This is a genomic window from Dehalococcoidia bacterium (genome assembly GCA_040902535.1).
Taxonomy (GTDB): domain Bacteria; phylum Chloroflexota; class Dehalococcoidia; order DSTF01; family JACRBR01; genus JBBDXD01.
This window is the reverse complement of the sequence record JBBDXD010000003.1, coordinates 1-56,866: the sequence shown is the minus strand read 5'-3', so window position 1 is coordinate 56,866 and position 56,866 is coordinate 1. Positions and strand designations below refer to the sequence as shown.

The 56,866-nt window shown below is 66.8% G+C and carries 56 protein-coding genes; 25 read left to right on the top strand and 31 right to left on the bottom strand.

Features of this window, described 5'->3' with window-relative positions:
- Positions 1–77: 77 nt before the first annotated feature.
- The gene (locus tag WEB52_01530) at positions 78–1,100 is read left to right on the top strand and encodes a lysylphosphatidylglycerol synthase transmembrane domain-containing protein (GenBank protein MEX2225111.1); all 1,023 of its coding nucleotides are present in this window, start codon (positions 78–80) and stop codon (positions 1,098–1,100) included.
- A gap of 18 nt (positions 1,101–1,118) precedes the next feature.
- Here the strand turns inward: WEB52_01530 and WEB52_01525 are convergent, their stop codons facing one another.
- The 11 genes from WEB52_01525 to WEB52_01475 all read right to left on the bottom strand — a co-directional run bounded on the left by WEB52_01525 (position 1,119) and on the right by WEB52_01475 (position 11,151).
- Positions 1,119–1,634 (bottom strand): N-acetyltransferase family protein, encoded by a 516-nt coding sequence (locus tag WEB52_01525; protein MEX2225110.1) that lies wholly within the window; start codon positions 1,632–1,634, stop codon positions 1,119–1,121.
- Between the two features lie 86 nt (positions 1,635–1,720).
- Entirely contained in the window at positions 1,721–2,008 is a 288-nt protein-coding gene (locus WEB52_01520) for a hypothetical protein (GenBank protein ID MEX2225109.1), read from the bottom strand.
- A 307-nt stretch (positions 2,009–2,315) separates the two neighbouring features.
- A complete protein-coding gene (locus WEB52_01515; GenBank protein MEX2225108.1) occupies positions 2,316–3,269 on the bottom strand; it encodes a P1 family peptidase in 954 nt (317 codons plus the stop codon).
- A 441-nt stretch (positions 3,270–3,710) separates the two neighbouring features.
- The gene (sucD, locus tag WEB52_01510) at positions 3,711–4,598 is read right to left on the bottom strand and encodes a succinate--CoA ligase subunit alpha (GenBank protein MEX2225107.1); all 888 of its coding nucleotides are present in this window, start codon (positions 4,596–4,598) and stop codon (positions 3,711–3,713) included.
- 76 nt (positions 4,599–4,674) lie between these two features.
- The gene (locus WEB52_01505; GenBank protein ID MEX2225106.1) at positions 4,675–5,436 is read right to left on the bottom strand and encodes a VanW family protein; all 762 of its coding nucleotides are present in this window, start codon (positions 5,434–5,436) and stop codon (positions 4,675–4,677) included.
- Between the two features lie 8 nt (positions 5,437–5,444).
- A complete protein-coding gene (locus WEB52_01500) occupies positions 5,445–5,567 on the bottom strand; it encodes a hypothetical protein (protein ID MEX2225105.1) in 123 nt (40 codons plus the stop codon).
- A complete protein-coding gene (locus WEB52_01495; GenBank protein MEX2225104.1) occupies positions 5,564–6,694 on the bottom strand; it encodes a hypothetical protein in 1,131 nt (376 codons plus the stop codon). The genes WEB52_01500 and WEB52_01495 overlap by 4 nt, the downstream gene beginning before the upstream one ends.
- Positions 6,694–7,869: a sulfate adenylyltransferase gene (sat, locus tag WEB52_01490; GenBank protein MEX2225103.1), complete on the bottom strand. Its 1,176-nt coding sequence runs from the start codon at positions 7,867–7,869 to the stop codon at positions 6,694–6,696. Before sat ends, WEB52_01495 begins: the two co-directional genes overlap by 1 nt.
- 51 nt (positions 7,870–7,920) lie before the next feature.
- A complete protein-coding gene (cysC, locus tag WEB52_01485; protein MEX2225102.1) occupies positions 7,921–8,487 on the bottom strand; it encodes an adenylyl-sulfate kinase in 567 nt (188 codons plus the stop codon).
- Positions 8,488–8,594: 107 nt separating this feature from the next.
- Entirely contained in the window at positions 8,595–9,347 is a 753-nt protein-coding gene (locus tag WEB52_01480; GenBank protein ID MEX2225101.1) for a phosphoadenylyl-sulfate reductase, read from the bottom strand.
- Between the two features lie 28 nt (positions 9,348–9,375).
- Entirely contained in the window at positions 9,376–11,151 is a 1,776-nt protein-coding gene (locus tag WEB52_01475; GenBank protein ID MEX2225100.1) for a nitrite/sulfite reductase, read from the bottom strand.
- A gap of 307 nt (positions 11,152–11,458) precedes the next feature.
- Between WEB52_01475 and WEB52_01470 the strand changes: the two genes are divergently transcribed.
- Positions 11,459–12,106 carry a hypothetical protein gene (locus WEB52_01470; GenBank protein MEX2225099.1) on the top strand — a complete coding sequence of 216 codons (648 nt, stop codon included), beginning with the start codon at positions 11,459–11,461 and terminating at the stop codon, positions 12,104–12,106.
- Positions 12,107–12,225: 119 nt separating this feature from the next.
- Here the strand turns inward: WEB52_01470 and nth are convergent, their stop codons facing one another.
- Entirely contained in the window at positions 12,226–12,981 is a 756-nt protein-coding gene (gene nth, locus WEB52_01465; GenBank protein MEX2225098.1) for an endonuclease III, read from the bottom strand.
- A 61-nt stretch (positions 12,982–13,042) separates the two neighbouring features.
- Between nth and WEB52_01460 the strand changes: the two genes are divergently transcribed.
- Together WEB52_01460 and WEB52_01455 are read left to right on the top strand one after the other, a co-directional pair.
- Positions 13,043–13,945: a transglutaminase domain-containing protein gene (locus tag WEB52_01460; protein ID MEX2225097.1), complete on the top strand. Its 903-nt coding sequence runs from the start codon at positions 13,043–13,045 to the stop codon at positions 13,943–13,945.
- On the top strand, positions 13,942–14,412 hold the full coding sequence (locus WEB52_01455) for an NUDIX domain-containing protein (protein ID MEX2225096.1): 471 nt from the start codon (positions 13,942–13,944) through the stop codon (positions 14,410–14,412). The genes WEB52_01460 and WEB52_01455 overlap by 4 nt, the downstream gene beginning before the upstream one ends.
- Before the next feature lie 88 nt (positions 14,413–14,500).
- On the opposite strand, the gene WEB52_01450 is transcribed toward WEB52_01455, so the two are convergent.
- The 7 genes from WEB52_01450 to WEB52_01420 form a co-directional block, all read right to left on the bottom strand.
- Positions 14,501–14,842 (bottom strand): hypothetical protein, encoded by a 342-nt coding sequence (locus WEB52_01450; protein MEX2225095.1) that lies wholly within the window; start codon positions 14,840–14,842, stop codon positions 14,501–14,503.
- 154 nt (positions 14,843–14,996) lie between these two features.
- Positions 14,997–15,812, bottom strand: a complete 816-nt coding sequence (locus WEB52_01445) for a hypothetical protein (GenBank protein MEX2225094.1) — start codon at positions 15,810–15,812, stop codon at positions 14,997–14,999.
- A 412-nt stretch (positions 15,813–16,224) separates the two neighbouring features.
- Positions 16,225–17,397 (bottom strand): thiolase family protein, encoded by a 1,173-nt coding sequence (locus WEB52_01440; protein MEX2225093.1) that lies wholly within the window; start codon positions 17,395–17,397, stop codon positions 16,225–16,227.
- A 951-nt stretch (positions 17,398–18,348) separates the two neighbouring features.
- A complete protein-coding gene (locus WEB52_01435) occupies positions 18,349–19,101 on the bottom strand; it encodes an enoyl-CoA hydratase/isomerase family protein (protein ID MEX2225092.1) in 753 nt (250 codons plus the stop codon).
- Positions 19,102–19,130: 29 nt separating this feature from the next.
- Entirely contained in the window at positions 19,131–19,523 is a 393-nt protein-coding gene (locus tag WEB52_01430; GenBank protein MEX2225091.1) for a cupin domain-containing protein, read from the bottom strand.
- Positions 19,520–21,001, bottom strand: a complete 1,482-nt coding sequence (locus WEB52_01425) for a D-aminoacylase (GenBank protein MEX2225090.1) — start codon at positions 20,999–21,001, stop codon at positions 19,520–19,522. Before WEB52_01425 ends, WEB52_01430 begins: the two co-directional genes overlap by 4 nt.
- 1 nt (position 21,002) lies before the next feature.
- Positions 21,003–22,097 carry a Gfo/Idh/MocA family oxidoreductase gene (locus tag WEB52_01420; GenBank protein MEX2225089.1) on the bottom strand — a complete coding sequence of 365 codons (1,095 nt, stop codon included), beginning with the start codon at positions 22,095–22,097 and terminating at the stop codon, positions 21,003–21,005.
- Between the two features lie 315 nt (positions 22,098–22,412).
- Here WEB52_01420 and WEB52_01415 point away from each other — a divergent pair, with 315 nt between their 5' ends.
- The 3 genes from WEB52_01415 to WEB52_01405 all read left to right on the top strand — a co-directional run bounded on the left by WEB52_01415 (position 22,413) and on the right by WEB52_01405 (position 24,976).
- Positions 22,413–23,318, top strand: coding sequence for an ABC transporter substrate-binding protein (locus WEB52_01415; GenBank protein ID MEX2225088.1), 906 nt, complete (start codon positions 22,413–22,415; stop codon positions 23,316–23,318).
- A 72-nt stretch (positions 23,319–23,390) separates the two neighbouring features.
- Complete coding sequence (locus tag WEB52_01410) at positions 23,391–24,215, top strand: amino acid ABC transporter permease (GenBank protein ID MEX2225087.1); 825 nt, start codon at positions 23,391–23,393, stop codon at positions 24,213–24,215.
- Positions 24,215–24,976, top strand: coding sequence for an amino acid ABC transporter ATP-binding protein (locus WEB52_01405; protein ID MEX2225086.1), 762 nt, complete (start codon positions 24,215–24,217; stop codon positions 24,974–24,976). The genes WEB52_01410 and WEB52_01405 overlap by 1 nt, the downstream gene beginning before the upstream one ends.
- 599 nt (positions 24,977–25,575) lie before the next feature.
- On the opposite strand, the gene WEB52_01400 is transcribed toward WEB52_01405, so the two are convergent.
- Positions 25,576–26,346, bottom strand: a complete 771-nt coding sequence (locus WEB52_01400; GenBank protein ID MEX2225085.1) for an SDR family oxidoreductase — start codon at positions 26,344–26,346, stop codon at positions 25,576–25,578.
- 135 nt (positions 26,347–26,481) lie between these two features.
- Between WEB52_01400 and WEB52_01395 the strand changes: the two genes are divergently transcribed.
- The 6 genes from WEB52_01395 to WEB52_01370 all read left to right on the top strand — a co-directional run bounded on the left by WEB52_01395 (position 26,482) and on the right by WEB52_01370 (position 32,220).
- Positions 26,482–27,231: an SDR family oxidoreductase gene (locus WEB52_01395; protein ID MEX2225084.1), complete on the top strand. Its 750-nt coding sequence runs from the start codon at positions 26,482–26,484 to the stop codon at positions 27,229–27,231.
- Positions 27,232–27,294: 63 nt separating this feature from the next.
- Positions 27,295–28,242, top strand: a complete 948-nt coding sequence (locus WEB52_01390) for a TIGR03560 family F420-dependent LLM class oxidoreductase (protein ID MEX2225083.1) — start codon at positions 27,295–27,297, stop codon at positions 28,240–28,242.
- 158 nt (positions 28,243–28,400) lie between these two features.
- Positions 28,401–28,808: a zinc-ribbon domain containing protein gene (locus WEB52_01385; GenBank protein ID MEX2225082.1), complete on the top strand. Its 408-nt coding sequence runs from the start codon at positions 28,401–28,403 to the stop codon at positions 28,806–28,808.
- Positions 28,809–28,968: 160 nt separating this feature from the next.
- Positions 28,969–30,555 (top strand): hypothetical protein, encoded by a 1,587-nt coding sequence (locus tag WEB52_01380; GenBank protein ID MEX2225081.1) that lies wholly within the window; start codon positions 28,969–28,971, stop codon positions 30,553–30,555.
- Between the two features lie 113 nt (positions 30,556–30,668).
- Positions 30,669–31,754 (top strand): glycosyltransferase family 4 protein, encoded by a 1,086-nt coding sequence (locus WEB52_01375; protein MEX2225080.1) that lies wholly within the window; start codon positions 30,669–30,671, stop codon positions 31,752–31,754.
- A 136-nt stretch (positions 31,755–31,890) separates the two neighbouring features.
- A complete protein-coding gene (locus tag WEB52_01370; protein MEX2225079.1) occupies positions 31,891–32,220 on the top strand; it encodes a hypothetical protein in 330 nt (109 codons plus the stop codon).
- Here the strand turns inward: WEB52_01370 and WEB52_01365 are convergent, their stop codons facing one another.
- The 3 genes from WEB52_01365 to WEB52_01355 form a co-directional block, all read right to left on the bottom strand.
- Positions 32,221–33,612 carry a hypothetical protein gene (locus WEB52_01365; GenBank protein MEX2225078.1) on the bottom strand — a complete coding sequence of 464 codons (1,392 nt, stop codon included), beginning with the start codon at positions 33,610–33,612 and terminating at the stop codon, positions 32,221–32,223. It lies immediately after the preceding gene.
- A gap of 264 nt (positions 33,613–33,876) precedes the next feature.
- Positions 33,877–34,824 (bottom strand): aldo/keto reductase, encoded by a 948-nt coding sequence (locus WEB52_01360; GenBank protein ID MEX2225077.1) that lies wholly within the window; start codon positions 34,822–34,824, stop codon positions 33,877–33,879.
- A gap of 98 nt (positions 34,825–34,922) precedes the next feature.
- Entirely contained in the window at positions 34,923–36,614 is a 1,692-nt protein-coding gene (locus tag WEB52_01355) for an ABC transporter substrate-binding protein (GenBank protein MEX2225076.1), read from the bottom strand.
- A gap of 249 nt (positions 36,615–36,863) precedes the next feature.
- Here WEB52_01355 and WEB52_01350 point away from each other — a divergent pair, with 249 nt between their 5' ends.
- Positions 36,864–38,150, top strand: a complete 1,287-nt coding sequence (locus WEB52_01350) for a citrate synthase (protein ID MEX2225075.1) — start codon at positions 36,864–36,866, stop codon at positions 38,148–38,150.
- Positions 38,151–38,207: 57 nt separating this feature from the next.
- Here WEB52_01350 and WEB52_01345 read toward each other — a convergent pair whose 3' ends face one another.
- The gene (locus tag WEB52_01345; GenBank protein MEX2225074.1) at positions 38,208–38,882 is read right to left on the bottom strand and encodes a hypothetical protein; all 675 of its coding nucleotides are present in this window, start codon (positions 38,880–38,882) and stop codon (positions 38,208–38,210) included.
- Positions 38,883–39,003: 121 nt separating this feature from the next.
- Here WEB52_01345 and WEB52_01340 point away from each other — a divergent pair, with 121 nt between their 5' ends.
- From WEB52_01340 to WEB52_01330, 3 genes are all read left to right on the top strand, one after another.
- A complete protein-coding gene (locus WEB52_01340; protein ID MEX2225073.1) occupies positions 39,004–39,786 on the top strand; it encodes an alpha/beta hydrolase in 783 nt (260 codons plus the stop codon).
- 366 nt (positions 39,787–40,152) lie between these two features.
- Entirely contained in the window at positions 40,153–40,656 is a 504-nt protein-coding gene (locus WEB52_01335) for a CAP domain-containing protein (GenBank protein MEX2225072.1), read from the top strand.
- Between the two features lie 251 nt (positions 40,657–40,907).
- Positions 40,908–42,197 carry a pitrilysin family protein gene (locus WEB52_01330; protein MEX2225071.1) on the top strand — a complete coding sequence of 430 codons (1,290 nt, stop codon included), beginning with the start codon at positions 40,908–40,910 and terminating at the stop codon, positions 42,195–42,197.
- 42 nt (positions 42,198–42,239) lie between these two features.
- On the opposite strand, the gene WEB52_01325 is transcribed toward WEB52_01330, so the two are convergent.
- On the bottom strand, positions 42,240–42,662 hold the full coding sequence (locus WEB52_01325; GenBank protein MEX2225070.1) for an RpiB/LacA/LacB family sugar-phosphate isomerase: 423 nt from the start codon (positions 42,660–42,662) through the stop codon (positions 42,240–42,242).
- A gap of 220 nt (positions 42,663–42,882) precedes the next feature.
- Here WEB52_01325 and WEB52_01320 point away from each other — a divergent pair, with 220 nt between their 5' ends.
- From WEB52_01320 to WEB52_01295, 6 genes are all read left to right on the top strand, one after another.
- Positions 42,883–44,448, top strand: coding sequence for a long-chain-fatty-acid--CoA ligase (locus WEB52_01320; protein ID MEX2225069.1), 1,566 nt, complete (start codon positions 42,883–42,885; stop codon positions 44,446–44,448).
- 43 nt (positions 44,449–44,491) lie between these two features.
- On the top strand, positions 44,492–45,562 hold the full coding sequence (gene wecB / locus WEB52_01315; protein ID MEX2225068.1) for a UDP-N-acetylglucosamine 2-epimerase (non-hydrolyzing): 1,071 nt from the start codon (positions 44,492–44,494) through the stop codon (positions 45,560–45,562).
- A complete protein-coding gene (locus tag WEB52_01310) occupies positions 45,534–46,115 on the top strand; it encodes an acyltransferase (GenBank protein MEX2225067.1) in 582 nt (193 codons plus the stop codon). The genes wecB and WEB52_01310 overlap by 29 nt, the downstream gene beginning before the upstream one ends.
- Positions 46,112–47,227 (top strand): DegT/DnrJ/EryC1/StrS family aminotransferase, encoded by a 1,116-nt coding sequence (locus WEB52_01305; GenBank protein ID MEX2225066.1) that lies wholly within the window; start codon positions 46,112–46,114, stop codon positions 47,225–47,227. The genes WEB52_01310 and WEB52_01305 overlap by 4 nt, the downstream gene beginning before the upstream one ends.
- A 205-nt stretch (positions 47,228–47,432) precedes the next feature.
- Positions 47,433–48,497 (top strand): Gfo/Idh/MocA family oxidoreductase, encoded by a 1,065-nt coding sequence (locus WEB52_01300; protein ID MEX2225065.1) that lies wholly within the window; start codon positions 47,433–47,435, stop codon positions 48,495–48,497.
- Positions 48,494–49,753, top strand: coding sequence for a nucleotide sugar dehydrogenase (locus WEB52_01295; GenBank protein ID MEX2225064.1), 1,260 nt, complete (start codon positions 48,494–48,496; stop codon positions 49,751–49,753). Before WEB52_01300 ends, WEB52_01295 begins: the two co-directional genes overlap by 4 nt.
- A 140-nt stretch (positions 49,754–49,893) precedes the next feature.
- Here WEB52_01295 and WEB52_01290 read toward each other — a convergent pair whose 3' ends face one another.
- The gene (locus tag WEB52_01290; GenBank protein ID MEX2225063.1) at positions 49,894–50,784 is read right to left on the bottom strand and encodes a hypothetical protein; all 891 of its coding nucleotides are present in this window, start codon (positions 50,782–50,784) and stop codon (positions 49,894–49,896) included.
- A 336-nt stretch (positions 50,785–51,120) separates the two neighbouring features.
- Here WEB52_01290 and WEB52_01285 point away from each other — a divergent pair, with 336 nt between their 5' ends.
- Together WEB52_01285 and WEB52_01280 are read left to right on the top strand one after the other, a co-directional pair.
- A complete protein-coding gene (locus tag WEB52_01285) occupies positions 51,121–51,600 on the top strand; it encodes an FAD-dependent oxidoreductase (protein ID MEX2225062.1) in 480 nt (159 codons plus the stop codon).
- Positions 51,569–52,303: an FAD-dependent oxidoreductase gene (locus WEB52_01280; protein ID MEX2225061.1), complete on the top strand. Its 735-nt coding sequence runs from the start codon at positions 51,569–51,571 to the stop codon at positions 52,301–52,303. The genes WEB52_01285 and WEB52_01280 overlap by 32 nt, the downstream gene beginning before the upstream one ends.
- On the opposite strand, the gene WEB52_01275 is transcribed toward WEB52_01280, so the two are convergent.
- The 5 genes from WEB52_01275 to WEB52_01255 form a co-directional block, all read right to left on the bottom strand.
- Entirely contained in the window at positions 52,275–52,931 is a 657-nt protein-coding gene (locus WEB52_01275; protein MEX2225060.1) for a class I SAM-dependent methyltransferase, read from the bottom strand. The genes WEB52_01280 and WEB52_01275 overlap by 29 nt on opposite strands.
- 230 nt (positions 52,932–53,161) lie before the next feature.
- Entirely contained in the window at positions 53,162–53,710 is a 549-nt protein-coding gene (locus WEB52_01270; GenBank protein ID MEX2225059.1) for a GNAT family protein, read from the bottom strand.
- 270 nt (positions 53,711–53,980) lie between these two features.
- The gene (locus WEB52_01265) at positions 53,981–54,838 is read right to left on the bottom strand and encodes an ABC transporter permease (protein ID MEX2225058.1); all 858 of its coding nucleotides are present in this window, start codon (positions 54,836–54,838) and stop codon (positions 53,981–53,983) included.
- The gene (locus WEB52_01260; protein MEX2225057.1) at positions 54,831–55,694 is read right to left on the bottom strand and encodes an ABC transporter ATP-binding protein; all 864 of its coding nucleotides are present in this window, start codon (positions 55,692–55,694) and stop codon (positions 54,831–54,833) included. Before WEB52_01260 ends, WEB52_01265 begins: the two co-directional genes overlap by 8 nt.
- A 438-nt stretch (positions 55,695–56,132) precedes the next feature.
- Positions 56,133–56,759, bottom strand: coding sequence for a LysE family translocator (locus WEB52_01255; protein MEX2225056.1), 627 nt, complete (start codon positions 56,757–56,759; stop codon positions 56,133–56,135).
- Positions 56,760–56,866 lie beyond the last annotated feature (107 nt).

Sequence of the window (56,866 nt, the reverse complement as noted above, 5' to 3'; positions counted from 1 at the left end):
GGTTAGCGCGACGGCCAAACAGCCGGTAGGAGCGCCGGGTGGCTATGGTACGGTTGGCTGCGAGGTACCTGTACAGGATGCTACGCCTCATCGAGCCGCGCCTGCTCATCCGCACGGCTGTCAGCCTTGCCCTGCTGGGTTTCCTCTTCTGGCGCGTCGACCTCGGCGACGCATGGGATGCGCTGCGATCCGCGAACTACGTGTACATCGCGCCGGCGATCGTGCTGTTCGGCGCGTCGAAGCTGCTCGTCGCCCAGCGCTGGGGCCTGATGATGTCGACGTTCGCGCAGATCCCGCTGGCGCAGCTCTTCGGCATCTTCATGGTGTCGTGCATGGCGAACAACATCGTACCGGCGCGGATCGGCGACCTGATCCGCGTGCAGGTGCCGGCGCAGCGCTACGACGTGAGCCGCGCCCGGCTGGCGGCGACGGTCTTCGCGACCGAATCGCTGCTGGATGGCATTGCGTTCGCGGTATTGGGGCTGATCGGGCTGGCGCTGATCAACATCGAAGGCTTTCCGACGGAGATCTTCTGGGGCTTGCTGGGTCTGATCACGGGGGCCGTGCTGGCGGTGATCCCGCTCTCGCACCTGAAGCTTTCGGAAGGGTGGACGCAGCGCGGGTTCATCCCGTTGCTGCCGGACCCGCCGCGACTGCTGCTCGAAGAAGCCGTGCCGCATTTCATCGACGGGCTTGCGGTATTTCGCGACCTGCGGCTGGGCGCGCAGGCGATGGCGCTTTCATTCGCGATCTGGCTGCTCGAAGTAGGGATGTTCGCGCTGTTCGGGCTGGCGTTCGGCATACACCTGTCGATGCCGGCGTGGATGCTGATCATGATCGCGGCGAATATGATCAGCGCGGTGCCGATCGCGCCGTCGAACATCGGCGCGTACGAGGTGGCGATCACGGAGTTGGTGAAGGCGTTGGGCGTCGCGGCGGGGCCGGCGGGGGCGTTCGCGATCGCCGCGCACATCTTCAACATCGCGTCGATCACGGTGATGGGCGTGATCTCGCTGTACGCGCTGCGACTGACGTGGGCGGACGTCTTCTCGTTCGGCAATCCGGCTCCGAAGGCGGTGCCGGCCGATGAGGCGGCGTAGCCGCGAGCGTGCCAGCGACTATCGTCGGACGACCAGCTCATACCAGCCGACGTCCCAGTAGCGGTCGAACTTGCGGCCGATGGAGTGCATGACACCCGCGGGGCGGAAGCCGAAGCGTTCGTGGAGCGTGACCGACGCATCGTTGGGGAGCGTGATGCCCGCGATGAATGCGTTGATGTCTTCGTCGCGGACGGCGTCGAAGAGCGCGGCGTACAACGCGGTGCCGATGCCGCGCGCGGTGACGTCGGGCGTGCAGTAGATCGTCACTTCGACGCTGGTGTCGTATGCCGCTTTCGTGCGGAACTGGTGCGTGCCGGCGTAGGCGACGACCGTGCCGTCGGCTTCGGCGACGAGCAGGCGGTGCGGCCCCGTTGCGCGGAACTGTGTGAACCAGGGACGGCGCATCTCCGTGGTGTACGGTTCGATGTCGAACGTGATGGCCGTGTTCAGCACGTAGTGGTTGTAGATCTCGGTCAGGCGCGGCAGGTCGCGCTCGTGCGCGGGGCGGATCGCGAGGCCTTCGCGGGCGTTCATTGCGGCGCTTGCGTGTCGACGGCGGCGCGGCTCATGGCGGGTGGATCTTACACCCGCCGCGTTACCGGCGTGGACGTACGCGGACGTCAGTCGTCGCCGAAGCCGAGGCCGCCGCCGTCATCGTCGCCGTCGCGGCGACGCCGGCCACGGCCTCGCGCGTATTCGTCGTCGTCGTCATCATCATCGTCGTAGCGGCGGCGGTCGTCTCGTGCGCCGCGGCGGTCGTCGTAGGAGCCGTCGTCATCATCGTCGCCGCCGAAGAGGCCGGCGATGAAGCCGCGGATGCCGCCCTGCTGCGGCTGACGGCGGCGGCGATCGCGGTCGTCGCCGTCATCGTCGCCACCACCCAGCATGTCGAAGAGTCTGTCGAGCATGAAAAATCCTTCCCGTCATGGCGGTGACCCTTGCCGCATCAAACGATGTGGCAAGGTCTCACCGACGAGAAGGCTCTCGCTCCACGGCCGGCGCTGGGTCTCGCGCGTATTGACGACCGTGGTGACCGTATGCGGTCCGGTTACTCCCCTTGGTGCGATCAGCGTAGCAAGGTGGACCTCACCCCCCAACCCCCTCTCCGCCGAGCGGAGAGGGGGAGCTTGTTGTGGGGCATTGGCGACGCTCTGGTGTGATTGCGGTGATCGTGTGCGGAGAGATTCTTCGCTTCGCTCTGAATGACCGGGGCGGTCAGAAGAACGACGCCAGCACGGCATCCCACGCGAGTTCGGACGCGAGGACCCCGAGCGCCATCGTGGGGAGCGCGTCGTTCTGGACTTCCCAGGTGCTGCAGGCGAAGAGCACGTCGCCGTCGTTGATCGTGTGGAACGGCTGGATGGCGCGGGCCATCGACGCGTGGACCTGGCGTGCGAGTTGTTGCAGGTCGCGGCCGCCGACGCGCTGGTTGGTGATGACGGCGGTGAGCGTCGTGTTGCCGGGCGCGCCGCCGGGCGCCTGCTGCGCAGCGTGCATGCGCCGCGCAAGATCCTCTTCGATGCGCACGCGGGCGCCTCTGTTGGTGAGGTGTCCGCGAACGACGCGGCCGGCGCGGTCGACGATGGCGCCGATCGCGTTGACGACGGTGAGCACGAGGATCTTCGTCTCGCCGTACCGCGCGAATGCGCCTCCCTGTCCGGCGGGCTCGCTCATGTTCCAGCCGAGGCCCTTGCCGACGCGCGCGTTGCGTCCGGCGCCACGCGCCCCTAGCGGCAGCACGCCGGGTTTCGCGTCGCGGACTGCGGCGCGTCCCAGCGCGCTATCCGGGTAGACGCTGTTCGGGCCGGCCATGTCGAAGAGGATCGCGCCCTGCACGCATGGGATGTGCTCCCAGCCGGGCTTGTGCCCATTCATCGCGTAGATCTCGGAGGCGACACCGGCGATCGCTTCGAGGCCGAGCAGGGAGCCGCCGGAGAAGCAGATCGCGTTGCAGTTGCCGGCGTCCGCCATGAACACGCCCGGCGAGCCGCCGCGGACATCGGATGCGGAGATCACGCGTTTGTCGAACGCAATCACGGTGCAGCCGGTGGGGCCTTCGTCGTACTCGGCGACGCCGATGCGGACGCCTTCGAAGTCGAATGCCAGTGACGGCGCGTCTTCGAACGACGTGCGGGGTGTGAGCGTGGTGTTGTCGTTGTTGAGTGGCATGAGTCCCTCCCGGCGTGGCGAAATGCTAGCCGTTTCACGGAGCAGCGGCACGTGACAAGCGCTCCCGGCTGCGCAGCTTTCTGCGCGCGTGCTGGCCATCGGCCGCTGTGCGTGCGAGCGGCGCAGGCTGAAAGCCCGCGCTCGGATAATGAATCAGCGGCACGCGACAAGCGCTCCCGGCTGCGCAGCTTTCTGCGCGCGTGCTGGCCATCGGCCGCTCTGCGTGCGAGCCGCGCGGGCTGAAAGCCCGCGCTCGGATAATGAATCAGCGGCACGCGACAAGCACTCCGGTTTCGCAGCTCTCTGCGCGTGTGCTCGCCAACCGCCGGCTGTGCGGGTGAGCCGCGCGGGCTGAAAGCCCGCGGTCGATAAAGGGAGGACGAGCCGATCGAACGGGGCACGCGCGGCAGGCGGAATAGAAGAGGACAGTGAGCAGGGGAGTTACAGGAGGCCACGTTCGCGGAGTACGCGTTCGGTGGTGGCGCCGATCTCTGCGGGGGAGTCGCTGATGGTGACGCCGGCGTCGCCGAGGGCGGACTTCTTCGCGTCGGCGGTGCCGGTGTTGCCTGAGATAATGGCGCCGGCGTGGCCCATGCGGCGTCCGGGCGGGGCCGTCGAGCCGGCGATGAAGGCGATGACGGGCTTGCGCATGTGCTTTTTGATGTAGTCCGCGGCGTCCTGCTCGGCGCTGCCGCCGATCTCGCCGATGAGGACGACGGCGGCGGTGTCGTCGTCGCCGTTCAGCAGTTCGAGCGCTTCACGCTGAGTCGTGCCGATGATGGGGTCGCCGCCGACGCCGATGCAGGTTGTCTGGCCGATGCCGCGCCGGGTGAGTTGATCGACGGCCTCGTAGACCAGCGTGCCGCTGCGCGAGACGACGCCGACGCTGCCCGTCGAGAAGACGTGACCGGGCATGATGCCGACGCGGCACTCGCCGGCGGTGATGACGCCGGGACAGTTGGGGCCGATGAGGCGTGTCTTGCCACCGGTAATCGCGCGCTTCACCTTCACCATATCGAGCGTCGGGATGCCTTCCGTGATACAGACGGCGAGCGGGATTGCGGCGTCGGCTGCTTCAAGGATCGCATCGGCGGCGAAGGGCGGCGGCACGAAGATCAGCGCGCATTCGGCGCCGGTCTCGCGGACGGCCTGCGACACGGTGTTGAAGACAGGCACGCCCTGGTCCGTCTTCTCGCCGCCGCGGCCGGGCGTGACGCCGGCGACGACCTTCGTGCCGTACTCGATGCAGCGCTGCGTCTGGAAGGAGCCTTCCTTGCCGGTGATGCCCTGCACCAGCACGCGCGTGTCCTTGTTGACGAGAACGGACATGGGATCTCCTGTGGCGTCGCGTTGGTTGCCGGTGGATGCTAGCGAACGCGGGGGTTTGGCGGAACGGGGGGCATCGTCACTGGACCGGTGGATGGCGATAGACCGTGATCCCCAGGTCGTCGGTCCGCGCCCGACCATCGACGAGGAGATGGCGGACAGTGTTGACTGCGAACTCGCCATTGGCGCGCTTCTTTGCCGACCGCACGTCTAGCTCGACGCAGAGGTGGAGGTCCCGGGTCGATCGCACCTCGATCACCGCCATGCTGTCGTCGAGGCAGGCACGTAGCTGCAGGTCATCTTCGAAATCGTTGCGCGCGCGAAAGTCGCGATACGCGTACTCGACGGCGGCGTCGCGTCCGAGCTCGAAGTAGCGGGCATCGCCGTAGGAATCGACGCTATGGCCGTAGCGCTCGACGACGGTCATGCCGCTCAACAGCGCAGCGTTGTAGAGGATGGTTGAGACGAAGCAGATCGCGCCACCGACCTCGGACGTTAGCTCGCCGTCCTTCAGCGCGGCGGCGACGCCATAGCCACGCCGAACCGTCGGAGGTCCGACGCATTTCCAGAACGATAAGGTCTCTCCGGGCTGCACCAGCATGCCATCGATGCTGTGCAACGCAAGTTCGATGTTCGAACGCTTCGCGGCGAATGCCGCCTCCTGGCCGGGATAGCAGACGAGCGGAAGCGCGTACTCGCAGACCAGGAATGATCGCGGCGGTGCGTCGACACCCGATGTGGCGAATCGCACGCCGCAGCGCGCATCACCGGCCCGACGAACCAACTCGCGAAGGCGCCACCGCACCGCAAACGGCAGGGTGCGGCGTAACAACCGGCGCATGGTTCACATTATGCACGCATCGCGGCTGCTACTGCGACAACGTCGAAGTAGGCGGACATATGCCTGATCTGGCGGTTGGCGTCGAAGACGAAGGTGCTGATGCCTGCGACGTGACCGTCGCTAGCGGTCATACGACGAGCAGGAGCGCCGGCACGATGAGCACGGCGCCCAGGAAGACGGCGAAGCCACGGCGGTCGCGCACGGCGAGGTGCGACAGGCGCAAGATCGCGCGCTTGTACGGCTCGTACAGGAATACGAGTACGAACAAGGACACGCCCGCCCCCGTCACCATCTGCACGAACACGATCGTGAACGCACGCGGGGTGTCGAGCAGCAGTCCGGCGAACAGCGTATCGATCCACGTCGCGATGTTTGCGCCCATCACGTACGGGATGATGCTGTCGCGCTTGACGTAGCCTTTGAGCGTGAGCGGCACGAGGATCGTGAGCGAAAGCGACACCGACAACGTCATCAGCGTGACGAGAATGCCGAAGACGAACATCGCGTAGCGGCGGTGCAAGAACTCGGACGCACGTTCGAAGCGCTCGCCGGGCTGGTCGAGGTTCGGCAGCACGCGGTCGAAGATGCTGAAACTGAGCAGCAGCACGACGACGCCGATGCCAAACATCGCGAGCCGCGGCAGGTGCGTGTCCATGCGCTCGATCATCGGGTCGTAGACGACGTCCACGACCGACGTCAGGACGCCGGGGCTGCCGAAGCGCACGCCATCGAACCAGCCTTCGTTGAGGATGAGCTGGCCGAGCGGGATCACCGGGCCCCAGAGGCTAAACGCCGTCAGCAGCGCGACAACGCCGATGTACAGGCCATCGGGATTGCGCTTGCCGCGCACCCAGTAGAGGAATCCGACGAACAGCACGATGAACGACGCGCCCATGCGCGAGCCGTTGATCATGGCGAAGGTTTCGGTGTCCGAGATGACGCCGTCTGAGAACAGGCTGAGGGCGATGGCCGCGACTGGCGATCCGCTGAGGACGGCATACGAGCCGAGCCAGCCGAGGCCGAGGATGTTCGCCGTGCCCTGCGCGTCGAAGCCGTCGAGGATCGGCCGCAGCGCGCCGGCGCCGGACTTCAGCGTCTGCAGCGCGAAGACGAAGACGGCGACCGCAACGATGACGTAGACGGCGCGCAACGCTATCCCTGCGACGATGCGCCACGTGGGCGCGGGCACGCTCAGGTGACGCTCGCCTTCGGCGGCAGGCGCGGGCAGCGCAGCCTCGTGTGCGCGCCCGGCGTCCATCAGCCGACCTTCGCCCGCTCCGCGGCGATCAGCACGCGCGCGACCTCGGGCCGCGAGAATTCGTGCGGCGGCTCGACGCCCTTCGACAGGAACTCGCGCACCTGGGTGCCGGACAATGACACGCGCTCATCGGCGCCGTGCGGGCAGGTCTTGCTCGACGCCATGCCCTCGCACGCCTTGCAGAAGAACGTGTGCTCGAAGAAGAGCGGCGTGATGCCGAGCGCCTGGGCATCGAACTCGCTGAAGATTAGCTGTGCGTCGTAGGTGCCGTAATAGTTGCCGACGCCGGCGTGATCGCGCCCGACGATGAAGTGCGAGCAGCCGTAATTCTTGCGCATGATCGCGTGGAAGATCGCCTCGCGCGGGCCGGCGTAGCGCATCGCGGCGGGCAGCACGGACAGCAGGACGCGGTCCTTCGGGTAGTAGTTGTCGAGGAGGACGGTGTAGCACTCCATGCGCACTTCAGCCGGGATGTCGTCGCTTTTCGTGTCGCCGACGAGCGGGTGCAGCAGCAGGCCGTCGGTGATCTCCAGCGCGCACTTCTGGATGTACTCGTGGGCGCGGTGTACGGGATTGCGCGTCTGGAACCCGACGACCTTCTTCCAGCCGCGCTCTACGAAAGCGGCGCGGGTCCGGGCAGGGTCGAGGCGGTACTGCGGGAACGTCGGGTTCGCGGGACGGCGGAAGACCTGAACGGAGCCGCCGACGAGCACGTCATCCTGGGCGTAGACGGCGGCAACGCCGGGGTGCGCTTCTTCGGTCGTGCGGTAGACGGACTGCGCCTCGTGCTGCCGGTCGTACTCGTACGTGTCCTCGACGGTGAGCACCGCCAGCGCATCGCCGGCGGCGTCGGTGAGCGCGAGTTCGTCCTTGATCGTGTTCGCCTGCTCCTTCGAGACGCTGAGCGTCACCGGGATGGACCACGGCAGTCCGCCGGGCAGATGCATGCTATCGACGACGCTCTTGTACTGCGCCTGCGTCATGAAGCCATCGAGCGGGCTGAAGCCGCCGCTCGCCAGCAGTTCCAGGTCCGATGTCTCGCGCGAGTTGAGCACGCGCTTCGGCAGCGACTGCGCTTTTTCTTCGAGCGCGCGCGCGGCGGCGCCCTGTACTTCTCTCGGGTTGAGCTTGCCGCCGTGCGGTGCGATCAATCCCTGTTCCACTCCATCAGCCATGTGTGTGCAGCGCTCCGTCCTCGCGCGAAGGATCGCGCGGCTACTGGTGTCTTACGCGGTGGCGCCGACCGGCACGAAGCCAAGCTCTTCGAGCCTTGCCAGCACCTTGGCGACGCTTTCGTCCAGGTCTTCGGTCTCTGAGTCGACCATGACGTCGGGATTGAGCGGGTGCTCGTAGGGGTCGCTGACGCCCGTGAAGTTCGCGATCTCGCCCTTGAGCGCTCTTTCGTAGAGGCCCTTGACGTCGCGGCGCGTCAGCTCTTCGATCGAGCACTTGACGTAGACCTCGGCGAAGTTGCCGACGTTGGCGCGCACCTCATCGCGGATCTCGCGGTAAGGCGAGATCGCCGACGCGAGCACGCAGACGCCGTTGCGCGTCAGCACTTCGGCGACCCAGCCGATGCGGCGGATGTTCGTGTCGCGGTCTTCCTTGCTGAACCCGAGCCCCTTACTCAGGTGCGTGCGGACGACATCGCCGTCCAGCTTTTCGAGCTTTGTGATGCCGCGCTCGCGCAGGATCGGCTCGATAGCGTCCGCGATGGTCGTCTTGCCGGCGCCGGAAAGTCCGGTAAACCAGACCGTGAATCCCTGCTGCTCCAACCTCAATTTCCTCCTGATCCAATCGATGTAGCGGGACTTCGTTGTCCCCAAATCAAACCCGCCCGGGCGCGCCCTGAGCGGGTCAATCCTCAACGTGGTGGCCGTGCCGCGACGCGCGGCGGGCGCTACTCGACGGCCTGCGCGGCCTGCGCGGCGGGATCGCCATCGGCGACGTGCAGGCCGCACTCCGTCTTGTCGAAGCCCTGCCAGCGGCCGCTGCGCGGATCATCGCCGGGGCGCACGGCCTTCGTGCAGTGCGTGCAGCCGATGCTCGGGTAATTGCGATCGTGCAGTTCGTTGTACGGCACGCGGTTGTCGATGATGTACTTCCAGACCTGCGACTCCGACCACGAAGAGAGCGGGTTGATCTTGACCAGGCCAAACTTCTCGTCCCACTGGACGATATCGACATCGTTGCGCTCTTTCGTCTGGTCGCGGCGAATGCCGCTGATCCACGCGGTCTTGCCCTCGAGCGCGCGGCGGTTCGGCTCCACCTTGCGGATCGCGCAGCAGGCGTCGGGATCACGCGCCCAGAGCGCATCGCCGTGCTTCCGCGCTTGCTGGTCGGGCGTCAGCAGCGACATGTAGCCGACCGGTTTGAAGTCGTACTTCGCGGCCGCGGCATCGCGCAGGCTGTAGGTCTCCGGGAAGAGGAAGTCCGTGTCGAGGTAGAACACTTCGACGGCGCGGTCGATCTGCATGACCATGTCGAGCAGCACCATCCCGGACGGCCCGCCGAAGCTGCAGGCGAGCGCGAGCCCGGGCTGATATTCGCGCGCCGCCCACTGGAGGATCTCCTGGGGCGACGCGTCATCGAGCGTGTTCGAGTGAAGCTTGAGCTGCTCGTAGATGTCGTCGCCGACCGTTTGCCGCGTCATGAACCTCTCGCCACGTAGCGCGCCGTCGCTAGACCGCGCACTCTCCTTCGCCCATGTCGTCGAGCGTGAAGAACTTGGTCTGGCCCCAGTCGACATACGCCATGGGGTCCTTGTTGAACTCGGGCACGATCTTGTAGCCGGCGAGCACTTCCTGGACGTGCGGCACGCCAATGCGCTGGTACCACTGCCCGAACGGCTCGCCCTCGGTGCGCTCGTCCACGTAGGTGTCGATGAGCTTTTCGACCGCGTCGGGGATCTGGCGGGCGGGGATCTTCATCGTCACCTTGGCGAGGCGACCCTCGCCGTGGCCGTTGCCACCGAGCATGAGTTGGAACGCCGGCACCTGCCGCTCGCCCATGCGGATCGCCATGCCGTAGAAGCCGATGTCGGCGATGTGGTGCTGGCCGCACGAATTCGGGCAGCCGCTGATGTTGATGCGGATGTCGTTTACGAGCGGGTCGCGGTACTTGCCGTTTCCGGCGAGGATGCGGTCGCGCAGCTCGGTGCCGAGACCCTTCGACGACGTAACGCCGATCGAGCAGGTGTCGGCGCCGGGGCAGGTGATGACGTCGGAGATGGTCATCGCGTGCGCTTCGGCGAGGCCGATGTCGATGAGGGCGGCGTGCACCGCGACGAGGTCATCTTCGTGAACCCAGCGGAGCACATAGTTCTGCGCCGCCGACGTGCGGATGTGGCCGTTGGCGTACTTGCGCGCGATCTCGGCGAGCGCGTGCATCTGGCCGGCGTTGGCATCGCCGATGGGCAGCAGCACGTGGATCGAGTTCCAACCGGGCTGCGCCTGGCGGACGACGTTCGTGCGACGGAAGACCTCGAAGCCTTCGCGCTCGGCCACTGGGGCGCCGTTGCGCGACGCGTAGGAGCCGGTCGCCGGCGCTTCTTCGATCAGCGTCATGTCGGGGTCCCGGTAGCGTTCGTCGAACGCTTCGGGGAGGGTCGCAAGCTCATCTTCCCAGAGGCGGCGGAACTCATCGATGCCGATCTTCGCGATGAGGAACTTGATCCGTGCCTTGTTCTTGTTGCGCCGCTCGCCGAGCCGGTCCCAGACGCGGAGCGCCGCTTCGATGGCGCGGAGTTGTTCGTTCAGCGGGACGAAGTCCGCGAGGGTGTCCGCGAGACGCGGCGCCGCGCCCAGACCGCCACCGACGGCGAGGCGGAAGCCCTCGACGCCGTCTTTCTTCACCGCCTCGAGCCCCATGTCGTGCATGGGGATGAGGCCGCGGTCGGCGGGGCTGGCGGAGTAGGTGATCTTGAACTTGCGCGGGAGCTTCTGGTTGACGGGGTTGCGCAGGAAGTAGCGCATCGCCGCCTCGGCGTACGGCGTGACGTCGAAGACGCAGTCGTCGGCGATGCCGCTCAGCGGGTCGGCGGTGACATTGCGCACGGTGTTGCCGCACGCCTCACGCGTGGTCATGCCGACCTCGGCGAGACGGCGCATGACCTTGGGGGCGTCTTCGAGCTGGATGAAGTGGAGTTGGATCGCCTGGCGCGTCGTGACGTGTCCGAGTTTGCGCGGGGCGTACAGTTCGGCGCAGTCAGCGACGGCGTGGAGCTGTTCCGGTGTCATCGTCCCGTGGGGCACCTTGATGCGCATCATCTGGTTGTCGGCCTGACGCTGACCGTAGGTGCCGTGCTGGAGGCGGAAGGGGCGGAAGTCGTCGCCGAGGCCGCCGCCCGCTCGCCAATCGTGCGCCTGCTTCTCGAAGTTATCGATCTCGGCCTTCCAAATCGGATCGTTCGACTGGTCGACGGCGAATTCGGAGCGAGTGCGGCGCTGGGTCACCATGGTGGGCCTCCGGGGGTGGGAAAATCGAACTGCGGAAAGTCAATCGATTTAGTCATCATTATCGATCCGGCTACGGGGCGAGTCAAGGCGACAGGCGGCGCACAGCCTGCTAGAATCGCCATGTTCGATTCTAAAGGAGGCCATCGTGAGCAGAACAACTCTCCGCATGCGCCCCGAGGTTCGAGCGGCCTAGCCAAGGCGACTCCGCTCGACGCCGGGTGCGCTCCTACCCGACCGTCGAATCGCACAGCGCGTCCGCAGTGCCGGTTTCGGTGCTGGCGGATGCGTGCCATATGAGGAGCACTCCTTGTCTCTACCTGAAACACACCCACGGGCGCATCGCGCCCCCGAGCCGGTAGCGCACTTCGCGGATGTCATGGCATCGTTCCCGGCGACCTGGGCGCTCTGCGGCGGCTGGGCCATCGACGCCTGGCTGAACCGCACCACCCGCGAGCACGGCGACGTCGATATCTCGGTGTTCGCGACGGACCAGCAGGCGCTGTTCGAACACCTGCGTGGCTGGCAGTTGCTCCCGCACGGGCCGAGCGTCGGCGAAGACAACGCCGATCCCTGGGATGGCGCCCGGCTCGAGCCGCCCGCGCACATCCACGCGCGGCCTGACACCGGCGAAGCGCTCCCTAGCGACGGCATCGCGAAGATGGAGCAGGGCTTCATAGTCGAGTTCCAGATCGACGACCGCTCCGGCGACGACTGGATCCTCTCGCGTGAGCCGCGCATCACGTTCCCGGTGCGCGACGCCATCCAGGAGTCTGCGTGGGGCGTGCCCGTCGTCGCGCCTGAAGTCCTGCTGTTCTTCAAGTCGCGCGACCTGCGGCGCCGTGACAAGCTCGACTTCGCGAGGGCGCTTCCGCTACTGTCGGCGCAACAGCGTGGCTGGCTGAGCAACGCGATCGCCCTCCTCGGTCATCCGTGGCAGGCGGAGCTTTCCCGCTGAGCGTGCACACGCCCGGCAGTGCGTCGTTGTTCTCGACGCACTGCCGGGCGCAAGCATACGCAACACATCGTTATGGAGAATCGCCGGGAGTCCGATGTGCGGGGTGGGAGATCCGCGAGTTATGTCGTCTTGCGGGGCAGGCGCTGCTTCAACTCAGGGTGAAACTTCGTGGCGCTCGGGCAGAGGTCGACCAGCACGCAGTCGGGGCAGCGGGGGCGCTGGGCGGTGCAGGTGCGGCGGCCGTGCTTGATGAGGCCGATGTGGAAGGCGTAGAAGTCTTCCGGCGGCACCATCGACTCGAGCAGATCGTGCGCTTTTTCGGCGGTCATGGCGGCGTTGCCGACGCGCGCGGGGATCAGCGCCAGGCGGCTCGCGACGCGGAAGACGTGCGTATCGACGGGCATGGCGGGCATGCCGAGCGAGAACAGCAGCACGCACGCGACGGTCTTCGGGCCGACGCCGTGCAGTTCGCGCAGCCACGCGCGCGCTTCCTCGAGCGGCAGGTCTGAGAGGAACGACAGGTCGAAGCCGCCGGCGCGGCGCTGCAGATCGCGCAGGGCGGCCTGGATGCGGGGCGCTTTCGTCGGCGCGAGGCCGCCCGGCTGGATGGCAGCGATCACGTCGGGCAGCGGCGCCTCGGCGACGGCCTCCCACGTCGGAAACGCTTCGAGCAGCCGCACGAACGCGCGGCCGGAGTTGGCGTCCGACGTGTTCTGCGAGAGGATCGTCAGCACCAGTTCGGCCGTCGGGTCATGGTGCGGACGCCACTCGGGCACGCCATACGCGTCCTGCAGGCGCCCGACGATCTCCGGAATGCGCGCGACGTTTGGGTGCTGTCTCGCTGCTGGCGTGCGTCTGGCGGGAGTCTTCGACATCGCGCGGAAGCATAGCGCGCGCCCACTTGTCAGCAGCGGCGAAAACGTGCAGCCTCGTGCTATGACCGACGCCGAAGAACTTGCGTATTACACCGCGCCCGGGCACTTTACGCGCCTCGAAAGCGTCGATGCCGCGTCGCTGCCGGACCTCATGATCCCGCTCGTGAACATCGTGCAGGGCGTGCTGATCCATCGCGCGTGGCTGAAGGCGTACAACGTGGAGGCGCCGCCGGGGCGCTATCCGGAGGAAGGGCTGCACGGCGTGGAGGCGATGCTCGCGCGGATCCGCACGCTCGACGACGCGCCGATCACGGAGCCTCGCGCGCCAGCCGACCGCATGCTCGCGAACTGCCGCCATTTTTCGACGCTGCTCACGGCGTTTCTCAAGCTGAAGGGCGTGCCGGCGCGCGCACGCTGTGGCTTCGCGGCGTACTTTGAGCCGGGAAGGTACGTCGACCACTGGGTGTGCGAGTACTGGCACGCTGAGGAGGGCCGCTGGCGCATGGTCGACGCGCAACTCGACGCGTTGCAACGCGGGATCATCAAGCCGGACTTTGACCCGCTCGATGTGCCGGCGAGCGCCTTCTGGGTCGCAGGGAAAGCGTGGCAGAAGTGCCGCTCGGGTGAAGCAGACCCGGATACGTTCGGGATCGGCGACATGTGGGGCGAGTGGTACGTTAGCGGCAACCTCTGCCTGGACGTCGCCGCGCTGAACAAGATCGAGCTGTTGCCGTGGGATGCCCGCATCATCCGCGAACAGCTCGAGGGCGTCGGCGATCGGCCCTCGATTTACGATCGCATGGCGGCGATCTCGCTCGCCGCGTCGACCAGAGATGCGCGGGACGTGCGCCACTTCTACGCGACGACGCCGGAGGTGCAGGTGAGCGACGACGCGCTGCGCGGCATCGACGAAGCCGACCGAGAGGGCGCAGGGACCGGCGCCAATCCGCTCGCCGGCAGATGACGCGCCGGCACACGATGCCCGTGGCCGTACACGTGGTGCTGGTCCGCGATGGCGAGGTGCTGCTGCTGCTCCGCGCCAATACCGGGTACGAGGACGGTAGCTACAGCGTCATCGCCGGGCATGTCGAGCCGGGCGAGCAAATCATCGACGCGGCAGTGCGTGAGGCGCGTGAAGAAGCAGGCATCGAACTCGATGCGGACGCATTGCGCATCGGCGGCGTCATGCACCGCCGCGCGGAAGACGAGCGCATCGACTACTTCGTCACGGCGGCGAGGTGGCGGGGTGACCTGCGAAACGCCGAGCCTGAGAAATGCGGCGAGCTTCGTTGGTGCGCGAGGACGGCGCTTCCCCCGAACACCGTGGCGTACGTGAGGCGCGCGATCGAAAACGGTGTTGGAGGTCCGTGGTTCGAGAGCTTTGGGTGGGATGCGTGCGAGCTAGCGCCGCCGACCGCTGATGCAAGGTGAGGGCGCAGCGCTGTGCGCCCCAGTCGCTGATGCACGGTGCGGGGCGCACCGCTGTGCGCCCCTATACCCAGATGATGTCGGCGTCGAACTACTCTTCGATCGTGGCGGCGGCGTCGGACGGTGCGTCCGCGGTTTCGGTGCGCGAGCGGTCCTCCTGGAACTGGCGGAAGGCGTGCATGTCAAAGTCCATGCCATAGATCCGCTTGAGGTCGCCGATCGCCGCGAGCGCGCGCTTGCCGTGGGGGCTCGCGCACGATTCGCCTTCGTCGCCGGGCACCGGCTCGAAGGAGTGGAGGACGATCTTCTCGAGCAGTTGCCCGAGGGTGATGCCTTCGAGCTCGGCGAGGCCCTTGAGGACCTTGACCATGTGCCTTTCCATGCGGACGCCCAGTTGCACGCGCTCGACGGTCAGGGTCGTGGCTTCTGACATGGGAGTACGCCTTGCTAGTTGTGTCCCACGGGACGTACTGGTGTATGTATCACGGGACACACACCGTGTCAAGGGGACGCCTGGAAGCGAGGGACAGCAAAGGGCCGGACACGTACGTCCGGCCTTTTGCTTTGCCCCTGCGAACGTGGTTCGCCTAGTTCACGATCTCCACCCGCGCCACGGTGCCGCCGAGCGCGCTCTGCCACGCGATCCCGTCGCTCGTGTTGTAGAAGTAGACATCGACCCAGGTGGCGTGCAGCGCGCCGCGGTCCAGGCATTCGTAGACCCGGCCCGTCGGGTCGCCGTGGATCTTCACCTTCGTGCCGAAGGGCAGGTCGGAGCTGCAGGCTGCTGCGCCTTCGAAGACGCGGCCGCCACCGGCCATGCCGCCGCAGAAGCCGCCGCCGGGCCCGACGCAGCCATAGATGGTGATGCGGGCGTTCAACACCGTGCCCACCGCGTAGCCGGATGCGGCGTTCCTGCTGAACGACGCCCCGAGCGGGGGTGCGGCAGCCGCGCGGGCGGTCGCCGCTGCCTTCTCCTCGGCGAGCTGGTTGAGCGCCGAGACGAGCGCCTGGTAATCGCGTTCGTGCGCGCCGGCAATCGCCAGCGCACCCAACCCCTCGACGGGCGCTGCCGCCGATGCGACGGACCGCTCCCAGTTGCCGCCGACGCCCGCCGCCGCACGCAGCTCGGTCGAGGGACCTTGCACGCCCGCGGTCTGCACGGATGACGACGGGAGCCAGAGGTTCGTCGCGAACGCCGTCACCGCGGGGATCGAAGCGGCGACGGCCATGCCTCCCATCGCGAGCATCATCGCGATGAGAATCCGGCGAGTGATGAACGTTTTCGCTGACGGCAGCGAGGCCGTGGCGAGCCCGCCGTTGCCGACGGACGTCCGGGGCGGCGCCGGAGCCGCCTCCGCGAAGGCCGGTGAAAGCCTTCGATCGTTTAGGAGCGCTACGCTCACGGCCGTCGCCGTCCCGGCGAGCATGAAGGCCGCGCGCGCGCCCGCAAAGAATCGTCTGTTATTCAGACAGTTCCTCCAATCAGCTAGAGGCGGAGTCCGGGTGCCCTTGCGGGCCGGACGGGGGTTTGCGCCACCAAGCACAAAACGCCGCGATTATAGCGTTGCGCCTTCGAGGGTCAAGCCGCCAGGGATCAGGGTTTGCCCGGAATCCGCCCTCTTTCCTACCCCCGCGAATGCACTGTACAGAGCAAGATTCGAATCTGGATCGTGCGATTCAGGCCAAGAACACAAATTTCACTGAGATGACATTTCTTGGAGCAAAAATCGACGGATTCGCCATCACCTGGGCAGCGAAAGGGCCGCCAAATCGGCGACCCTCGCGTATGTTCGACGCATCGCTTCTACCGTACTTCTATACTCGCTCGAAGATCGATGCGATGCCCTGGCCGCCGCCGATGCACAGGCTGACCAGCCCGTAGCGCGAGTTGCGACGCTCCATTTCGTGCATGATCTTCACGGTGAGGATCGCGCCCGTCGCGCCGACGGGGTGGCCGAGCGCGATGGCGCCGCCGTTGACGTTTGTCTTCTCCGGATCCAGTCCGAGAACCGTGCTGCACGCGGCGGCGACCGAAGCGAACGCCTCGTTGAGTTCGATCAGATCGATCTGGTCGAGCGTGAGGCCGGCTTTCTCAAGCACCTTCTGCACCGCCGGGATCGGGCCGGCGCCCATGATCGAAGGCTCGACGCCGGACTCGGCGCGCGCGACGAGCTTGAGGCGCGGCTTCACGCCCAGCTCGCGCGCTTTGGACGCGCTCATGAGCACGACGGCGGCGGCGCCGTCGTTGATGCCGCTGGCGTTGCCGGCGGTGACCATGCCGCCTTCCTTGAAGGCAGGCTTGAGCTTGCCCAGCGCTTCCATGCTGGTCATCCGCGGGTGCTCGTCCTGGTCGATGGTCACGGTCTCGCGGCCGGACTTCACTTCGACGGGCACGATCTCGTCCTTGAACCTGCCGGCTTCGATGGCGGCGGCGGCGCGTTCCTGGGAGCGGACGGCGACTTCGTCCTGCGCCTCGCGGGAGATCTCGTACTTCTCGGCCAGGTTTTCGGCGGTGATGCCCATGTGGGACTTGCTGAAGGGGTCGCCGAGCAGGTGGAGGATGCCGTCCTCGAGTGTGCCGTTGCCCATCCGGTAGCCGGTGCGCCCCTGCCGCATGTAGTACGGCATCATCGTCATGTTCTCGGCGCCGCCCGCGACGACGACGGACGCGTCGCCGGTCTGGATGTAGCGGGCAGCGGTATTGATCGCCTCGAGTCCGCTGCCGCAGATGCGATTGACGGTGACGGCCGGGGTCTCAATGGGCATGCCCGCCTTGATGGCGGCGTACCGTGAGATGTAGCCATCTTCCATCACCTGGCCGACGCAGCCGAGGACGACGTGTTCGACCTGCTCGGGCTGGATGCCAGCGCGCTTTACGGCCTCCTTGATGACGATCGCGCCGAGGTCGGAAGCCGACAGGTTCGCGTAGGCGCCCTGGAACTTGCCGATGGGCGTGCGGACGCCGCTAACGATGACTACGTCTTCCATGTCGACCCCCTTCAGGTGGGCGCTTTATGTTCGGGCGGAGTTCCACAGGCGGATGCAGATCGAGTATAGGTACGGGTTTCTCAGAGCGTCAAACACGCGGTTGCCGCGCGGCTTGACGTGTTTCCTCACAGTCGCGGGCGGGTCGGCGTCTCGTCCTGTGGCCGATCGTCGCGTTGCTCGTAGCCTGTGCAGCGCACGACGGGGAGGCGCGGGTACTTCGGGAAGCGCGGGTCATCTTGCGAGCGCGCGCACATGACGAACGTCGAGCCGCGCGCCGATTGGATGATGCGCGCGTGAAGACAGGTGGGGCAGAGGCCGGCGGACGAGGGAACAGCATCGGGTCGCATGGGGCGATTGTGCCGGAAAGGGTGAGCGCTCGCCTCTCTGGCCGATGGGGCAACCGGAGAGGCGAGCGCTCAAGGAGTTCACGTGAACAGATCCAACACAGGGCGATGGGGGTGGTCCTTAGCCGGCTCCGTTCAGGGTGCTTAACGACGGATAGCAGCGAAAAGTGACGCGGGTACGCCGAAACGTCGAAATTGACAGAGCGTGGCTTCGGGCGAGGAGGGGCAGAGTCCGCAGATAGGGCAGATGGGTTTTTGGTAGACCGTGGGACAGGCGCGCGTGCTGCGGTTCCGAGTAGCGATGAATCAGGGCGCCGTGACGAGATCCTTCCCCCCGCTTCGCTTGGTCAGGATGACGGGAACCGCTGGTCAGGATTGACGGGGCCACGGCGGCTCGCTGTTCTTGGCCGAGGAGGGCCGCGTCCGCAGATGGGGCAGATGGGTTTTGGTAGACAGTGGGACAGGCGCGCGTGCTCGGATCCGTGTCGGGATGATGAGGGCCCGTGAGGAGATCCTTCCCCGCGCTTCGCTTGGTCAGGATGACGGGACCTTCGCTTGGTCAGGATGACGGGAACCGCTGGTCAGGATGACGGGACCTCGGCGGTGGCTAGCTGTTCTCGAATCGGGGTGGGCGCTTTTGCAGGAAGGCGTCGACGCCCTCCGCGCGGTCGGCGGTCGTCTGGAGGATGATCGTGAGGTCCGTCTCCAGCCGCAGCGCTTCGGCGAGCGGCAGGTCGAGGCCGCGCAGCATCGCTTCCTTGGCGTAGCGGACGGCGATCGGCCCCTGCGCGGCGATGGCTTCGGCGAGGCGCTCGGCGCGGTCGCGCACGCCGGGGCGCGGCAGCGCCTCGTTCACGACGCCGGTCGCGGCAGCGCGACGGCCATCGATGCGGCCGCCGAGGAGCACCAGTTCGGCTGCCAGCCCGCGTCCGGCGAGCCGCGGCAGCCGCACCGTCGCGCCGCCGAAGGGCACGCTGCCCATGGCGACGTCGGGGACGGCGAACATGGCGTCCTCGCTGGCGATGCGCACGTCGCAGGCGAGCGCCAGTTCGAACCCGGCGCCGATCGCGTCGCCTTCGATGACGGCGATGACGGGCTGGCCCATCAGTTCCAGGCAGCGAAACGGCAGCCGCGCCGGGTCGGCGACGATGGCGGACGCAGCGAGGCGTCCCGAAGAGAAGACGTCGCCGGCGGCCGTCAAAAGCACGACGTGCACGCCGTGATCGTCGTGGAGCGCGGCGCTGACGGCGTCCAACTCGTCGAGGAAGCGCGCGTCGATGGGGTTGCCCGCGGCGGGACGGTTCAATCGCACTTCGGCGATGTGGCCGCGCGTCTCGAGGGCGATGGTCTCGTACGTCATGCGCCGATCGTAACAGAAGGCACGAGCGGCTATCGCTCGAGGTCGCTCGTCGGGACGAATTGCCGGTCGGGCGACGAGAATACGATGTAGGTCCGTACCGGCGCATCGCCGTCGTTGATGAGCCGATGCGGGACGTTGCGGGGCACCACGATGAGGTCGCCGGCTTTCAACACCGTCTCCTGATCGCCCAGGGTGTGCCGCACCGCGCCATCGAGCACGTAGACGACTTCCTCGCAGTCGGGGTGGATGTGCTCGACGTTGCTCTTGCCGGCGTCGAAGATCGCGAGGCCGATGGTCTGCTCGGCGCCCGCGGGGTCACCTTCGCGCGCTGCCCAGTGGACGCTGCCGAAGTCCGTTTTCTCGGCGGCGGCGCCGACATTGCGGCGCACCTGATCGTCGATCGGCGGCACGTCCATCGTCATGCCCCTCGCCGCAGCATGCGGCCGCTGCGGGCGCCTGTCTGCTTGCCGTCGCGGGCGGCGACTTCGCCGTTGACGATGACGCAGTCGATGCCTGCGGGGTACTGGCGGGGGTCGTCGTAGGTGGCGACATCGGCGATGGTCTGCGGATCGAAGATGACGACGTCGGCGAACCAGCCGGGCTCCAGCACGCCGCGCTCCGTGACGCGATGCTTCCGCGCCGGCAGCGACGTCATCTTGCGCACGGCGTCCTCTAACGTCACGACGGGCTCGTTGCGCACGTACTGCTCGAGGACGCGGGCCATGGTGCCGTAGAGGCGGGGGTGGGGCTGGCCTTCGGTCGGCAGGCCATCGGAGCCGATCATGGCGTGCTCGTCGGCGATGACGCGGCGGACGTCATCTTCGTGCATGGTGAACATGGTCACCGAAGGCGTGTTCTCTTCGTCCTGGAGGATCTTGCGCACGGCGTCATCGAGCGGCAAGTCCAGCTCGGCGGCGATGTCAGAGATGTAGCGGCCTTCGTACTTCTCCTTGTTGAACTTGACGCTGGCGATGATCGACGGGATGTGCTCCCACATTCCTGGCCCTCCGGCGCGCACCATCGCCGCCAGCGACGACGACGATGCGACGTAGGGGTACACGTCGAGCGTTATGTCGAGGCCGCGGGCGCGCGCCTGCGCGATGAGCGCCAGGGAGTCCTTCGTCATGCCGAAGCACGCGGGAGAGCCGGCCTTGTGGTGCGAGAGTTGCACGGGGCAGCCTGACTGCTCGCCGATCGCGATCGCTTCCTGCACCGCTTCGAGCAGTCCGGGACCTTCGTTGCGGATGTGACTGGTGTAGATGCCGCCGTGCTGCGCGGCGACGCGGGCGAGTTCGACGATCTCGGGCGTCTGCGCCCAGCGCCCGGGCGGATAGATGAGGCCCGTCGAGAGGCCGATCGCGCCGGCGGCCATGCCCTCTTCGACCAACTCGCGCATCTGCGCCAGCTCGGCGGCTTCCGGCTCGCGGCGTTCGTTTTCGAGCGTGTTGCAGCGCACGACGCCGTGGGCTATGTACGCCGTGACGTTGCAGGCGGGCCGGGCGCGGTCGACGGCATCGAAGTATTCGGACGTCGTGCGCCACGGCAGGTCGGAGTCGCCGAGGATCGGGCCGAAGCCCACGGGATAGTAAGCGCGAAAGACGTCGTTGGCTGGCGCGACGCCGGCGCCGCAGTTGCCTACGACGTCGGTCGTGACGCCCTGCATGATTTTGAAGTCCATCGCAGGCGCGCGGACGACGGCAGCGTCATCGTGGGCGTGGACGTCGATGAAGCCGGGGCAGACGACGTGCCCGCGCGCGTCTATTTCGAGGGTCGCATCGCCGGAAACATCACCGACGGCTTCGATGCGGTCGCGGCGCACGCCGATGTCGCCGGGGCGGGGCGGCGCGCCGGTACCATCGATGATGGCGGCATTGCGGATGACCAGGTCGTAACGCGCCACGTCACGCCACCTCGACGGGACGGCCTTCGCGCGCCGACGCGTAGATCGCATCGACGACTCGGTGCGCGTAGACCGCGACATCGAAGTCCGGGGATGCGGGACGGTCCTCGCTCACGGCCTGCAAAAACCGATAGTTCTCCAGCAAGTAGTCCTGCCCCTGGTACTGCGGCGTCATCAGCCGCAGCAGAGGCTCCTCGGTGATGCCTGCGATCTCGACGTGACGGCGGACGACCGCTTCGGGCGAGACTTCGCCGCGGCCGCCGTCTGACTGACGGTCGGTGCGGATGGCAGCGGCCCAGTCATCGTCATCCCAGGCGAACTGGGCGTTCTCACAGCAGACGCTCAGGCGCCGGCTGGAACCGCGATGCAGGATGTTGTGCCAGATGGAGATGTGGTTCGCGACGGCGCCGCTTTTGAACTCGATGAGCGCGTTGCTGAGGTCTTCGACGCCTTCCTTGCCCGCGAAGTTGCGGAGGGTGCCCGTGACCCGGCTCACCGGACCGAAGAAGGACACCAGCAGGTCGATGTCGTGGATGGCGTGCTCGAGCAGGGTGCCCGCGCCGACCTGCGAGACATCGCCGCGCCAGGTGCTGGCGTAGTGGCCCTGGATGGGGAAGAACTGGTCGTCGATCAGGGCTGCCGTCATGACGCGGCCCGCGCCGGGCTCGCGCGAGAGTTCGCGCGTGACGTTCATCACCGCCGAACAGCGCATGACGAGGCCGACCTGGTGCGTGACGCCGGCCTGTTTCGCGGCCTCGCTCATCGCGGCGGCGTCTTCGGCGTGAAAGGCCAGCGGCTTCTCACAGAACAGCGCCTTTCCGGCGGCAAGCACCTTCTCGGCGAGCGCGCGGTGGTTGTGAGTCGGCGTGCAGATGTAGACGGTGTTGATGTCCGGCGCGGCGATCAGCTCATCGGGGTCGGCGGTCGCGAGGCGCATGCCGGCCTGGCGCGCGAAGCTCGCCCGGCGCTCATCATCGGCATCGCAGACGCCGACGAGTTCGCCATCGATGAGGCCGTTCTTGATGAGGTAGTGTGCCGACCTGCTGTGCGTCGTGCCCATGCGGCCGCCGCCGATGATGCCGATGGTGGGACGCATCTTGACGCTCCTGCTGCGCGCGCGGACCTGACGCGCGCACCAGCGTACCCATGGGGCGCCGGACGGTACAGCACCGCCGCCGACTTTTGCGGTCGCCGTCACCTTTGACGGGCAGGCGCTGTTATTCAGGTTGAGCAGCGGTATGGCTTCGGACCACCCCCATCGACCGGAGTCAGCCGCTGCTCACCTGCTTTTTCCAATGCTGCTTCGCGCGGATTTCAGCTATGCACGTTGACTCGGCACTCGTCCGGGCGGGATCATGATTCGCCGGGCGCCTCCAGGAAGGAGGCGACCGAACGAGCAGGAGGAGGATTCATGTTCACCCGCACCAGGAGATACGTCGCCGCCGGCCTCTTGGCCGTCGTCGCGACGGCTGCATTCGCCGTCGCATGCGGCGATGACGACGACGACGGAGACGGCGACGAACCGACGACCGCAGCGACATCGGCGGCGACGCCGGAAGGAGAGGACACGCCCGCTGGCGGTACGGACGTCATCGACGTATCGGGCGTGCCCGAACTGCAGGACGGCACGTGGACGATCGGCTCTGACATCGCCTACGCGCCGATCGAGTTCGTGGACGAGAACGGCAACAACGTCGGCCTCGACATCGACCTTGCGGAGGCGATGGCGGCGCGACTGGGCGTCGAGGTGGCGTTCGAGAATGCGACGTTCGACGGCCTGATCCCGGCCTTGCTCGCCGAGCGCTACGACTCGCTCATGTCGGCGATGACGATCAACCCCGAACGCGACGAAGAGGTCGACTTCGTGCCGTACTTCAACGCAGGCTCGGGGCTGATCGTCCCGGCGGGCAACCCTAACGGCATCGAGACGCCGGCGGATCTGTGCGGCCTGACGGTCTCGGTGCAGGAAGGGACGATCCAGGTGGACCTGCTGGAGGCGCAGAGCGCCGAATGCGATGAGGCGATCAACATCCTGCGCCTCCCGACGGATCCGGAAGCGGTGCAGGCGCTGCTCGCGGGCCAGGCGGACGCGGAGATCGCCGACTTCCCCGTCGCCGCGTATTCGGCGACGCAGTCCGACGGCGACCTGGAGTTCATACCGAACCCGATCGAGCCGTTCACGTATGGCATCGCCTTGCGGCCGGGCAGCGATGAACTGGAAGCGGTGCTGCAGGAGGCACTGGACCAACTGATCGCCGATGGCGAGTACGAAGAGATCCTCGAAGGGTGGAACCTGTCGGCCGGCGCGATAGAGTAACGGCAGCCGCCGGACTGTAGGACAAGCAGCGAGGGCCCCCGGCGCGCCGGGGGCTCTCTGCATACGCAAATGATGCTCGAACTGCCCGCGATCGTCTGCTACCCGCTCCTCGCCCAGGAGTTCGACTTCGGGACGGTGCGGGAATACCTCTTCCGCGAAAGCATCATGCAGGCCGCGTGGCGGACGCTGCAGATCTCGGTGCTGGCGCAGGTCATCGGGATCGCGCTCGGTGTGCTGACGGCGGTGCCGCGCAACTTGAAGATCCCCGTGCTCGGCCAGGCATGCGGCCTCTACGTCTGGTTCTTCCGCGGGACGCCGTTGCTGCTGCAGATCATCTTCTGGTTCAGCGCACTGCCGCTGTATGCCCCCGACGACGCCGGGTGGTGGATCTTCCAGTACAGGCACGATTGGCTGCTGCTATCGCCGTTCCAAGCGGCGCTCATCGGGTTGGCGGTGAACGAAGGCGCGTACATGTCGGAGATCGTGCGCGGTGGCATCGAGTCGATCGAGTCGGGGCAGCTCGACGCTTCGAAGTCGCTCGGCATGACGCGCCTGCAGGCGATGCGTCACGTGATCCTGCCTCAGGCTGTGCGCGTCATCGTGCCGCCGACGGGCAACGAGTTCAACGCGATGCTGAAGAACTCGTCGCTAGCGTCGGTGATCTCGTACCCGGAGCTGTTGTTCTCGGCGCGGGGGGTGTACGCGCGTAACTACCAGGTGATGGAGCTGCTCGTCGTCGCGAGCCTGTGGTACCTGTTCTTCACGACGGTCTGGACGTTCATCCAGGCCGAGATCGAACAGGCGTTGCGGCCGGAGCGCGCGCAGGACAGCATCTTCGCGAGGTTGCGACGGGCGTGGGCGCTGCCCGACCGCTGGACGCGGGGCGGAGAAGGCTGATGCCGGCGATGGTGCAGATCCAGGACGTACACAAGCGCTTCGGCAAGCTGGAAGTGCTGAAGGGCGTCACGTTCGACGTGGAGCAGGGCGAGGTTATCGTGATCCTGGGGCCGAGCGGCTCCGGGAAGAGCACGCTGCTCCGGCTGGTCGCACATCTCGACGGCCTCGATGCGGGGCGTATTTACGTCGACGGTCACCTGGTGGGATACGAAGAACGCGGCGCCAAACTGCGGCCGCTCGGCGACCGCGCGGCGTCGAAGGCGCGCGCCGAAGTGGGCATGGTGTTCCAGCGCTTCAATCTCTTTCCGCACCTGAGCGCGTTGGGCAACGTGACGATTGCTCCGATGAAGGTGCGGGGCGCCGCCAGGAACTACGCCGCCGAGAAGGCGACGGAACTGCTGAAGCAGGTGGGGCTTGGTGACAAGCTCGACGCGTATCCGTCGCAGCTGTCGGGCGGCCAGCAGCAGCGCGTCGCGATCGCCCGGGCGCTGGCGATGCAGCCGAAGGTGATGCTGTTCGACGAAGCGACGTCGGCGCTCGATCCGGAACTCGTCGGCGAGGTGCTGGAGGTGATGAAGGAACTGGCGCGCATCGGCATGACGATGATCGTCGTGACGCACGAGATGGGCTTCGCGCGGGAAGCCGCCGACAGGATGATGCTGATGGATGAGGGGGTGATCGTCGAAGAGAATGCGCCGGCGGCGTTCTTCGACAGCCCGCAGCACGCGCGGACGCAGGCGTTTCTTTCGAAGATTTTGTAAGGCCGGTTCACCGCCGAGGCGCAGAGGCGCAGAGGCGCAGAGGCGCAGAGGTTTTTGTTGATCGAGCGCGGGCTTTCAGCCCGCGCAGTTGCGTGCGGCACGTTGGCATGAGTGCGGGTGCGCGACGGGATTCTCCGCGTCGCTCTGAATGACGGGGTCTCAGTGATCGTGTGTGCGGAGGGAGTTTGTCGCTTCGCTCTGAATGACGGGGCTCAGCGATGTTGTGTGCGGAGGGAGTTTGTCGTGTTGGAGATTCTTCGCTTCGCTCTGAATGACGGGTGTTGGGGCGCTGAAGGACGGGTTCGGTGCGTTGCATGACGGGATTCTTCGCTTCGCTCAGCATGACGGGTGTCGGGCGCCCAGACGTGATCGCTTCATTCGTCGATGGTGCAGCGGGGAGATTCTTCGCTTCGCTCAGAATGACGGGTGCCGGCGCGCTGAAGGACGGGTTCGGTGCGTTGCATGATGGGATTCTTCGCTTCGCTCAGAATGACGGGGCTCAGCGATGTTGTGTGCGGAGGGAGTTTGTCGTGTTGGAGATTCTTCGCTTCGCTCTGAATGACGGGTGTTGGCGCGCTGAGTGACGAATGCCGGCGCGATTACACGAGGCCGAGCAGCGAGTAACCGCCATCGACGAGGATCGTTTGGCCGACGATCATCGATGCGGCGGGTGATGCGAGGAAGGCAACGGCGTCGGCGACGTCTTCGGGGCGCACGTGACGGCCGGCGGGCACCTTTGCCTCGTAGCCGCCGATGAGGTCGCTGTCCATCATGCGCACGCCGTCGGTGCCTTCGACGAGCCCCGCGGATACGGCGTTGACGCGGATACCGCGCGGCGCCAGTTCTACGGCGAGGTAGATCGTCAGCGCCTGCAGGGCGCCCTTCGTGACGCCGACGGGCGCGTACTTCGGCAGGTAGCGCTCGGAGCCGGGGCTCAGCAGGTTGACGATCGACGAGCCTTCGTGCATGTGCTTGACGGCGGCCTGGGCGGCGAACCACGGCCCGAACACGTTGACGTCCATCGTGTGGTGCAGGTGCTTGGGCAGCGAATCGATGGCAGGGCGCGGGCGCTCGAGGCCGCGGGCGGCGCTGTTCACCAGCACGTCGATCCTGCCGAAGCGGGCGGCGACATCCCGCACCAACGCGAAGACGGCTTCGCGGTCGCCGACGTCGCACTGGTACGCCTCGGCGTCGATTCGGAGACCGCGCAGTTCGGAGACGGTTGCGGCGGCATGCTCGCGGCTGCGCGAGTAGGCGATCGCCACGGCCGCGCCTTCGCCTGCCAGCTTGAGCGCGATCGCCTTGCCGATGCCGCGCGTGCCGCCGGTGATCAGCGCGACTTTTCCGTCGAAGCGGTGGTCGTCTGGCATGTCGCTCGCCTCCGCCCCGCAGGGTAACGGGCGGATCGATGGCGAACCACGGCGCTAATTCGACAGCAAGATGGGCGTCGACGCGTTTGACTTCCAACAACGGCTCCCCGGCGATGCAGCGCGTACACTCCCGGCATGAGCCTAGAAGGACGGGTGGCGCTGGTCACCGGCGCCGGCGGGCAGGGCATGGGCCGCAGCATCGCGCTGACGCTGGCGCGCGATGGCGCGGACATCGTGCTGAACCATCATCGCAAGCACGAGCAGGCGGAGAACACCGCGCGGGCCATCGAGCAGATGGGGCGCCGCGTCTTGCCGTACGCCGGTGATGTCGCCAATCCGTCGCAGGTGGATGCGATGGTCGCCGCCGGTATCGAGCGCTTCGGTCACGTCGACATCGTCGTGAATAGCGCGGGCGGCCCGTGGACGCCGCAGGACGTGACGCAGATCGAGCCCGCGCATCTGCGCGAAGTGCTGGGTGAGGAGATCGAGAGCGTGTTCTACATCTTGCGGACGGTGCTGCCCGGGATGCGCGAACGCCGGTGGGGCCGCATCGTGTCGATCGGCGGGCACATGGCGGAGGCGTGGCGCTTCGGGCCGCCGGAGGCGCCGATCGACTATCCGCTCGGGAAGGCGGCGCGCCACTGGCTGACGCGCACGCTGGCGCCGCTCGAACGGCCATACGGCATCACGATCAACGCGGTCGCGCCGGGGCCGACGCGCCGGATCACGCTCGACGAGGCGCTCGCGGCGCTGCGGGGCGAGGACGTCGGCGGCGCCGGCAACCACCCGCAGCACATCGCGGACGTCGTCGCGTACTTCTGCTCGGACGGCGCTGAGCGCGTCACGGGCGCTGTCGTGCCCGTGCCGGGGGCGACCGCCATCTAGTGCGCGTAGTCCGGGCGCGCCGTACAGTCATCGCCACGAGATCAGCGCGGCGGAGGTGATGTGATGGCGAAGATGAAGTTCGGCATACAGACAAGCCTGAACAACGTCGAATGGCGGGAGATCGAGGATATGTGGCGGTTCCTCGACCGCGAGACGCGCTTCGATAGCGTGTGGACCTTCGACCACTTCGTCCCGCCGGGCGCGGGGCAGGACCCAAACGCCAACTGCTTCGAGGGCTGGTCGGCGCTGGCGGCGCTCGCTGCGGTGACGGAGCGCGTGCGCGTCGGCTGCCTGGTCACGGGCGTGACGTACCGGGAGCCTGCAGTGCTCGCGAAGATGGCCGTCACGATCGACCATCTCAGCAAGGGACGGCTGGAGTTCGGGCTGGGGGCGGCCTGGCACGCCGGCGAGCACCAGATGTACGGGATCCCGTTTCCGGGCGTGAAGGAACGCCAGGACCGCCTGGAAGAGGCGACGCTGCTCATCAAGACGCTGTTTGACTCCGAAGCGCCCGTGAACTTTGAAGGCAAGTACTATCGGCTGAAGGACGCGGTGTTCCTGCCGAAGAGCGTGCAGAAGCCGCACCCGCCGATCATGATCGGGGGCGGCGGCGAGAAGCGGACGCTGCGCACGCTCGCGAAGTACGGCGACGTGATGAACGTGTCGGGCACGCCTTCGATCGTGAAGGAGAAGATCGCCGTGCTCGAGCGCCACTGCCGGGACGTGGGCCGCAACCCCGCCGAGATCGAGAAGACCGTCTTCGGGACGATGGTCGTTTCGGAGAACACGGGGCTGATCGACCGGGTGGCGGCGATGTTCGGCGCCGGCCTGGGGCTGAAGCCGGAGGAGGCGAAGGAACAGCTTCCGATCGGCTCAGCGGCCCACGTGCGGGAGGTCGTCGAGCGGTACGCGGAGGCGGGCGTGACGCAGATGATCATGGCCAGCCAGGGCCCCTGGAAGCGCGAAGTCTACCAGCGGATTAACGACGAGGTGGTGGCCACCTTCGCCTGAGGGAGTTGACTCGCATGGAGAAGCGGTTGCAGGGGGGTTGACGGCTCTGATACTGTAGCCGCACCTATTTAGTAAAGTTTCCCGTCCACGTCCGCCGCGAACCCATCCAGATTCGCCCGCTCCGACGACACAGGAAACGCATTACCCAGGAGGTCGTCGTGACGCAAGACAAGACCATTGCTTGTCAGGATTGTGGAGCGGAGTTCGCGTTCACAGGGGAAGAGCAGGAGTACTACGCCAGCCGGGGCTTCACGAATGAGCCGAAGCGCTGCCCCGATTGCCGTCGTCAGCGCAAAGCGCAGCGCAACGACGGTGGCGGCGCGCGCTCCGGCAGTTTCGGCGGCGGCGGCGGTGGCGGCGGATACCGCGCAGGGGGCGGCGGGGGCGGCGGTTATTCGCCCGGCCCGCGGCAAATGTATCCGGCGACGTGCGCGCAGTGCGGCCGCGAGACGGAAGTGCCGTTCCAGCCGCGAGGCGACCGGCCGGTGTATTGCCGCGACTGCTTCAGCACGCGGGCGCCAGATCCGGGCCGTGGCGGCGGCGGCGGCGGCGGTCGCCGGTACTAGTTCGCGACCACCTGTCTGACTTTAACCCGCGTAGAGTCGCTGTGCCGCGCCTTCGTGACACTGCGCATGCGGATGCTTGCGCTTAGCATCGGAACGTTGACCCGCAAGATCGACGCCCCGTAGAATAGCCGCTTGGGGCGGGGCGGAAGGATCCGGGTTGATGCGAAGATTCCCACGACGAGTCCGTCGAGGACTGCTGCGCGCGCGGACACTGTTCCTGGCGGCGGCAGTCCTTTCGTTATGTACGCTCGCAGGCAGCGGCATCACGCCGTTCACCGATGACGGGCGCGGCGCGCAGGCGGCGCCACCGATGGCGTTCACCTTCGGCAAAGAGAACTCATGGATCCGCGTCCAGAACATCGCCAGCGTGCCTGCGTCTGTGACCGTCCGCTACTACAACGAGGCTGGCGCGAACATCGCAACGGACCAGTACCCGGACCTTGGTCCGGGGCAGGGCTGGACCTTCTTCCAGGAGGGCAACCCCAGCCTGCCGATCGGCTACAAGGGTTCGGCGATCGTCGAGAGCGACCAGGCGATCGTCGCGCTGCAGGCGAAGGACATCCGGCGCGGCGGCGCGTTCATGATCGATGGCAACACGACGACCACGGCGGTGGGGGCGAGCCGCATGTACCTGCCGCTGATCGCGAACCGCGACGGCGCGCAGCAGGATTCGATGGGACGATTCGCGCTGCAAAACTTGAGCGATGACGTGACGGCGTGCGCGACGATCACCTATCTCAGCAACTACACGGATGGCGAGATCGCGTGGGACCCCTACATGCCCGGCACGAACGGCGCCAAACAGGCCGGGTGCCCGAACGGCGGCCGTCCGGTGCCGCCCCGCGCCACGTTGTTCCGCGATCCGGACACGTTCGGAGTGCCGGCGAAGTTCACCGGGTCGGTGCGCATCGATACGCACAAGAACGCGGCGGGCGATGAGCCGGCGGACCAACTGCTGACCGCCACCGCCGACGCCTGGAACACGATCTTCAGCCTCTTCGCGTCGTATCGCGCGCTCGATGAGAGCGAGATGAGCACGACGGTGCTGCTGCCGCTCGTCGACCGCGAAGTCGGCGCGTTCAACGGCTATAGCACGCGCTTCCAGATCGTCAACAAAGATCCGAAGAAGCCGGCGCAGGTGACGATCCGGATCGAGGGCTTTGACCTCAACAACGGCAACGCGTTCGTGGCGAAGCAGAACACCCTGACGGTGAACGGCGCGCGTCTCTGCTTCCAGGACCGCGACGACTTCGCGAACTGCCTGGCGTCGGGCGACCGTCTGCCGGCGAACTTCGTCGGCACGGCGCGGATCACGTCCACGCAGCCGCTCGGGGTGATCGTCAACCGCGGCACGCGTTTCGGCGAGACGTTCACGAACTACCGCGGCTTCACGCCGCAGGACGGCGCGACGCGGGTGCTGCTGCCCGTGCTGAACAAGAACTACGGCCCGTTCCAGGGAAGGGCGGGCTGGAACTCCTGGTTCCGCGTGCTGGTCGCCGACGGCGGCTCGGCGAACGTGCGGATCCGGTACTTCGGGCTCGACCTGCCGGGGGGCGAGCAGTCGTATACCGTGTCGGCGTTCCGCGAGTTCACGGTCTTCCAGTTCAACGAGCGCTTCTTGCCGAATGGCTTCGCTGGCACGGCGATCCTCGAGTCGGACCGGCCGATCGTGGCGCTCGGCAACATCTACACCGACGTCTTTACCGGCGACACGGACCTGACCTACAACGGCATCCCGCTTCAGTAGGCTCGACGCGGGCAGTCGCGGCATACAATGGGCGCGATGGTGAACATCGCGCCCGTTTCGTGCCTGACGTGCCGCGCCGACGAACGCCGGCCTTGCGCCGTCGTGGCTGCGCCGTGAAGATCGTCTACCTGGCCGATGCTCCGTACGTTCACACGCGGCGCTGGGTCGAGCATTTCGCGCGTCTGGGCCACGAGGCTCACGTGATCTCGTTTCGCCCTGCGGACATCGACGGTGCGACGGTACACCACATCGACGGGTTGGAGGCGATCGGCAAGGCACGCTACGTCGTACACGCGCGGCGCGTGCGGGCGTTGGTGCGCGAACTGGCGCCTGACCTGGTACACGCGCTCCATCTCACGAGCTACGGCTTCCTCGCCGGGCTGACGGGCGTGCAGCCATCGATCGTTTCCGTCTGGGGCACCGACGTCCTGGAAGCGCCCACACTGACGCCGATGCACCGGTGGGTCACGCAACGCGCGCTCAGCCGCGCCGGCGCGATCACGGCCACCGGACTGCGACTCGCGGAAGCGACGCTGCCGTACGTGCCGAGCGGCAAAGGCGTCATCGTCATTCCGTACGGCGTGGAGTTGGGGCGCTTCACACCGCGACCGCGCGAGGAGCGCGCGAGGCTGACCGTCGGTGCGACTTCGCGACTATCGCCGGAGAAAGGATTGCCGCACCTTCTGCGCGCTACGGGCATGTTGCGCGACCGCGGCATCGACATCCAACTGGTGCTCGCCGGCGAGGGGCCGTCCCGCAAGCAGGTCGAAGGGCTGATTAAGGACTTACGACTTGGCGACCGCGTCGAGTTGCTCGGCGACGTGCCGCACGAGGATGTGCCCGCCGTGCTGCAGCGTCTCGACGTGTTCGCGTTGCCTTCGACCTGGGAGGGATTCGGCGTATCGGCGGTGGAAGCGAGCGCGATGCAGCTTCCGATCGTCGCGTCGGACATCCACGGCATCCCGGACGTCGTGGTCGACGGGCAAACCGGGCTGCTGGTGCCGCCCGCGAACGCCGCGCCGATCGCCGGGGCGATCGAGGAATTGGCGCGCGATGCACCGCTGCGTCAGCGCATGGGCGAAGCCGGGCGAGCGTTCGTGGAGGCGAATTATCGCTGGAGCGACAACGCGGCGCTCATGGAGCGGCTGTACGAAGAGATGACGGCGCGCGGAACGGAGTTTCGCGCAGACGCGTCGTGAACGCGATCCTCGTGCATCCGGGCGCTGGCCCCGATGCGATGAGGGTTTGTGCGCGGCAATATCAGGGGATGCCCGCTCATCGGCTCGCCCGCGTTGGAGGATAGTTGGCCGAGCATCAACGCAGGGAAGGCACACGATGAGCGACGCACCACAACTCCGCACCGAAGTACGCAGCCTGCTGCTCGAGTTCGACCGATCGTTCGCGCCTTCGGACCGAAGGGCGACGGATGCGACGCGTCACGCGTACCGGCTGCGGTTCGCGCTCGCGCGCGTCGAAGAGCAGGCACAGGCAGCGGTGATGCAGAGTCCGCTGTACACGCCGGGCCGCTTCGACATCGCGCTTTCGATCTTGCGGCTCGACATTGACCGCGCGCGCAACTTCTTCCGCTCGCTTGCGCCCGTCGCCGTCGCGGTGCAGGCCGTCGGTGCTCCGGCTGAAGAAGAAGTGGCGCAGCGCGCCGCCTAGCTACGGGGCGATGCCACCGGGATCGCCTTCTTCCAGCGGTTGCGTGAAGGCGCGGCCGACGTCGGCGAGGTCCCCGGCCAGGTCATCGCCGGCCGGCTGAGCGCCAGTTTCTACCCAGGTCACGAGGTCTACGAACGCGCGCATTCGCTCTTCGTCGCTGAACGCGCAGTGGCCGGGGCGGCGCATCGCGCGCTGCACGAGCAGGTCGCCACGGCCGGCTGCATCGACGATCTCGCGATAGCGCTGTTCGAGGCTGATCGGCACAAATAGATCGCCGGTGCCGTGGATCGTCAGGTGAGGCGACTGGATACGCCCGGTGAGGTCCGCGAACTCCGGCCAGCGCTCGGCGTCGCGGTACATGACATTGGCGGAGATGCGCGAAATATCGCGGTTGAGCTGCGCGGACGTGACGCCGAAGCCCGCGTCGATCTCGTACACGGCATCGACGTTTTGCGCGGCGGCATTCGAGGGGCCGGCGTTAGCGACAGCGTTCACGAGGATGGCGAAGTTGAAGGCGTAGTTCATCGCGTAGCCTTCGCGGAAGAACGGGCGCTCGCCCCCGGTGAGATTCTTGATGACGTTGGCGAAGGCGCTGCCGGCGGCGGTCGGCTGATCGACGGGACCGAGCTGCGGCGCGATCTGGCCCCTGATCGTCGTGCCGAAGGTCTCCGCGTCCTGCGTCACTCCGCGCAGGTCGACGCCGGCGAAGTAGCCTGAGAGCGCGCCCCAACTGAGGAAGTAGTCGAGCACGTCGTGGCCGGAAACGACGCCGCATTCGCTGAGCGCGCCGTCGTAGGCGGCCGGGTACTGCTCGAGCGAGAGCGAGACGACGTGCCCACCCATCGACTGGCCGTAGATGTAACCGCGCTCGGGCGCGCCGACTTGATCGGCAAAGATATCGAGGAGCGCGTAGGTGTCGCGCGCGCCGGCGCCGGGCTCGTAGCCGTTCTTCGAGTAGCTGGACGCCGCCCAGGCGTATCCGTTGGCGATGAGGTAGTCGCGCAGCGGCGGGAACGAGACCGTAAGCTGCGGCGGATTGCCGCGGAAGCCGTGGGCGTAATAGACGACCTCGCCGTTCCAGTTATCGGGGACTTCGATGCGGTAGCCGGAGCCTTCGTGGGCGCCGTAGATCGCGCGGGCGCCGGGCAGCGCCTCGAACGCCGGGTCGACGATCTGGTACTCGATGCTGACGGGTGTGACGGGCAGCATCTCAGGCGTTGCGACTGCGGCGGCGACTTCGGACGCCGCCGTCGGGGTGGTGATCGGCTGGACGACCGTCGTGGATGCGCTGCCGCCGCCGCATGACGCCGCCAGGATGGCGCATGCGAGCGCCGCGGCGCCGATGGCCGCCGGTCCGGTGATGCTACGTGTCCTGGAAGTTTTGCCGCCCAACCTGCCGCCGGCCCTCAGCCCTGCGCTACACGCCTTAAAGATCATTCTCTGCTCTGGAGAACGACCGGCGCGTGGCGGCGCCACCGCTCGTCTCGCCGAATCTCGTCATTTACGTCAACTTCCGGAGGCGATTCCGCGACAGCACGCAGAAGGCGCCGATTCGGCCCATTCACGCGCGCGCCGCACGTTATCGTCAACTTCGACGCTTATGGGTGATTCAGTTTAGCGTCCGCGCAGGCGTCATCTGTGCTTGCGCTCACAAAGTCAGCGCCGGCGCGTGATGGCGTCGACCTCGGCCAACTCTTCGGCGCTCAGACGCCATTCCGCCGCGCGGACGTTCTGCTCGACCTGCTCAGGCTTCGTCGCGCCCGCAATGACGCTCGAGATCACGGGCTGCGAGGCGAGCCAGCCGATCGCCAGGTCGACCATGCTGCGCCCGCGCGGCTCGATGAACGCCTCGAGCTTGGAGAGCACCTCGAAGTTGTCGTCGCTCAGCGCCTGTTTAGCGCGCTCGCCGCCCATCAGCGCGAGGCGCGTGCCTTCGGGCGGCGGCTGCCCGGGGCGATACTTGCCGGTGAGGAAGCCGCTGGCGAGCGGAAAGAACGGCAGCACGCCGAGGCCGTACTCTGCGCACGCCGGCACTAACTCCCTCTCGATGCGACGGTCCAGCAGGTTGTAGTGGTTTTGCGCGGAGATGAACGGCATGGTGCGGCCGGTGCGCGCGATCCACTGCGCCTCGACGACCTGCCAGCCCTGGTAATTCGAGCAGCCGATGTAGCGAACCTTGCCGGCGCGGACGACGTCGTCGAGCGCGCGCATAGTCTCGTCGATCGGCGTTGACTGATCCGGGGAATGGATCTGGTAGAGGTCGATGTAATCGGTGCCGAGGCGACGCAGGCTATCATCGACCGCATCGAAGATGTAGCGGCGCGAACCGCCGGCCCATAGCGGGCCTTCGCCCATGGGGCTGCGGAACTTCGTGGCGACGATCGCATCGCGGCGGCGGCCTTTGAGCGCGTTGCCGAGGAACTCCTCGGACTTGCCGCGCCCTCCGTACACGTCGGCGGTGTCGAAGAAGTTGATGCCAAGGTCGAGCGCGCGGTCGACGACGGCCTTCGTCTGTGCGTCATCGATCCGCATGCCGAAGTTGTTGCAACCAAGACCGGTCACCGACACCTGCAACCCGGACTTACCGAGACTCCTGTACTCCATGCGCCTCCTCTCCCGCCCGAAACGGGCGGCGACGGGATCGTAGATCGCCGGCGCGATAGAAACTACATCGGGGCTTTTGCGTCGCACGGGTGAGCGGGCTAGACGTCCATCCAGAAGGTGTTGATGAAATACCCTGAGGTGCCGATGCCGGCCGGGATGTTCTTGACCTGCGGCCGGTAGGCCAGGTGGTTATACGGCGTCACCAGCGGCAGCATCATCGGCGCTTTTTCGTAGATCACGCGCTGCGCCTCGTGCACCGCTTCCACGCGCTCCTCGAAGCCCAGCGTGCGGCTCACCTTCGCGACGGCGGCTTCGATATCGGGGTCGCCGAGGCCGCGCACGTATTTCTGGTCGCCGAACGGGCCACCCTCGAGGTGAAACGCGAGTGGCAGTTCCGGCGTCTCGTACGTCTGATTGAGGGCGAGCGAGCAGTCGTACCGCATGTTCAGGTAGTCGTCGATCCACGTCGTGAACTCGAGCGGGTCTTCGTCGACGTCGATGTCCGCCGCGCGCAGTTGCTCGATGAAGATCGGCAGGTGCGACGAATGCTCGAGGATCGGCGTATTTGCCGGATACATCATTTTGATGCGGATGCCGCCGACCTCCTTGACGATGCGCTTTGCTTCTTCGGGGTCGTACGGCTGGAGCCGCGCAAGTTCGTCGGGCGGGAGCGCGTAGGCGCCGAGTGACCATTGCACCAGACCGTCGGCCTGGGCGTCGCCACCGTACACGACGTCGACGAAGCGCTGGCGGTCGATTGCCAGAGAGATCGCGCGCCGCACGCGTGGATCGGTGAAGGGTGGGCGCGTCGGGTTCATGGTGAACGATACGTACGCGAAGAATGGGTCGCGCGCGATCACGGCGTCGCTGAGGGCGCGCGCTTCCTCGCCGCTGCCGGTCATGAGCAGGTGCACCTGATCCGTCTCGAATGCCGTCCGCTGCGTCGCGCGGTCGAAGATGACCAGCACGTCGAGCCCATCGACGTAGGGGAGTTGGGCGCCGTTGTTCTCGGGGTCGGTGCGGTAGTAGTTCGGGTTGCGGTCAAACTTGGCCGATTCGCTCTCGCGCGCGTCGGTCAAGCGAAAAGGCCCGGCGCCCGCGGCTTGCGCTGCGAGCCGATCGAGGTTGCCGGTCAACAGTTCGCGCGGGGCGATGGAGTTCGTGAATTGGCCGATGCGATTGAGGAACCATGCGTACGGCGCGGTGGTACGCACCGTCACGGCGCTGCCATCGACGCGCACGGAGTCGATGTGTTCGCTGGCGAACGAGTAATTCACGGCGTTCGGCGTCGAGCTGATGCGCTCGAGCGATACACGGACGTCTTCCGCATCCAGATCGCGTTCCGGCACGTCCAGGTCGTTGGGCCCGATCGTTACGCCCGGCCGCAACTGGAACACATACGTCAGCTCATCGACGATCTCGTACGACTCGGCGAGGTCGTGGTAGAGGAACTCGGGCTTGGTTGCAGACTGATTGACCAGCACGTTATACACGCGCGGGAAATACGCCGACGCAACGGCGATGCCGAGGTGCGGGTCGAACGTGCCCAGGCTCGCGGCGTTCGCCGTGACGAAGCGGCCGCCTCGCCGCGGCGGGCCGGCCGGATTGAGCACGTCCGGCTCCGACGGCGATGCCGTGCGGCCTTCAACGTCGGAGACGGTGGAGGTAGACGACGAGCCGCTGCACCCGGCGAGCAGGAGCGCCGCCGAGCCACCGGCCGCAGCAGCGCGGCTCAGAAAGCGCCGGCGCCCGATGCGCGCCGCCGAAAACCGGTCCCAGTAGCCGCCCAATCCCGGCCGCCTCGCGCTAACTGACCACCCGCCACCAAAAGTCCGACCAGTTGGTGAGTCGGAGTATGCGACCGGCGTCATTGCGGTGTCAAACGCGGCTCACCCGACTTCGCGCTGCGAGCGCGGACCGGACGCGATCGGATGTGCGCCGCGAGAGCGGATTCTATAGCTGCTATAGCTGCTATCCTCGGATCGAGCCACCGCACACGCGCGATCCGCGCGCGCGTCTCTCATCGCAAGGAGGCCTTGATGCCGAGCGACACGCTCACCGTCACCGACAATCGCACGGGCCAGTCGTACGAGATTCCCGTCAGCAACGGCACCGTGCGCGCGATGGACCTCCGGCAGATCCGGGTCAACGAGGGCGACTTCGGGCTGATGACGTACGACCCGGCGTTCACCAACACGGCGTCGTGCCAGAGCGCCATTACGTACATCGACGGGGACCGCGGTGTGCTCGAGTATCGCGGATATCCGATCGAGCAGTTGGCGGAGCAGAGCACCTACCTGGAAACCGCGTACTTGATCATCTACGGCGAACTGCCGACGAAGGCGCAACTCGACGAGTGGACGCACAACATCACGTACCACACGATGGTACACGAGAACATCAAGAAGTTCGTCGAGGGGTTTCGGTACGACGCACATCCCATGGGCATGCTCGTCGGCACGATCGGCGCGCTCTCGACGTTCTATCCGGAGGCGCGTCACGTCGACGACCCGGAGTCGCGCGAGGCGCAGACGTGGCGGCTGATCGCGAAGATGCCGACGCTCGCGGCGTTCTGTTACCGGCACAACCGCGGCATGCCGTATGTCTACCCGGACAACGGCCTGTCGTTCCCGGGCAATTTCCTGAACATGCTGTGGCGCATGGGCCAGGTGGAGTACAAGCCCAACCCGGTGCTGGAACGCGCGATGGATGTCCTGTTCATCCTGCACGCGGACCACGAGCAGAATTGCAGCACCAACGCCATGCGTTCGGTCGGCAGTTCGCGGAGCGACCCGTACTCGTCGACGGCGGCCGCGGCGGCGGCGCTCTACGGGCCGCTGCACGGCGGCGCCAACGAAGAAGTGCTGCGGATGCTCGAAGAGATCGGCGACAAGAAGCGGGTGCCGGAGTTCGTGAAGAAGTTCAAGTCCGGCGAAGGCCGCCTGATGGGCTTCGGGCACCGCGTGTACAAGAACTACGACCCGCGCGCCAAGATCATCAAGCGCACAGCCGATGAGGTGTTCGAGCAGGTTGGGCGCAACCCGCTGCTCGACATCGCGCTCGAGTTGGAGCGGATCGCGCTGGAGGATGACTACTTCATCGAACGCAAGTTGTACCCGAACGTCGATTTCTATTCGGGCATCATCTACCAGGCGCTTGGCTTCCCGGTCGAGATGTTCCCGGTGCTCTTCGCGATCCCGCGGACGGCGGGTTGGGTGGCGCAGTGGCGCGAGATGATCACGGACCCGGAGCAAAAGATCGCGCGACCGCGGCAGGTGTACACGGGGCGGCGGCAGTGCGACTACGTGCCGATGGACAAGCGCTGACGTTTCACGTCGTACCCGGCAATCTCGAGCATCGACTGATGCCGCGATCCTGCACAGTCAGCGACGCGTGCTGAGCGGCGTGTCGCGGAAACTGCGGATCACTTCACCGCAGAGCGCTTCGATGCCACGGCGGGGGACGGAGATCACGCGCAGGCCGGGAAGCGGCGCATCGGTGTAGAGGTTCGAGACGGCGTGGCGCAGCGGCGTCGCACCCCAGATGACGACGACATCGGCGCGGCGCATGTTCGCGATCGCATCGCGCTGCGAGTGCGACTTGCCCGTGCCGTCGACGAACTCAAGTTCGATGCCGTCACCGCCGAGGAGCGCCGTCAGTTCGTGCTGTTGCGGCGCCGTCCCACCGACGACGAGCACGTGCTTGACCTTGTTGCGCCGCAGCGTCATGCCGCAGGCGATCGCGGCGCGGCGATTGTTCGAGCCGCCACAGACTTCGCACGTCGTGCCGGACGTGACGACGGGCTCGCGGCGCTCGTTGCGCATGGACCGTGCGAGCGCGGCGCACTCGTCGCCGCAGACGCGCAGGAGCGTCGACGCCAGCGCGTTCTTCGCCGCGTCCAGCTTCGAGGATGCCATCGCCTTCTTGCGCGGGTTCGTCAGGCCGGCGGCTTCGAGCACGGCGCGGGCGCGGGCCATCGCGTCGGGCGTGTTATAGCCGTTGGCGCGAAGAAAGTCGTTGAGGTTGTGGGGAGCGTCGGCGGGCATGCTGGTGGTCACGTCCGGGGACTCTCAGGAGACGCACACACGCCAGGACGCCGTTCGAACATCGCTCGCATAACACTCCCAGTGTACGACTGCGCGCGATTGCCCGTAACGCCGCGATGTCTAGGATCGCGCTATGCCGTTTGTCGATGTCGAGGGCGGGCGCATCTACTACGAGCGGCACGGGCCGAAGCCCGGCGGCGCGCCGGCGATCGTCTTCGCGCACGGGGCGGGCGGCAACCACCTGTCGTGGTGGCAGCAGGTGCCACACTTCGAGAGCGGCTATACCTGCATCGTCTTCGACCACCGCGGGTTCGGGCAGTCGATCGACGCTGATGGCCGCATGGGCGCCGCCTTCGCCGATGACCTGCGGGCGCTGCTCGATCATTTGGCCATCGAACGGGCGCACCTCGTCGCGCAGTCGATGGGCGGCTGGACGTGCCTGCGGTTTGCGGTCCGGCACCCTGAGCGCGTCGTGAAGCTCGTCATGTCAGACACGCCGGGCGGACTTTCGACGCCGGAGGTGACGGCCGCCGCGCGCTCAGCGAGCCAGAACGCCGGGCCGCCGCCCGAGGGCGTGCATCCGGCGGCAGGCGCCCGCATGCGCGACGAACAACCGGACCTCGCGTTCCTTTACGCGGAGATCGACGCGCTCAATCCGCCCCGCGAGCGTGCTCAGTTGGGTGAACTCATACGCTCGTGCGGCAACGTGTCTGCCGAAGAAGCCGCCGGGGTCAAATTGCCCGTGCTGTTCATCGCCGGCGAGGAGGACATCGTCATTCAGCCGCCGATCATCGATGCGGCCGCCGGGTGCTTTCCGAACGCCAGCGTGGAGCGCGTCGCGAAGGCCGGACATTCTGTCTACTTCGAGCGGGCGGATATCTACAACGCCCTGGTCGATAAGTTCCTCGCGTCCTAAACCGGCATAGGAATAGCCGATGCGGGGCGTCGTGGTTCGCCCCGACATACCGATGTGGCGTATCTGGGTGGGCAGTCCCATAACAGACCTGTGACGGATCAGAGGGTAGTCAAGGCCTTGACGGCTCGTGTAGGGTAGCCGCGGCCTTGGGGCAGGGCCTCCTGGAACTGAAGAGCGACCCCGCTGGAACGAGTCGCGATTCCCTCGCCCCCGGGCGGAGGGAGCGAGCGCGCGCTGGCGCGCCTCAGTGCAAGGATTGCCATTGCGAAGGATCGCCACGCGCCGGGATGAGGGATTACGAATCCGGGTGCGCAGACCATCAGACGCGTCGATTCCATCCGATTGTGGAAGTGGAAGGAGTCGGACGTGAACCGGTGGCACCGTCTTCGATCGTATCTACCACTCGGGACGCTGGTGGTGTTTGGCGCCCTGGCGATCGGCCTGCTCTCCGGCTGCACGGTCGAGGTGGCGGCGGAAATCAAGACCTACAGCGGCATCAACCAGATCCGGGCGTCGCGCGGGCTGCCACCGCTGGTCGCCGACCCGGCGTTGGTGGAGATCGCGCGCATCCGCAGCCGCGACATGGCGGCGCGCGGCTACTTCAGCCACCAGCCTCCGGACGGCTGCAACTACGTCTGTCTGATGGACCAGCGCGGCGTTCCGCACGCATGGGCCGGCGAGAACATCGCGTGGAACACGTGGGACTGGCCGCAGACGGCGGACGTCGCGGTCGAGATGTGGCGGAAGAGTCCGGGGCACATGGAGAACATCCTTGGCTGCCACTACACGCGCTTCGGCACCGGGGTCGCGAAGGGCCGCGACGGCAAGGTGTACTTCACGATGATTTTCGATGGGAATCGCCCCTGCTGATCGACGGCAGGGCGTGACATTGGGAGGGGCGCAGCCTAATGCGCCTCTCTTCGTTTTTTCGGCAGATGCAGGGTCGCGGCGGATCGACAACGTCGTTGTTCAATTGTGATCATGAGGAACCTGGAACCTCAGGTCCACGCTGACCGGTTTAGGTTCTAAGTTCGAGGTTCTTGGTCCTTCGTTCAAAACACATGGGCCCACGTGAAAGCAAGAGCGCGTCAACAGCGAACCCTGTTACACTGATCGCATCCATGACATCACCCTTCGAAGACCCCCAGTACTGCAAGACGACGCTCGATAACGGCCTACGCATCCTGTCGGCGCCGATGCCGGGGACGCGATCTGTCTCCGTCAGCGTCTACGTCGGCGCGGGCTCCCGCTATGAGACGCCGGTTGAAGCCGGGCTCTCGCACCTGCTGGAGCACCTGCTGTTCAAGGGCACCGAGAAGCGGCCCTCGGCACAGTTAATCTCGGAGACGATCGACGCGGTCGGCGGCGTCATGAACGCCGGCACCGACCGGGAGTTGACCGTCTACTACGCGAAGGTCGCCCGGCCGCACTTTCAGCGCGCCGCCGATGTGCTCGCGGACATGATTCGCAACCCGCTCATCGCGGCGGCGGAGATCGAAAAAGAGCGGAAGGTCGTCATCGAGGAGTTGGCGTCGATCGAGGACTCGCCAGCGCAACTCGTCGACGTGCTGCTCGACGCGACGATGTGGCCGGACCAGCCCCTGGGGCGCGACGTGGCGGGCACCGAGGCGTCCGTCAACGGCCTAACGCGTGAGGGGACGCTGGACTACATGCACCGCCAGTACGTGCCGAACAACATCGTCGTGGCGGTGGCGGGGGCGATCGAGCACGGCGAGATCGTCGAGTTTTTCCGTGATGCGCTGGGCGACTGGAAGGCGGGCAGCCCGTCGGACTGGATTCCCGCGATCGACGGCCAGACGGCCCCGCGGGCGCGGGTGCAGTACAAGCGCACGGAGCAGGCGCACATCGAGATCGCGGTACACGCGCTCTCGAACCAGGACCCCGATCGTTTCGCGGTCGACCTGATCAGCGTCATCCTCGGCGAAGGCATGAGCAGCCGGCTGTTCATGGAGCTGCGCGAAAAGCGCGCCCTCTGCTACGACGTCCACAGCTACGCCAGCCACTACCTGGACACGGGCGCGTTCGCGGTCTACGCGGGTGTCGACCCGAAGAAGACCGTCGAGGCGACGGGGGCGCTGCTCGAGCAGCTCGCGCTGGTGCGCGACAGCGGCGTCAGCGACGACGAACTGCACAAGGCGAAGGAACTGTCGAAGGGACGGCTGCTGCTGCGGATGGAAGACACGCGCAACGTCAGCGGCTGGATCGGCGGCCAAGAGATGCTCAACGGCTTCGTGCGGACGCCCGACGAAGTGGTTGCGCTGGTCGACGCGGTGACGAGCGACGACATTCGTCGCGTCGCGAAGAAGCTGCTCGATGAGCGAAAGCTCTCGCTCGCGCTCGTCGGGCCGTTCAAGTCTGACAAGCGGTTCGCTTCGCTGCTGAAGGTGTAGCCATTCGGTCAGTCGGTCAGTCCATCAGTCGGTCAGAGGGAGCTACGACTCGATCCGGGCGATCTGTTCGCGCTCGCTGCCGTCGACCTCAGCTGACAGCCACGCGTCAATGATCTCACGAGCGACGATCGGCGTCGTGGTGCGGAGGGACATGCACAGCACGTTCGCATCGTTCCAGACGCGGGCGCCGCGCGCGGTCTCGGCGTCGCCGCAGAGCGCGGCGCGGATGCCGGGCGTCTTGTTCGCGGTCATCGACACGCCGGTGCCGGTCCAGCAGAACAGCACGCCCTGATCCGCGGCGCCTGAGGCGACCTTCTGCGCGACCGCGTGCGCGACATCTGCCCAGCCGGTCTGCTCGCCGGCCAACGGCCCGCACAGCTCGACGTCGTGGCCGCGCTCACGCAGCGCCACGACAACAGCGTCGGGCGCGGGGCCGGTGTCATCGCTGCCGATGCAGAACTTCATGCAGGGATCATAGCGGTAGGGTCGCCGGTCGTCAGGCGTCAGTCGTCGGTGGATGCGGAACGTATGGATCTCCACATCGAGTATGGCGCCGCCTGACTAAGCGCGGCCGACCAGCGACGGCGACCAGCGACCAGCGACCAGCAGGCCAGTTTCCCGCCCGTGTCCGATCGGCTAGATTGTCGGCCGAACCGGATGCCCGCGCATTTCGAGGGACGCACGCATGAACACGGCCGAATTCCTGCAGATCACGTCGATGGTCGTCCCCGACCGCACCGCGCTCGTCTGCGAGGGCAAGCGCGTGACGTACATGGACATGGCCGAGCGGGTGAACCGGCTCGCGAACTACCTCCTGGGGCTTGGCGCGGGGTCCGATAAGCCCGTGGGCATCATGGCGACGAACTGCATCGAATACGTGGAGACGTACTACGCCGCGGCGAAAGTCGGCGCGACGTTCGTGCCACTCAACTATCGCGCGAAGGACGAAGAGTTGACGTACATGATCAACGCGTCCGACGCAGGCGTGCTGTTGGTGGGCAGTCGCTACCTCGACCTGGTCGCACGGCTGCGTCCGACGCTGGAGCACGTCGAGCGGTTCGTCTGCTACGACCGCCTGGTCGAAGGCATGGACTTCTATCCGGACGTGCTGGCGGCGTCGAGCCCTGATGAGTTGTTCATCGAGGTCGACGAGGAACGGCCCACGGTGCTGATTTACACATCCGGCACGACGTCGGTGCCGAAGGGCGTCGCGCTCACGTACACGAACCTCTCGGTGTACGTGACGAACACGATGAACCCCGCCGATCCCGGCGAGGAGCCAGACGTGACGCTGCTCTCCGTGCCGATGTTCCACGTGGCGGGCGTGACGCCGCTGATGTCTTCGGTGTGGGGCGGGCGGACGCTTGTCATCCTGCCGCAGTTCGACCCGAAAGCGTGGCTCGAAGCCGTACACAACGAGAAGGTCACGCACAGCTTCGTCGTGCCGACGATGCTGAAGCGCATCATGGAGCACGAAGACTTCGCGAAGTACGACCTGTCGTCGCTTAAGCTCATCACGTACGGCGCGGCGCCGATGCCGTACGAAGTCGTCAGCAAGGCGGTTGACGCGTTCACGTGCGGCTTGATGAACGCCTACGGTCAGACGGAAAGCACGTCGACGATGACGTTCCTGGGGCCGGATGACCACCAGATCCCGAAGGAGCCGGGCGACGAACGCGACAAGAGGCTGCACCGGCTGCGTTCCGTGGGCCGCGGCATGGACGACGTGGTCATAGCCATCATGGACGAAGGGAACAACATCGTCGGGGCGGGCGCAGAAGGCGAGATCACCGTGATGGGGCCGCGCATCATGGCCGAGTACCACAAGCAGAAGGAAGCGACGGCGAGCGCCATCGTCGATGGCTGGCTGCACACGGGCGACGTCGGGTACCTGGACGACGAGGGATACCTGTTCATCACGGGACGCAAGAAGGACTTGATCATTCGCGGCGGCGAGAACATCTCGCCGGGCGAGATCGAGGCGACGCTCGACGAGCATCCGCAGATCGAAGAGTCGGCGATCATCGGCGTGCCCGATCCGGACTGGGGCGAAGTGATCAAGGCGATCATCGTGCCGAAGGGCGGCGCGAAGCCTGATCCCGAGGAGGTCGTCAGCTATGCGAAGGCGCGCCTGGCAAGCTACAAGGCGCCGACGTACTTCGCGTTCGTCGACGAGTTGCCGCGCAACCCGATGGGTAAGGTGCTGAAGACGGAACTGCGCAAGCGGTACGGCAAGCCGGGTAACGAATGATCCGCCGCGCACATCGCGGGGTTGAGATGCACGCCGCGCCCGCATGAAGATCCTGACCGTCGTCGGCGCGAGGCCGCAGTTCATCAAGGCCGCAGCGTTTTCGCGCGCCGTCCGCGAGCGTAACACCGAAGTGCTCGTCCACACCGGGCAACATTACGATGCCTCCATGTCCGACGTTTTCTTCGAGGAGTTGGCGCTGCCGACGCCCGACTATCACCTCGGCGTCGGTTCGGGCTCGCACGGCGCGCAGACGGGGCAGATGCTCGAACGCATCGAGGCCACGATCAAGCGCGAGTCGCCGGACCGCGTCGTGGTGTACGGCGATACGAACAGCACGCTGGCGGGCGCGCTCGCGGCGGCGAAGCTCAGCGTGCCGGTCGCGCACGTCGAAGCGGGATTGCGGAGCTTTGTGCGCGACATGCCCGAAGAGATCAATCGCCTCGTCGCCGACCGCATCTCGACGTATCTTTTCGCGCCGACGCAGACGGCGGTCGACAATCTCGCGCGCGAGGGCATGACGGAAGGTGTCACGCTCACGGGCGACATCATGTACGACGCGCTGCTGCAGCACGCCGAGACGGCGTCGCAGAAGTCACGCATTCTGAGTGAACTCGCGTTGACGCCGCGCGGCTACGTGCTGGCGACGGTGCACCGCGCGGCGAACACCGACGATCCGGCGAAGCTCGGAGAGATCATGGAGGCGCTGGCGCTGCTCCACGAGCCGGTCATATTGCCGATGCACCCGCGCACGCGGGCGGCGCTCATGGGCACGGACATCGAAGTCGAGCCGGGGGTGCGGATCATCGATCCCGTCGGATATCTCGACATGCTGGAGTTGCAGCGCAACGCGCGCGTGGTGCTCACCGACTCCGGCGGCGTGCAGAAGGAGGCGTACCTGCTCGCGGTGCCTTGCGTGACGCTTCGAGAGGAGACTGAGTGGATCGAGACGCTGGAAGGCGGCTGGAACGTCCTCGCCGGGGCGCAGGCCGAACGTATACTGGCAGCGGCGAGACGATCGCCTCCGCAAGGACGGCCGCCGCCCGTCTTCGGCGATGGGCACGCGGCGGCACGCATGGTGACGGCGCTTGAAGCAGGTAATCCACCGCACCGCTGACGTATCGAAGGACGCGCAGGTCGGCGACGACACGCGCATCTGGCACGAAGCGCAGGTGCGCGAAGGCGCGCGCATCGGGCGGGAGTGCACGTTGGGCAAGGGCGTGTACGTCGACCGGGACGTGATCATCGGCGACCGTTGCAAGATCCAGAACCGCGCGTCGGTCTTCCACGGCGTGACGCTCGAAGACGGCGTGTTCGTCGGCCCGCACGCGATCCTGGCGAACGACCGCTTTCCGCGCGCGATCAACACCGACGGCACCCTCAAGACCGACGACGACTGGATGATCGAGCCGTCACTGATCCGCGAGGGCGCCTCGATCGGCGCCGGGGCGATCGTGCTGCCGGGCGTGACCGTCGGCCAGTGGGCGATGATCGGCGCCGGCGCCGTCGTGACGGCGAACGTCGAGGACCACGCGATCATGCGCGGCAATCCGGCGCGGCTGGCAGGCTGGGTCTGCGTGTGCGGGAGGCCGCTGCGGATGTCCGAGACGAACATGTGGTTTTGCGACCCGTGCGACCGGCCGTACCACTTCGCGGACATCGCGTCGTGACGGCGGCGGCGGCGCTGACGATCCGGCTCGCGCAGCCGATCGTCGAGGACGACGAGAAGCGCGCGGTGATCGACGCGCTGGAGTCGAAGCAACTTGCGCAGGGGCCGCGCGTCGCGGCGTTCGAGGAAGCGTTTGCTGCGTACATCGGCGTCGAGCACGCGATAGCCGTGAACAGTGGCACGGCGGCATTGCACCTGGCACTGCTGGCGCACGGCATCGGTGCGGGGGATGAGGTGATCGTGCCGGCGTTCAGCTTCGCGGCAACGGCGAACGTCGTGCTGCACGCCGGGGCGCGGCCAGTGTTCGTCGACGTGCGAGAGGATGACCTTTGCATCGACCCGGGGCAGGTCGAAGTGGCGATCACGACGCGTACGAAGGCCGTGATGCCGGTACACCTGTACGGACAGCCATGCGAGATCGATGCGATGCGTGCGATCTGCGAGCGGCGTGGCATTGCCCTGATCGAAGACGCAGCGCAGGCGGTCGGCGCGTCGGTGGGCGGCAAGAAGTGCGGCGCGTTCGGCATAGCGGCGTTCAGCTTCTACGCGACGAAAAATCTGCAGACCGGCGAGGGTGGCATGATCACGACGAACGACGCCGCCGTCGCCGAGATGGCGCGCACGCTGCGGTCGCAGGGTGAGCGCACGCGCTACGTCACGGAGGAACTCGGCTTCAACTACCGCATGACGGAAATCGCCGCGGCGCTCGGGAAGGCGCAGTTGCGGAAGATCGACGCGCGAAACGAGCAGCGCCGTCGCAACGCCGCGCGGCTGACGGAGCTGCTGTCCGACGTCGATGCGATCGAGACGCCGCGCGAGCTGCCGGGGCGGCATCATGTGTATCACCAGTACACGGTCCGCGTGCGCGCCGGACGCGATGCGCGCGACCGGTTGCAGGCGGCGCTGCGGAACGAGGGCATCGAGTCGGCGGTGTTCTATCCGGCGCCGATCCACCAGCAGCCGCTGTACCGGCGTCTCGGCTACGGCGACGTGCGGATGCCGGTCGCCGAGCGGCTGTGCGATGAGGTGCTGTCGCTGCCGGTGCACCCGGGGTTGGCGGAGGGTGATCAGGAGCGGGTTGCCACGTCAGTCGCGCGCTCTATTCGATCGTGACGAGCCGCGCTTGCCGCCGGACGGCGGGCCTTTGCGATTCCGACCGTTCATACGGCGCTCGCCAGATAGTCCTCAAGTGTCGCCGCGAGGAGATCCTTCACGGCGCTTCGCTTGCTCAGGATGACGCGAAACAGGATTCGCTCGGAGACGACGGCGTTGTTCGCCGATTATCTGACCGGAGCGTCGCATCCACTAGAATTGGCGCATGACTGAACCGCTGCGGGCCGCCGTCATCGGGCTTGGTGCGATGGGCGCCAACCATGTGCGCGTGTACGGCGAGATGCCGGGCATCGAGCTGGTGGCGGTGGCGGACGTGGATGAGGGTCGGGTGGCCGCGGCCGCTGCGCAGCAGTCGCGGGCTGAAAGCCCGCGCCACGGTGCGCTCGCGGTCGCGGGGTACGACGACTACCGCCGCATGCTGGACGAGCAGCGCATCGACCTGCTGACGGTCGCCGTGCCGACGCGCGCGCACCTCGAAGTCGCGAGCGCGGCGATCGAGCGCGGGATCGCGACGCTGGTGGAAAAGCCGCTCGCTGCGACGATCGACGAGGGGCGGGAACTTCGCGACCTGGCGCGACGCGCGGGGGTGCTGCTCACGGTGGGGCACGTCGAGCGGTTCAATCCGGCAGTGTTCGAGCTGAAGCAGCGGCTGGCGGCGGGCGAGGCGGGGCGCATCTTCCAGGTACACGCGCGCCGCGTCGGGCCGTTTCCGCAACGCGTGCGCGACGTCGGCGTGGCACTTGACCTGGCGCCGCACGACATCGACGTGATGCGCTTCCTGCTCGACAGCGACATCGTGCGCGTACACGCCGAGACAGAGCAGCGCATCAACACGGAGCACGAAGACATGCTGCTCGGCATGCTGCGCTTCGCGAACGGCGTCGTCGGCGTGCTCGACGTCAACTGGCTGACGCCGACGAAGATCCGCGAACTGTCGGTGCTCGGCGAGCGCGGGATGTTCGTCGTCGACTACCTGGCGCGCAGCCTCACGTTCTACGAGAACGACCATCACCAACACGAGGAGCCGGCGGGCTGGGCGGCGCGCCACACGAAGGGCGTCAGCGAAGGGCCCGTGCGCGCGATCGCGGTCGAGAAGCGCGAGCCGCTGCGCGTCGAGCTGGAGGCGTTCGCCGCGGCGGTGCGCGCCGGCGGTCCGCCGCCCGTCTCGCCGGATGACGCCATCGCCGCGATGCGGGCGGCCGAGGCGCTGGTCCGCGCCGGCGACACCGGCGAAGACGTCGTGCTGCCGCTGCGGGCGGCGCCCGCGTGAACGTCTGTGTCGTCGGGCTGGGCAAAATCGGCATGCCGCTGGCGGTGCAGTTCGCGTCGAAAGGCGCACAGGTTGCAGGCTATGACATCGACGCGGCGCGCGTTGCGGCGATCAACGACGGTCGCAACCCGCTTGAGGGCGAGCCCGGACTCGCGGAGGCGATCCCGCGCTTCGTTGTGAGCGGTACGCTCCGCGCGACGTGCGACGCGCGTGACGCGGCCGCCAGCGCCGATACCATCATCTTCATCGTGCCGGTCGATATCGATGAAACGCAGCGGCCGGACTTCGCGCTGCTCGACGCGGCAGTCGAGGCGGTGGGCCCGCACGTGCGGCGCGGCGCGCTGGTCATCGTCGAGACGACGGTGCCGGTCGGCACGACGCGTTATCGCGTCGCCGCGAGGATCATCGAACAGAGCGGCATGACGCCGCCGGGCGACTTCGCCGTCGCGTTCAGCCCCGAGCGCGTCTCGTCCGGCAGCGTGTTACGCGACCTGGCGACGTACCCGAAGGTCGTCGGCGGCATCGACGAGCGCAGCACGGCGCTTGCCGCACAGTTCTACGAGAAGATGCTCGACGCGCCGGTGATGCAAGTGCGCGACGCAGAGACGGCGGAGTTTTCCAAGCTCGCCGAGACGACGTACCGTGACGTGAACATTGCGCTGGCGAACGAGTTCGCGCGCATGGCGGACCGCCTCGGCGTCGATGCGTTGCAGGCGATCGAAGCGGCGAACTCGCAGCCGTACTCGCACATCCACCAACCGGGCGTCGGCGTGGGCGGGCACTGCATACCGGTCTACCCGCACTTCCTCGGCGCCGGCGACAGCGACCTCATCGACACTGGCCGTCGGATCAACGACGGCATGGCGGGTTACGGCGTCGAGCGGCTCAAGCAGGCGCTGGGCACGCTTGACGGGGCGACAGTCATCGTGCTGGGGTTCGCGTACCGGGCAAACGTGAAGGAGTCGCGGCACTCGAGCGCGTACGGGCTCGTGCAGGCGCTCGCCGACGCCGGCGCGAAGGCGTACGTACACGACCCCTTCTTTACAGCCGACGAACTGCGCGCAGCCGGCGTCGAACCGCCGCCCGCCTTCCCGGCCGCTTGCGATGCGCTGGTCGTCCAGGCGTGGCACGACGCGTACGCCTCGCTCGACCTGCGTGCGTTCCCCGGCCTTCGCGCGGTGCTCGATGGGCGCGGCGCGCTCACGCCGGAGGCAGTTGCCGCGGCCGGCGTCGCGTACGTCGGCATCGGCCGGTAACGCCGGCCCTACTTAGACGCACGTACCCGACGGGCGGGAGCGGGCACCAGGCTTGCGCACCATGGATTACTCGGGTTGAAGCCCGGCGACCGCGGGACGCGTCACCGCGGGCAAACCCCCGGCGTCAGGGAGCGGCACCGTCAGGCTTGCGGCTCCGAAGCCTCATCGTCCTCGTCCACCAATCCCTCGAAGGTGAACGTGACGTCGATGACTTCGAGGCCGGCGCTGCGCAACTCGCGCCGGAGCCTCGCCGCATCCCCTTCGGACGAAGCGTAGAAGACCAGCGCCCCGCCGCCACCGGCGCCGCACGCCTTCCCCGACGAGGCGCCAGACTTCATGGCCAGCGCGAAGATCGATTCGACGGTGTCATTGGTGATGCTGGCGTGGAGGCGCTTTTGCTGGGTCCAGTTCTCCGACATGACGTGCCGCACGCCGCCGAAGTCCGCGCTGACGAGCGCATCGCGCATGGCGCGGGCGTACTGTTTGAGGGCGAGCAGGGCGCCCGTGACGTCGTCGTCGTGGCGGGCGTACGCGCTCCAGACCGCCTCGTGGATCTGGCCGGAGAGGCGGGAGACGCCGCTATCGACGAGTACGAGCCGGCTTTCGAGCCCGCGCAGCAGCGGCTCGGCGAGTTCCAGGCGCTCGATGTGCACCGGGCCGCTTGCGGCCGACGGCCGGCGAAACGCCATGAAGCTCAACCCGCCGTAGCAGGCGGCGTACTGATCCTGCCGCCCGCCGATGACGCCGGCGGCGCGTTCGGCGTGGAAGGCGCCCTCTGCGATGTCGTCCAGGTCAGCGTCGGGGTGGCGGAGCGCTTCGGCGAGCACGAGTTCGCACGCCGAGGAGCCGAGGCCGCCGGCTTGCACGTCGTGCCGGTAGTCCAGCGGACCTGCATCGTCGAGCGTGCCGCGCACGAACTTATCGAGGGTCACGTTGACGACGGCGCCGCCCTCGGCATCGGCGAATTCAGGGACGTCGGTCCAACCGCCGGCAAGGTCGATCCGCAGTGGTGCGCGTGCGCGTTTCGCCATACAGGGATTGTTGCGCAGGCCCGAGACTGCGTCGATTGACATCGTCAGGGTCGCCACGGCGAGCTTGACGGCGATTGCCTCCATCGGACGGCGGGCGATGCTTTTGTCATGGTGCGCACATGTTGGTGCATGCCGCCTTCACTTGGGCTTGAGAAGGTCACCCGCCCTGTGACATGAGGAGTGATTGTCAGCCGCGAATGCGGCGCCGGGAGATCGTGTGGGGGCGCACAAATACATCGTTCTTGGCGGCGGCATGGTGGCCGGCTACGCCGCCAGGGAGTTGGCCGGCAACGGACTCGCCGCCGGCGAACTGGCCATCGTCTCCGCCGATCGTTTTTGCCGTACGAACGTCCACCGCTCTCCAAGGGCCTGCTCGCCGGGCGCGAGCAAGCGTCCGACATCTTGATCAACGACGAAGCGTTCTACGCTGAACAGGGCATCACCACGATGCTCGACACGCCCGTCGTGCGCGTCGATTTCGACGCGCGCACGTTGCACGTCGAACGCGGCGAGCCACTCACGTATGAGACGCTGATCATCGCCACCGGCGCACGGCCGCGCACGTTCGACATTCCCGGCGCCCACGCCGACGGCGTGTACTACCTTCGCACGATCGGTGACGCGCGCGCGATCCGGGAAGCCGCGAGCGTGGCGAAGCGCGCGGTCACGATCGGCGGCGGCTTCATCTCGATGGAATTCGCTTCGGTGCTGGCATCACAGGGCGTCGACACGACGATGGTGTTCCCGGAAGAGCGCGTATGGGCGAGGTTGTTTCACGCCCGAGATCTCCGCGTATTTCGAGCGCTATTACCGTGAACGAGGCGTCGGCACATTGTCCGGGCAGCAGGTCACGCGCATCGATGGCGATGCGCGGGCGAACGCGGTGGTGACGGCGGCCGGCGACCGCATCGAAGCTGAACTCATTGTTGCGGGCATCGGCATCGAGCCGAACGTCGCGTTGTTCGAGGACACGGCGCTGCACGTCGATCGCGGCATCATCGTCAACGAGTGCCTCGAGACCAACCTCAACGGCGTCTATGCCGGCGGCGATGTCGTGCGCTATCGCGACCTGCTGTTCGGCACGACGCGCCGCGCCGACCACTGGGACAACGCCGTGGAGCAGGGGAAGCACATTGCGCTTCAACTCGCGGGCGACCGGCAGCCGTTCATCCACGTGCCGTACTTCTTCTCCGACGTGTTCGACCTGTCGTACGAGTACTGGGGCGATGCGGCCGGCGCGACGTCGGTGATCTATCGCGGCGACGTCGGGAGCAGCGCGACCTTTGCGAGTACCGGCATCGGCGTCTTCGGGAGCGATGTGGGGATCGAGCCTGACGGCTTGCGGGTGGCGTCCTGGCCATCGGACGTGGGCGACGCGGCTTGCTGGCGGTCCGATCCGCAGGCAGCGAGCAGCGTGGCTGCGACGAGTGCCAGGCCGCAGGCGGCGATTCGGGCCGTCACGGACGCCGAGACGCGCTTCATGTGTCTCATTATGGGGCAGCGGTGCGCTTGCGGATGAGCGTGACGCCGTCTCGGACGGTGAGCATCACACATGTTACGCGGCTGTCGGCGCGGACGTGGTCGTTGAACGCGACGATGGCGTGGTCGTCGCGCTCTTTCGGGTCGAGGACGTTGCCGCTCCAGAGCACGTTATCGACAACGATCGTGCCGTTGGCGGCGAGCAGCGGCAGCGAGGCCTCGTAGTAGTTCGTGTAGTTGCCCTTGTCTGCATCGATGAAGATCAAGTCGAACGACGCAGGCTCGAGCGTCTTCATAGTGTCGAGCGCGGGCCCTTCGCGGACGTCGATCTTGTGGCGGTGCGGGCTGCGGACGAAGAAGCGCCTGGCGATCTCGATGTGCCGGGGCTCGATATCGCAGGTGATGATCCGACCGTCGTCGGGGAGGGCGGCGGCCATCATCTGGGCGGAGAACCCGGTGAACATGCCTATCTCGAGCACGCGGAGGGCGCCGCTCATCGCGACGAGCATTTGCAGCAGGGTGCCTTCGACGTCGCCGCACAGCATGGTGGCGCGGTCGGGGAGTTCGCGCTGCGTCGTCTCGACCAGCTCCTGCAACAGCGGCGGCAGGGGCGTCGTATGGGCGGCGGCGTAGGCTTCGATCTGCGCGGGGACGATGGTGATGGGCATGGGGCCTCCTTGTGGCGGATCGTAGCACTGGAGGCTGGAGGCTGGAGGCTGGAGGCTGGAGGCTGGAGGCTGGTCGCTGGTCGCTGGTCGCTGGTCGCTATCGCGATGGCATTGGTTGCCATTCTTCGCGGAGGACGCCGAAGAGGAGGGTGTCCCAGTTGGTTGTTGGTACCTGGTCGCTGGTTGCTGGTGGGGTTTGGTCGCAGCTGGGAGAGATGGTCTTGGCGGCGCTAACGCGATGCTGCTTGCCATTCTTCGCGGAGGACGCCGAAGAGGAGGGTGTCCCAGTAGCGGTCCTTGAAGTGCTCGTTTAGGCGCAGGCGGCCTTCGGGGCGCAGGCCGGCTTTTTCGAGGACGCGCGCCGATGCGACGTTGTCGGCGATGCACCACGAGGACACGCGGTGCATCTTCAACTCTTCGAAGCCGTAGGCGACCATCGCGCGCGCGGCTTCGGTGGCGTAGCCGCGGCCCCAGTGCGCCGGGCTCAGTTCGTAGCCGATGTCCGCCTCGAAGTCCTTGCCGTCCTTGCGACGGATGCCGCAGTTGCCGATGAGCGCGTCGTCGCCGGGCAGCGTGATCGCGAGCTGGAACTTGCGCCGCGGCTGCTGGTGCTGGAGATCGGCGAGCATCTTCACGAACGCGCGCACGTCGTCCTCGCTGCGGTCTTCGGTCCAGGCGTAATAGCGCAGGTATTGGGGGTCGCGCTGGTAGGCGAGCACGGCCGGCCAGTCGTCGAGGGTGATCTCACGGAGGATGAGGCGGTCTGTTCTTATCTGCATGGCCGCTTTTTCCTAGCGCTGGAGGCTGGAGGCGTGTCGATGCGGCGGTGCGTTTCATGACGGGATCCTTCGCGTGCGCTCAGGATGACGGTCGCGTTCGCTCAGGTCGTTGACCGCCGGTAGTGGTGTGTTCGATCGTCGACATGTTATGCCGGCGTAGGGGCGCACAGCTGTGCGCCCCTACCGTGCGAAGTTGCGATCATCAACGTTGCACATCCCTGCAACCGGTCACCCGCGACCAACGGACCAGCGACCAGCCGACCAGATCATCTATCCCTGCCGCTTCAGCTTTCCCGTCTTCTTGGCCCAACGCTCTGCTACGGCGAAGACCATCATGCCGCCGGGGATCAGCACGATGCCGAACACCGCCAGCGCCAGCAGTTCGCGCCAGATCTCCGTGACGCCTTCGCCGCCGATGATCGCGCCGCGCATGCCATCGAGGATGTACGTGGCGGGCGAGACGTACGAGAAGATCTGCAGCCACGGCGGCAGCACGTCGACCTCGTAGTAGACGCCCGATACGAGCAGGACGATCGCCTGCACCATGAACGACATCTGCGCGCCCCGCTCCGGGTAGAGCAACGGCAGCACGCCGGCGAGGATCGCCAACCCCGCGATGGGGAAGCTGCCGATGACCAGCACGAGCGCCGCGGCGAACCAGTCCGACTGGCCGAGGTCGACGCTGAAGAACGGCACGGCGATCGCGAAGATCAGCAGCGTGCGGACCGTCGCGTGCATGACGCCGAAGAGCGACATGCCGATCAGGTGCACGGCACGCTGCACCGGCGCCATCAGCGTGTGCTCGATCGTGCCTTCCCAGCGCTCCCACGTGACGACGAGGCTGATGTCATCGAGCACGGCCGAGAGATACGCCCAGACGAGTGTGCCGATGAGCAGGAAGAGCACGAGGTAGCGCACGTCGGCCTCGCTGGCGATGCCCTGCTGGCCGGCCTGCTCGGCGATGAACGTGATCGCGAGCGTGTTGACGACGCCGTAGACGAGCCAGACGAGTTCCCACGCCCAGTAGCGCTTCCACAGGTTGGTCTGGCGTTCGACGAATGCCCATGCCAGGGTTGCGCGCCCCGGCATGAGCGGGCTATTCACTTCGGCTGCGTTGATGCTAGCCATGTACCAGCTCCTCCTCCGGGACTTCGTCCTCGGACAGGTCGCGACCGGTCAGTTCCATGAAGACGGTCTCCATGTTGATCTCATCCATCGGCCGGCCGCGCGCGACCGTCTGGCGCAGTTCGTACGGCGTGCCCTCGGCGACGATCTTGCCGCCTGCGAGGAACGAGATGCGGTCGCAGAGCAGCTCTGCCTCCTCCATGTCGTGCGTCGTGAGCAGGATCGTCGCGTCGTGCTCGCGCTGCACCTCGCGGATGAAGCCCTGGACGTCGCGCTTGCTGCGCGGGTCGAGGCCGGTCGTCGGCTCGTCGAGCAGCATCAGCACGGGCGATGTCAGGAACGACCGCGCGACGGCGACCTTCTGCTGCTGGCCGCGCGACAGGTGGCTCATCGGTTCGAAGGCGCGCTGCAATTCGAAGCCGAGTCGCTTCAGGATCGCCGGCGTCTTGCGCTTCACGTCGCCCGGCGTCAATCCGTACACGCGGCCGAAGAACAGCAGGTTCTCCATGGCCGTCATGTTGCGGAAGAACGAAGGGTCGGCGGACACGCGGTTGATCAGCGGCCGCACGCGCATCGGCTCCTTGACGACGTCGTGGCCGAAAATGTGCACATCGCCGCCGTCCGGCAGGAGCAGCGTGCTGATCATACGGATCAGCGTCGACTTGCCGGAGCCGTTGGCGCCGATGACGCCGAAGATCTCGCCGCGGCGGATCTCGAACGACACCTCGTCGACGACGCGACGCGGCTCGTGCCCGTTCTTTTCGTTGGTGCGCCACGGCAGCAGCTTCGTGAAGTCGAAGCCGCCGCCGAACGACTTCACGACGCCGCGCACGCTCAGCGGCACATCGTGTCTTTCCATGTCGATACTCCTCACTTCCATCCTGACCTCACCCCCGGCCCCTCTCCGTCAAGCGGAGAGGGGAGCGTCCTTCGGCGGGGATCAAAAAACCCACTACGCATATCCGTAGTGGGTGGAACGGGTCTGCCCCCTCGGCGCGCTACGTCTCGCGTTTTGCGCCGGGCGCACTCATCCCACCCATGTTCGGGTCACCGCCGGAGGGAAGGCGCTCGATGCGGAGAGCGCGCTCCGTGCGGATAGCGATAGCCGTGACTCCCTGGTTATTCATCTGGATGTCCGCCGCGCCTCCGATTAGTGCTGGAAACTTCGGGCATAGTATGCCGGCGAAAATACGGTGTCAACTGACGGCGGCTGTCAGGGGTAGCGGTCAGCTGTCAGCTATCAGCAAGGCCGTGCCGATCTGTATGCGGGACGGCATAGGCGTCGAAGGGCTACGGTCTAGCGCTGCGGGGTGGCGGCGAGGCCGGCGCCGGCGGCCACGAGGAGGCCGCCCGAGGCGCGATTCGCGAACAGAGAGAAGCGCGGGCGTCGCAGGAGCGAACGCGCCCTGCCGGCGAGGGTGCCATAGGCGACCAGCACGATGCCTTCCACGACCATCGAGCTGACGCCGAGGATCGCGATCTGGATCGCCGCGGCGCTGCCGGGGTCGACGAACTGGGGCACGAGCGCGGTGAAGTAGAGCAGGCCCTTCGGGTTCGCGAACTGCATCGCGGCGCCGTTGATCATGGTGCGGCGAAATCGCACGGGCGGCGCGTTCGATGCATCGGCGAGCATCGACTCACGCGCGCGCAGGATCATCGTGACGCCGAGAAGGACCAGGTATGCGGCGCCCAGCCACTTCACCACCGTGAACGCCTCGAACGAAGCGAGCAGTACTGCGGACAGGCCCATCGCCGAGAGCGTGAAGTAGACGGCATTCGCGCTGAGGACGCCGGTCGTCGCGGCGACGGCGCGGTCTGCGCCGCCGCGCACGCCCTGGGACAGCACGAAGAGCACGGCCGGCCCCGGCGTCAGCGCCACGACGACCTCCGTCGCGACGAACAGCAGCCACGTCTCGATGGTCATGCGGGGAGCGTAGCGGGGTGGCGTTAAGGGCGGGTTACGGGGGGGGGTCGTAGGGAGGTCGGAGCAACTGTCTTGCTCACGCAGCCACCCCGAGGTAGGAGGCGTCC

Excerpts from the sequence above, each read along its gene's own strand:
- sat (MEX2225103.1), bottom strand. The coding sequence starts at position 7,869 with ATGGCTGATGGAGTGGAACAGGGATTGATCGCACCGCACGGCGGCAAG.
- WEB52_01525 (MEX2225110.1), bottom strand. The coding sequence starts at position 1,634 with ATGAACGCCCGCGAAGGCCTCGCGATCCGCCCCGCGCACGAGCGCGAC.
- WEB52_01290 (MEX2225063.1), bottom strand. The coding sequence starts at position 50,784 with ATGGCGAAACGCGCACGCGCACCACTGCGGATCGACCTTGCCGGCGGT.
- WEB52_01505 (MEX2225106.1), bottom strand. The coding sequence starts at position 5,436 with ATGCGCCGGTTGTTACGCCGCACCCTGCCGTTTGCGGTGCGGTGGCGC.
- sucD (MEX2225107.1), bottom strand. The coding sequence starts at position 4,598 with ATGTCCGTTCTCGTCAACAAGGACACGCGCGTGCTGGTGCAGGGCATC.
- WEB52_01390 (MEX2225083.1), top strand. The coding sequence starts at position 27,295 with ATGGCGAAGATGAAGTTCGGCATACAGACAAGCCTGAACAACGTCGAA.
- wecB (MEX2225068.1), top strand. The coding sequence starts at position 44,492 with ATGAAGATCCTGACCGTCGTCGGCGCGAGGCCGCAGTTCATCAAGGCC.
- WEB52_01350 (MEX2225075.1), top strand. The coding sequence starts at position 36,864 with ATGCCGAGCGACACGCTCACCGTCACCGACAATCGCACGGGCCAGTCG.
- WEB52_01475 (MEX2225100.1), bottom strand. The coding sequence starts at position 11,151 with ATGGTGACCCAGCGCCGCACTCGCTCCGAATTCGCCGTCGACCAGTCG.
- WEB52_01460 (MEX2225097.1), top strand. The coding sequence starts at position 13,043 with ATGACCGACGCCGAAGAACTTGCGTATTACACCGCGCCCGGGCACTTT.
- WEB52_01380 (MEX2225081.1), top strand. The coding sequence starts at position 28,969 with ATGCGAAGATTCCCACGACGAGTCCGTCGAGGACTGCTGCGCGCGCGG.
- WEB52_01330 (MEX2225071.1), top strand. The coding sequence starts at position 40,908 with ATGACATCACCCTTCGAAGACCCCCAGTACTGCAAGACGACGCTCGAT.
- WEB52_01415 (MEX2225088.1), top strand. The coding sequence starts at position 22,413 with ATGTTCACCCGCACCAGGAGATACGTCGCCGCCGGCCTCTTGGCCGTC.
- WEB52_01340 (MEX2225073.1), top strand. The coding sequence starts at position 39,004 with ATGCCGTTTGTCGATGTCGAGGGCGGGCGCATCTACTACGAGCGGCAC.
- WEB52_01320 (MEX2225069.1), top strand. The coding sequence starts at position 42,883 with ATGAACACGGCCGAATTCCTGCAGATCACGTCGATGGTCGTCCCCGAC.
- WEB52_01435 (MEX2225092.1), bottom strand. The coding sequence starts at position 19,101 with ATGACGTACGAGACCATCGCCCTCGAGACGCGCGGCCACATCGCCGAA.
- WEB52_01255 (MEX2225056.1), bottom strand. The coding sequence starts at position 56,759 with ATGACCATCGAGACGTGGCTGCTGTTCGTCGCGACGGAGGTCGTCGTG.
- WEB52_01515 (MEX2225108.1), bottom strand. The coding sequence starts at position 3,269 with ATGCCACTCAACAACGACAACACCACGCTCACACCCCGCACGTCGTTC.
- WEB52_01260 (MEX2225057.1), bottom strand. The coding sequence starts at position 55,694 with ATGGAAAGACACGATGTGCCGCTGAGCGTGCGCGGCGTCGTGAAGTCG.
- WEB52_01495 (MEX2225104.1), bottom strand. The coding sequence starts at position 6,694 with ATGGACGCCGGGCGCGCACACGAGGCTGCGCTGCCCGCGCCTGCCGCC.
- nth (MEX2225098.1), bottom strand. The coding sequence starts at position 12,981 with ATGTCGAAGACTCCCGCCAGACGCACGCCAGCAGCGAGACAGCACCCA.
- WEB52_01410 (MEX2225087.1), top strand. The coding sequence starts at position 23,391 with ATGCTCGAACTGCCCGCGATCGTCTGCTACCCGCTCCTCGCCCAGGAG.
- WEB52_01270 (MEX2225059.1), bottom strand. The coding sequence starts at position 53,710 with ATGCAGATAAGAACAGACCGCCTCATCCTCCGTGAGATCACCCTCGAC.
- WEB52_01265 (MEX2225058.1), bottom strand. The coding sequence starts at position 54,838 with ATGGCTAGCATCAACGCAGCCGAAGTGAATAGCCCGCTCATGCCGGGG.
- WEB52_01440 (MEX2225093.1), bottom strand. The coding sequence starts at position 17,397 with ATGGAAGACGTAGTCATCGTTAGCGGCGTCCGCACGCCCATCGGCAAG.
- WEB52_01420 (MEX2225089.1), bottom strand. The coding sequence starts at position 22,097 with ATGCGTCCCACCATCGGCATCATCGGCGGCGGCCGCATGGGCACGACG.
- WEB52_01400 (MEX2225085.1), bottom strand. The coding sequence starts at position 26,346 with ATGCCAGACGACCACCGCTTCGACGGAAAAGTCGCGCTGATCACCGGC.
- WEB52_01530 (MEX2225111.1), top strand. The coding sequence starts at position 78 with ATGCTACGCCTCATCGAGCCGCGCCTGCTCATCCGCACGGCTGTCAGC.
- WEB52_01455 (MEX2225096.1), top strand. The coding sequence starts at position 13,942 with ATGACGCGCCGGCACACGATGCCCGTGGCCGTACACGTGGTGCTGGTC.
- WEB52_01395 (MEX2225084.1), top strand. The coding sequence starts at position 26,482 with ATGAGCCTAGAAGGACGGGTGGCGCTGGTCACCGGCGCCGGCGGGCAG.
- WEB52_01405 (MEX2225086.1), top strand. The coding sequence starts at position 24,215 with ATGCCGGCGATGGTGCAGATCCAGGACGTACACAAGCGCTTCGGCAAG.
- WEB52_01500 (MEX2225105.1), bottom strand. The coding sequence starts at position 5,567 with ATGACCGCTAGCGACGGTCACGTCGCAGGCATCAGCACCTTCGTCTTC.
- WEB52_01430 (MEX2225091.1), bottom strand. The coding sequence starts at position 19,523 with ATGACGATGGACGTGCCGCCGATCGACGATCAGGTGCGCCGCAATGTC.
- WEB52_01360 (MEX2225077.1), bottom strand. The coding sequence starts at position 34,824 with ATGGAGTACAGGAGTCTCGGTAAGTCCGGGTTGCAGGTGTCGGTGACC.
- WEB52_01275 (MEX2225060.1), bottom strand. The coding sequence starts at position 52,931 with ATGCCCATCACCATCGTCCCCGCGCAGATCGAAGCCTACGCCGCCGCC.
- WEB52_01325 (MEX2225070.1), bottom strand. The coding sequence starts at position 42,662 with ATGAAGTTCTGCATCGGCAGCGATGACACCGGCCCCGCGCCCGACGCT.
- WEB52_01520 (MEX2225109.1), bottom strand. The coding sequence starts at position 2,008 with ATGCTCGACAGACTCTTCGACATGCTGGGTGGTGGCGACGATGACGGC.
- WEB52_01300 (MEX2225065.1), top strand. The coding sequence starts at position 47,433 with ATGACTGAACCGCTGCGGGCCGCCGTCATCGGGCTTGGTGCGATGGGC.
- WEB52_01370 (MEX2225079.1), top strand. The coding sequence starts at position 31,891 with ATGAGCGACGCACCACAACTCCGCACCGAAGTACGCAGCCTGCTGCTC.
- WEB52_01450 (MEX2225095.1), bottom strand. The coding sequence starts at position 14,842 with ATGTCAGAAGCCACGACCCTGACCGTCGAGCGCGTGCAACTGGGCGTC.
- WEB52_01480 (MEX2225101.1), bottom strand. The coding sequence starts at position 9,347 with ATGACGCGGCAAACGGTCGGCGACGACATCTACGAGCAGCTCAAGCTT.